47 protein-coding genes, 1 rRNA gene, 1 pseudogene and 1 riboswitch are annotated in these 57671 nt (G+C 43.1%); of the genes and pseudogenes, 17 read left to right on the plus strand and 32 right to left on the minus strand.

Annotation, left to right across the window (positions count from 1 at the left end; genetic code table 11):
- Nucleotides 1–66 (minus strand): 16S ribosomal RNA (locus AACS00_RS16000); the annotation flags it as partial.
- 598 nt (nucleotides 67–664) lie between these two features.
- On the opposite strand from AACS00_RS16000, the gene AACS00_RS16005 reads away from it, so the two are divergent.
- Nucleotides 665–1135: an RNA recognition motif domain-containing protein gene (locus AACS00_RS16005; RefSeq protein WP_072670143.1), complete on the plus strand. Its 471-nt coding sequence runs from the start codon at nucleotides 665–667 to the stop codon at nucleotides 1133–1135.
- Here AACS00_RS16005 and murI read toward each other — a convergent pair.
- Nucleotides 1089–1898 carry a glutamate racemase gene (gene murI / locus AACS00_RS16010; protein ID WP_110168085.1) on the minus strand — a complete coding sequence of 270 codons (810 nt, stop codon included), beginning with the start codon at nucleotides 1896–1898 and terminating at the stop codon, nucleotides 1089–1091. The genes AACS00_RS16005 and murI overlap by 47 nt on opposite strands.
- A gap of 151 nt (nucleotides 1899–2049) precedes the next feature.
- Nucleotides 2050–3900 carry a TonB-dependent receptor domain-containing protein gene (locus tag AACS00_RS16015; RefSeq protein ID WP_110167986.1) on the minus strand — a complete coding sequence of 617 codons (1851 nt, stop codon included), beginning with the start codon at nucleotides 3898–3900 and terminating at the stop codon, nucleotides 2050–2052.
- Between the two features lie 46 nt (nucleotides 3901–3946).
- Nucleotides 3947–4143: riboswitch (cobalamin riboswitch) on the minus strand.
- A gap of 155 nt (nucleotides 4144–4298) precedes the next feature.
- Between AACS00_RS16015 and trmA the strand changes: the two genes are divergently transcribed.
- Nucleotides 4299–5408 carry a tRNA (uridine(54)-C5)-methyltransferase TrmA gene (gene trmA / locus AACS00_RS16020; protein ID WP_110167987.1) on the plus strand — a complete coding sequence of 370 codons (1110 nt, stop codon included), beginning with the start codon at nucleotides 4299–4301 and terminating at the stop codon, nucleotides 5406–5408.
- Between the two features lie 201 nt (nucleotides 5409–5609).
- On the opposite strand, the gene AACS00_RS16025 is transcribed toward trmA, so the two are convergent.
- The 7 genes from AACS00_RS16025 to AACS00_RS16055 all read right to left on the minus strand — a co-directional run bounded on the left by AACS00_RS16025 (nucleotide 5610) and on the right by AACS00_RS16055 (nucleotide 20503).
- A complete protein-coding gene (locus tag AACS00_RS16025; RefSeq protein WP_110167988.1) occupies nucleotides 5610–8030 on the minus strand; it encodes a hypothetical protein in 2421 nt (806 codons plus the stop codon).
- Nucleotides 8030–11911 (minus strand): hypothetical protein, encoded by a 3882-nt coding sequence (locus AACS00_RS16030; protein ID WP_110167989.1) that lies wholly within the window; start codon nucleotides 11909–11911, stop codon nucleotides 8030–8032. Before AACS00_RS16030 ends, AACS00_RS16025 begins: the two co-directional genes overlap by 1 nt.
- Before the next feature lie 97 nt (nucleotides 11912–12008).
- The gene (locus tag AACS00_RS16035) at nucleotides 12009–14660 is read right to left on the minus strand and encodes a DEAD/DEAH box helicase (protein ID WP_110167990.1); all 2652 of its coding nucleotides are present in this window, start codon (nucleotides 14658–14660) and stop codon (nucleotides 12009–12011) included.
- Between the two features lies 1 nt (nucleotide 14661).
- Nucleotides 14662–16482 (minus strand): site-specific DNA-methyltransferase, encoded by a 1821-nt coding sequence (locus AACS00_RS16040; RefSeq protein WP_110167991.1) that lies wholly within the window; start codon nucleotides 16480–16482, stop codon nucleotides 14662–14664.
- Nucleotides 16483–16562: 80 nt separating this feature from the next.
- Entirely contained in the window at nucleotides 16563–17495 is a 933-nt protein-coding gene (locus AACS00_RS16045; protein ID WP_110167992.1) for a WYL domain-containing protein, read from the minus strand.
- A gap of 259 nt (nucleotides 17496–17754) precedes the next feature.
- Entirely contained in the window at nucleotides 17755–19476 is a 1722-nt protein-coding gene (locus tag AACS00_RS16050; RefSeq protein WP_110167993.1) for an ATP-binding protein, read from the minus strand.
- Nucleotides 19477–19489: 13 nt separating this feature from the next.
- The gene (locus tag AACS00_RS16055) at nucleotides 19490–20503 is read right to left on the minus strand and encodes an SIR2 family protein (protein WP_110167994.1); all 1014 of its coding nucleotides are present in this window, start codon (nucleotides 20501–20503) and stop codon (nucleotides 19490–19492) included.
- Nucleotides 20504–20704: 201 nt separating this feature from the next.
- On the opposite strand from AACS00_RS16055, the gene radC reads away from it, so the two are divergent.
- From radC to AACS00_RS16085, 6 genes are all read left to right on the plus strand, one after another.
- A complete protein-coding gene (radC, locus tag AACS00_RS16060; protein ID WP_110167995.1) occupies nucleotides 20705–21178 on the plus strand; it encodes a RadC family protein in 474 nt (157 codons plus the stop codon).
- Entirely contained in the window at nucleotides 21175–21612 is a 438-nt protein-coding gene (locus AACS00_RS16065; protein WP_181397616.1) for a DUF2787 domain-containing protein, read from the plus strand. Before radC ends, AACS00_RS16065 begins: the two co-directional genes overlap by 4 nt.
- 50 nt (nucleotides 21613–21662) lie before the next feature.
- Entirely contained in the window at nucleotides 21663–22106 is a 444-nt protein-coding gene (locus AACS00_RS16070; RefSeq protein WP_110167997.1) for a DUF2787 domain-containing protein, read from the plus strand.
- Nucleotides 22107–22424: 318 nt separating this feature from the next.
- Nucleotides 22425–23159 carry a WYL domain-containing protein gene (locus AACS00_RS16075; RefSeq protein WP_110167999.1) on the plus strand — a complete coding sequence of 245 codons (735 nt, stop codon included), beginning with the start codon at nucleotides 22425–22427 and terminating at the stop codon, nucleotides 23157–23159.
- Nucleotides 23160–23189: 30 nt separating this feature from the next.
- Entirely contained in the window at nucleotides 23190–23558 is a 369-nt protein-coding gene (locus tag AACS00_RS16080) for a hypothetical protein (RefSeq protein ID WP_110168000.1), read from the plus strand.
- Nucleotides 23559–23605: 47 nt separating this feature from the next.
- Nucleotides 23606–23833, plus strand: coding sequence for a hypothetical protein (locus AACS00_RS16085; RefSeq protein WP_110168001.1), 228 nt, complete (start codon nucleotides 23606–23608; stop codon nucleotides 23831–23833).
- 112 nt (nucleotides 23834–23945) lie between these two features.
- Here AACS00_RS16085 and AACS00_RS16090 read toward each other — a convergent pair whose 3' ends face one another.
- Together AACS00_RS16090 and AACS00_RS16095 are read right to left on the minus strand one after the other, a co-directional pair.
- Nucleotides 23946–24800, minus strand: a complete 855-nt coding sequence (locus AACS00_RS16090; protein WP_110168002.1) for an HAD family hydrolase — start codon at nucleotides 24798–24800, stop codon at nucleotides 23946–23948.
- Nucleotides 24793–26400 (minus strand): metallophosphoesterase family protein, encoded by a 1608-nt coding sequence (locus AACS00_RS16095; protein ID WP_110168003.1) that lies wholly within the window; start codon nucleotides 26398–26400, stop codon nucleotides 24793–24795. Before AACS00_RS16095 ends, AACS00_RS16090 begins: the two co-directional genes overlap by 8 nt.
- Nucleotides 26401–26773: 373 nt before the next feature.
- Between AACS00_RS16095 and AACS00_RS16100 the strand changes: the two genes are divergently transcribed.
- The gene (locus tag AACS00_RS16100) at nucleotides 26774–27757 is read left to right on the plus strand and encodes a DUF4917 family protein (protein ID WP_110168004.1); all 984 of its coding nucleotides are present in this window, start codon (nucleotides 26774–26776) and stop codon (nucleotides 27755–27757) included.
- 418 nt (nucleotides 27758–28175) lie between these two features.
- Here the strand turns inward: AACS00_RS16100 and AACS00_RS16105 are convergent, their stop codons facing one another.
- The 5 genes from AACS00_RS16105 to AACS00_RS16125 all read right to left on the minus strand — a co-directional run bounded on the left by AACS00_RS16105 (nucleotide 28176) and on the right by AACS00_RS16125 (nucleotide 31008).
- A complete protein-coding gene (locus AACS00_RS16105; protein ID WP_110168005.1) occupies nucleotides 28176–28622 on the minus strand; it encodes a ribonuclease HI in 447 nt (148 codons plus the stop codon).
- A gap of 82 nt (nucleotides 28623–28704) precedes the next feature.
- Entirely contained in the window at nucleotides 28705–28905 is a 201-nt protein-coding gene (locus tag AACS00_RS16110; RefSeq protein WP_110168086.1) for an AlpA family transcriptional regulator, read from the minus strand.
- Between the two features lie 73 nt (nucleotides 28906–28978).
- Entirely contained in the window at nucleotides 28979–29578 is a 600-nt protein-coding gene (locus AACS00_RS16115; protein WP_110168006.1) for an inovirus Gp2 family protein, read from the minus strand.
- A 55-nt stretch (nucleotides 29579–29633) separates the two neighbouring features.
- Nucleotides 29634–30308, minus strand: a complete 675-nt coding sequence (locus tag AACS00_RS16120; RefSeq protein ID WP_110168007.1) for an inovirus Gp2 family protein — start codon at nucleotides 30306–30308, stop codon at nucleotides 29634–29636.
- 64 nt (nucleotides 30309–30372) lie between these two features.
- Nucleotides 30373–31008, minus strand: a complete 636-nt coding sequence (locus tag AACS00_RS16125) for an inovirus Gp2 family protein (protein ID WP_110168008.1) — start codon at nucleotides 31006–31008, stop codon at nucleotides 30373–30375.
- Nucleotides 31009–31433: 425 nt separating this feature from the next.
- Here AACS00_RS16125 and AACS00_RS16130 point away from each other — a divergent pair, with 425 nt between their 5' ends.
- The gene (locus AACS00_RS16130; RefSeq protein ID WP_258306881.1) at nucleotides 31434–32417 is read left to right on the plus strand and encodes a hypothetical protein; all 984 of its coding nucleotides are present in this window, start codon (nucleotides 31434–31436) and stop codon (nucleotides 32415–32417) included.
- A 28-nt stretch (nucleotides 32418–32445) separates the two neighbouring features.
- Here the strand turns inward: AACS00_RS16130 and AACS00_RS16135 are convergent, their stop codons facing one another.
- From AACS00_RS16135 to fabR, 3 genes are all read right to left on the minus strand, one after another.
- Complete coding sequence (locus AACS00_RS16135; protein ID WP_110168009.1) at nucleotides 32446–33705, minus strand: tyrosine-type recombinase/integrase; 1260 nt, start codon at nucleotides 33703–33705, stop codon at nucleotides 32446–32448.
- Nucleotides 33706–33947: 242 nt separating this feature from the next.
- Nucleotides 33948–34310: a YijD family membrane protein gene (locus AACS00_RS16140; protein WP_072670146.1), complete on the minus strand. Its 363-nt coding sequence runs from the start codon at nucleotides 34308–34310 to the stop codon at nucleotides 33948–33950.
- A complete protein-coding gene (fabR, locus tag AACS00_RS16145) occupies nucleotides 34310–34951 on the minus strand; it encodes an HTH-type transcriptional repressor FabR (RefSeq protein ID WP_072670147.1) in 642 nt (213 codons plus the stop codon). The genes AACS00_RS16140 and fabR overlap by 1 nt, the downstream gene beginning before the upstream one ends.
- Before the next feature lie 264 nt (nucleotides 34952–35215).
- On the opposite strand from fabR, the gene sthA reads away from it, so the two are divergent.
- Nucleotides 35216–36616: a Si-specific NAD(P)(+) transhydrogenase gene (gene sthA / locus AACS00_RS16150; RefSeq protein ID WP_072670148.1), complete on the plus strand. Its 1401-nt coding sequence runs from the start codon at nucleotides 35216–35218 to the stop codon at nucleotides 36614–36616.
- A gap of 64 nt (nucleotides 36617–36680) precedes the next feature.
- On the opposite strand, the gene dinF is transcribed toward sthA, so the two are convergent.
- From dinF to lexA, 3 genes are all read right to left on the minus strand, one after another.
- Complete coding sequence (gene dinF / locus AACS00_RS16155; RefSeq protein ID WP_110168010.1) at nucleotides 36681–38018, minus strand: MATE family efflux transporter DinF; 1338 nt, start codon at nucleotides 38016–38018, stop codon at nucleotides 36681–36683.
- Between the two features lie 107 nt (nucleotides 38019–38125).
- On the minus strand, nucleotides 38126–38944 hold the full coding sequence (locus AACS00_RS16160; protein WP_110168011.1) for a class I SAM-dependent methyltransferase: 819 nt from the start codon (nucleotides 38942–38944) through the stop codon (nucleotides 38126–38128).
- 79 nt (nucleotides 38945–39023) lie between these two features.
- Nucleotides 39024–39650 carry a transcriptional repressor LexA gene (gene lexA, locus AACS00_RS16165; protein ID WP_072670151.1) on the minus strand — a complete coding sequence of 209 codons (627 nt, stop codon included), beginning with the start codon at nucleotides 39648–39650 and terminating at the stop codon, nucleotides 39024–39026.
- A gap of 291 nt (nucleotides 39651–39941) precedes the next feature.
- Here lexA and plsB point away from each other — a divergent pair, with 291 nt between their 5' ends.
- Nucleotides 39942–42368, plus strand: a complete 2427-nt coding sequence (gene plsB, locus AACS00_RS16170; RefSeq protein WP_110168012.1) for a glycerol-3-phosphate 1-O-acyltransferase PlsB — start codon at nucleotides 39942–39944, stop codon at nucleotides 42366–42368.
- Between the two features lie 89 nt (nucleotides 42369–42457).
- On the opposite strand, the gene ubiA is transcribed toward plsB, so the two are convergent.
- On the minus strand, nucleotides 42458–43315 hold the full coding sequence (gene ubiA, locus AACS00_RS16175; protein WP_110168013.1) for a 4-hydroxybenzoate octaprenyltransferase: 858 nt from the start codon (nucleotides 43313–43315) through the stop codon (nucleotides 42458–42460).
- Nucleotides 43316–43855 carry a chorismate lyase gene (locus AACS00_RS16180; protein WP_110168014.1) on the minus strand — a complete coding sequence of 180 codons (540 nt, stop codon included), beginning with the start codon at nucleotides 43853–43855 and terminating at the stop codon, nucleotides 43316–43318. It lies immediately after the preceding gene.
- Between the two features lie 166 nt (nucleotides 43856–44021).
- Here AACS00_RS16180 and AACS00_RS16185 point away from each other — a divergent pair, with 166 nt between their 5' ends.
- Nucleotides 44022–44429 carry a flagellar basal body-associated protein FliL gene (locus tag AACS00_RS16185; protein WP_072670155.1) on the plus strand — a complete coding sequence of 136 codons (408 nt, stop codon included), beginning with the start codon at nucleotides 44022–44024 and terminating at the stop codon, nucleotides 44427–44429.
- 28 nt (nucleotides 44430–44457) lie between these two features.
- Here the strand turns inward: AACS00_RS16185 and glpG are convergent, their stop codons facing one another.
- The 6 genes from glpG to ftsY form a co-directional block, all read right to left on the minus strand.
- Nucleotides 44458–45297 (minus strand): rhomboid family intramembrane serine protease GlpG, encoded by an 840-nt coding sequence (gene glpG, locus AACS00_RS16190; RefSeq protein ID WP_072670156.1) that lies wholly within the window; start codon nucleotides 45295–45297, stop codon nucleotides 44458–44460.
- A 5-nt stretch (nucleotides 45298–45302) separates the two neighbouring features.
- Nucleotides 45303–45623: a thiosulfate sulfurtransferase GlpE gene (gene glpE / locus AACS00_RS16195; protein WP_072670157.1), complete on the minus strand. Its 321-nt coding sequence runs from the start codon at nucleotides 45621–45623 to the stop codon at nucleotides 45303–45305.
- A 391-nt stretch (nucleotides 45624–46014) separates the two neighbouring features.
- On the minus strand, nucleotides 46015–46872 hold the full coding sequence (gene rpoH, locus AACS00_RS16200; protein ID WP_004393939.1) for an RNA polymerase sigma factor RpoH: 858 nt from the start codon (nucleotides 46870–46872) through the stop codon (nucleotides 46015–46017).
- Between the two features lie 136 nt (nucleotides 46873–47008).
- Nucleotides 47009–47974, minus strand: coding sequence for a permease-like cell division protein FtsX (gene ftsX, locus AACS00_RS16205; RefSeq protein WP_110168015.1), 966 nt, complete (start codon nucleotides 47972–47974; stop codon nucleotides 47009–47011).
- The gene (gene ftsE, locus AACS00_RS16210) at nucleotides 47961–48638 is read right to left on the minus strand and encodes a cell division ATP-binding protein FtsE (RefSeq protein WP_072670159.1); all 678 of its coding nucleotides are present in this window, start codon (nucleotides 48636–48638) and stop codon (nucleotides 47961–47963) included. Before ftsE ends, ftsX begins: the two co-directional genes overlap by 14 nt.
- A gap of 104 nt (nucleotides 48639–48742) precedes the next feature.
- On the minus strand, nucleotides 48743–49912 hold the full coding sequence (gene ftsY, locus AACS00_RS16215) for a signal recognition particle-docking protein FtsY (protein ID WP_110168017.1): 1170 nt from the start codon (nucleotides 49910–49912) through the stop codon (nucleotides 48743–48745).
- 212 nt (nucleotides 49913–50124) lie between these two features.
- Here ftsY and rsmD point away from each other — a divergent pair, with 212 nt between their 5' ends.
- Nucleotides 50125–50730 carry a 16S rRNA (guanine(966)-N(2))-methyltransferase RsmD gene (gene rsmD, locus AACS00_RS16220; RefSeq protein ID WP_110168018.1) on the plus strand — a complete coding sequence of 202 codons (606 nt, stop codon included), beginning with the start codon at nucleotides 50125–50127 and terminating at the stop codon, nucleotides 50728–50730.
- Between the two features lie 69 nt (nucleotides 50731–50799).
- Here the strand turns inward: rsmD and AACS00_RS16225 are convergent.
- Nucleotides 50800–51147, minus strand: a pseudogene (locus AACS00_RS16225) (MarC family protein); the annotation flags it as partial.
- A 151-nt stretch (nucleotides 51148–51298) separates the two neighbouring features.
- Here AACS00_RS16225 and gmtY point away from each other — a divergent pair.
- From gmtY to gmtX, 3 genes are read left to right on the plus strand one after another with little or no spacing between them, the layout of a single operon-like run.
- On the plus strand, nucleotides 51299–52735 hold the full coding sequence (gene gmtY / locus AACS00_RS16230) for a gamma-mobile-trio recombinase GmtY (protein WP_064624129.1): 1437 nt from the start codon (nucleotides 51299–51301) through the stop codon (nucleotides 52733–52735).
- Nucleotides 52732–57009, plus strand: coding sequence for a VPA1269 family protein (locus AACS00_RS16235; protein ID WP_110168019.1), 4278 nt, complete (start codon nucleotides 52732–52734; stop codon nucleotides 57007–57009). Before gmtY ends, AACS00_RS16235 begins: the two co-directional genes overlap by 4 nt.
- Complete coding sequence (gmtX, locus tag AACS00_RS16240) at nucleotides 56996–57661, plus strand: gamma-mobile-trio protein GmtX (protein ID WP_064624125.1); 666 nt, start codon at nucleotides 56996–56998, stop codon at nucleotides 57659–57661. Before AACS00_RS16235 ends, gmtX begins: the two co-directional genes overlap by 14 nt.
- The last annotated feature ends 10 nt before the right edge of the window (nucleotides 57662–57671 follow it).

Consider the following 57671-nt stretch of genomic DNA (forward strand, 5'->3'; position numbering starts at 1 on the left):
CTCGACTTGCATGTGTTAGGCCTGCCGCCAGCGTTCAATCTGAGCCATGATCAAACTCTTCAATTTAAGTTTTTTGTGGCTCAATGAATACTGACTTTAAACTACCATAAGTAATTCAAAGCTATTATCGTTCCAACAGAACGATAATGAATTGACTGTGCCGATAGAGCTAAAAGCGCTATCAATTGGTCACTCAGTTCATTGATACCGAAGTGCTTATTGCTAAGCATTTTGATTATCATCAACGAGTGCCCACACAGATTGATTGGTTTAAATTGTTAAAGAGCGTTGCTTGGAAGGCTCACTGAGCTTCGAAGCGGAGGTGAATTCTAGCGAGTTAATTTGAAGAGTCAAACGCTTTTTCAAATTTTCTTTTTTAGAAGCTTTCCCTCAACCAACACTGCCTGAAGCCTTGTGGCGTCTGCCGTGTCAGTGAGGGCGCATTATAGAGATCATCTTCACCTTAGCAAGCACTTTTTTTCATTAATTTTCTGTTCGCTCAAAAAGCCATCGGATCATTAATTTTTGAATAAAATTCCAACATTTGAAGAGGGTCACAGCAATCGATTGGAAAAACTCCAAGCATAAACGTAAGATTCATGTGTCTATATTGTTAATCTTAGATACGCCTCTTACTTTCATTCTGATTAAGTAGTATTTCAATATGAGCTCGAATAAATCTACATTATTTATTATTGCACTGGCTATCATTGGTGCACTGGTTTTTTCTCTATTATCGATTCATCCTGCGGTAAGTTTTGTTATTGGTGTTATTTCTGCCGCGATCACTTTACAACTTTTATCTAATCCTTTAGCAGCATCAGTCAGTGCTCCATCAATCGATGAGCCATCCGGTAATACAAAAACACTTTATGTCGGAAACCTACCTTATAAAGCGAATGAATCCGATGTACGTGATTTGTTTGCGCAATACGGTGATGTGTTTGCGGTCCGACTAATGAAAGATAAACGTACAGGAAAACGTCGAGGATTTGGATTTGTAGTCATTGCCACCGCTCATGCCTCGGCGGCAATTCATGCACTCAATGAAAAAGACTATATGCAACGTACGCTGAAAGTACGAATTGCTAATGATCCAAAACATCCAGATGAGGAAATGGACGAACAGGATTAAAACCCATTTTAATTAAGTTTCCATTCAGAGCGCTCTCTTTCCAAGGGGGCGCACTGGAGAAGATCGTGTGTGGCTGCGGATGTTTTAAGCTGGATTCTACATTAAGCAACTGCTGTACCCGACGAGCTATCGCCTGACCAGAATCAATCAACATCACATCATCACCTAATACTTGTTGAATCTCTGCTTTGATGAGTGGGAAATGGGTGCATCCTAATACCGCAACATCTATCCGCTGAATCAGTGGACTTAAAATCGCCGCCAATTCATCTTTATCAACTTCTTGCCCACGCAGCTTCTCTTCAGCCATATCGACTAAACGGGTCGATCCAAGCAGTTCAACATTTTTTTCACTCGAGAAATTACGGATCAAATCATGTGTGTATTGTCTGGTAATCGTTGCGGGGGTAGCAATAAGCCCAATCGCTTTATGAGCAACGAGTGAGGCTGGCTTTATCGCAGGAACAACACCTACAACAGGAATGGATAATTTGGCACGTAGCATGGGGAGCACAATAGTACTAGCGGTATTACAAGCTATCACGACTAAATCAAAAGATTGCCGTTTGACTAGCGATAAAATTAAACGCTCAACACGATCAAGCAATACCTCTTGCGCTAACTCTCCATAGGGATAAGCAGCATTATCAAACAAGTAGGTATAATCAAGCTGTGGTAGTAATGAAACTATCTCTTGATAAACTGACAATCCACCAACACCCGAATCAAAAATCAGAACCTTATGTGATGACTGTTGCTGCATACTACACCCCAAGAATAAAGAGTCAGTGATCATACTCCCTCTTTATCATTAGGCAACCACTCTCACTCTAATGAAATAATAATATTATGAGTATGATTTATCAGATTGATCCTCTCTAAAAAATAAGACCGCCTTACAGCGGCCTTACATTTTAGAACTGGTAACTGGCGTTTAGGTAAAAGGCCCGCTCTGGGGCACGATACCCGAGCGCACTTTGATACTGCTCGTTAAAGAGATTTTCTATCCGACTACGAATGACCATGGCATCACTTAACCAGTAGCCTACAGACACATCCCACAGGTTAGTGGAGTGAATATAATCGTTACTGGTTGGCTCTGATGTAGGCAAGTCTAGGCGCTTACCCGTATAGGTATAAGTTGTATTTATATCAAAGTTACCCAATTGTATGGCTGTAATCCACTTGTAGTTTTCTTTTGCCCGACGAGCCAACTGCACATGATTATCATCTTTATGATCTTTGTACTCCGCCACTAAAGTATGATTGATTGGACCAGTATCAAAGTTCACTTCCAATTCCACCCCTTTAATTCGTGCATCGGTATTCAAAGTGCATCCTCCCCAATTCACCACATCACACACGGCACCGTTAGGATCAGAATACCAGATAATCAAATTATCCACTTGATTGTCATAAGCCGACACACTCACTCGCGCTAATGGATAAGTGATATCGAATCCAATCTCACTATTCTTAGACTTTTCTGGTTCAAGATCAGGTGCCGTTGATAAATCGGTGTAACTCGGTGCTTTAAATGCAGTGCCGTAGCTGGCTCGCAAACGATAATGATCGTTAACTTGATAACCGGCAGCGAAAGACCAAGTGGTGTAGTCATCATATTTATCATGCTTATCGTGACGAATATTCGCTTCAAAAATCCAATCACTCACCGTCAGTTTGCCAGAACCAAAAATACCGTAGGTATCTCGGCTTTCTCCAGCCAACACATGACGACTACCATAACTGAGCGCATCATGGTCTAATTTTTCCCGGCGGCCATCAATACCCGCTCCAAGTTGAATCATGTCATTCAGCTGATAAAGGTTCGCCCATTGCGTCTGGGTAAGGTCGATGTTCGCCTTGGTATTAGCATTATGTTTACCCTCGCTTTGGGTATAATCGAGTTTTTCTGTTTGCTGATAATTAAGCATCAACAAACTTTTTAAGCGCTTCCCTTCGTAATTCATCTTCCCAGTAAAACTCTGGTTGTCGGAGAAACTGTGGTAGAACGTACCGAAAGAATTGTATTCTACATCGCTATCAAACCAGCTAGCCGATACATACCCCAACCAGTTCTGATTGAAGCGATACTCATAGCCACCCATCAGGTTCTGGCTTTCATAGCCATAGTCCACACCTGTCTGAAGGCTTTTTATATCGTAACCATCCGTTTTCTCAAAACCTGCAGAAAGTTGTAGATGCCCCAGCTCGTTCACATCCGTCCTCGTGACCACTTCACCTTTACGGGATTGGTTGCTACCAACACCAACCGTCACTTGCTTAAGATTATTTCCACGATGAGAACGAGTGATAATATTGATCACACCACCGATAGCATCAGATCCATACATCGCGGCACCAGAACCACGAATCACCTCTAAACGCTCAACTAAGCCAATTGGAAAACGATTAATGGCAACCCCACCAGCGGCTGAATCAATCCGAACTCCATCCACTAAAATGAGAACATGACTACTATTGGTTCCTCGCATAAAAATAGAAGCATTCTGCCCTCGGCCACCATTTTGAGCTATCTCGATTCCGGGTACTCGACGTAAAACTTCCGTCAAAGATCGCGCTTGATATTGTTCAATTTCTTGGCGATCAATCACCGTTGTTGCCGCCAGTACCGATGCCTGCTTTTGCTCAAACCGATTGGCTGTTATCACCATGATCTCATCAACGGGTACACTTTCGGCATAGGAAAGTGAGCAATAAGAGAGCGCTGACAGCATTGCCAGGCTTAGATAAGATTTATTCATTATGTCGTTATCCTAAAACGCGTAGATTCTCCTGAGCAAAACACAACTGCTAGCCCAGTTGCTGGCAGGTATTCGGACTCGAGAGCATTGACCTAATAACTCGACTTCCCACCATTAGGCAGTGTCTTGATGAGCGTTCGTTCTCCCTTACCGCTGCGCGTCAGTTCTGGATTTACACCAGATTCCCTTTTCAGAATTTAGCCGTCTAGGCAGCTAAATATCACCAGCTACAATGATACTATTGACCAATGGTTAGCTTGTCTAGTATCGCTGATGATAATCAAGTGATTTGTCATTACCTTAAACTTGGTAAATCAGCAACAAAACTGGACATGTAGGTCAGATTGAATAAAATCTGCGCTCTTTCAATAAATGCACCAGTAAAAGGTAATACCATCATGGCGACGCTTGACGTAAATCCTGAACATTATTCAGCACAACTGGCTGAGAAAATCACCCGCCTCACTGAAATGTTTCAGCCCTATCACGTCCCAAAGCTAGAAGTATTTGAATCTCCAAAACAATATTACCGGATGCGCGCAGAGTTTCGGGTTTGGCATGAAGGGGATGAAATGTATTACGTCATGTTTAATCCAACCACTCGAGAAAAGTATCGAGTTAATCAGTTCCCCGCCGCCAGCCGTTTAATTAACGACCTAATGCCACTATTAATAGAAGTGATGCAAGGTAATAACACATTACGTCACAAGCTGTTTCAGGTGGATTTTTTATCAACCTTGAGTGGCGAGCTATTAGTTTCTTTGATCTATCATCGTCAGCTTGATGAAGCATGGACATCTGAGGCCAAGAAACTCAAACAACGACTGAACGATGAAGGCTTTAATCTCAACGTGATCGGACGAGCTCGGAAAATGAAAATTGTCCTAGACCGAGACTACGTCGTTGAAAAACTTCACGTAAACGGTCAACCTTATCTTTACCAACAAGTTGAGAATAGCTTTACCCAGCCTAACGGAAAAGTCGCAGAAAAAATGTTAGAATGGGCAGTAGATTGTACACAAGAGAGTCAAGGGGATTTACTGGAGTTGTATTGTGGTAATGGTAATTTCTCGCTTGCACTCGCGCAAAATTTTGACCGCGTATTAGCCACAGAATTAGCCAAACCTTCAGTTGAGTCCGCTCAATATAATATTGCTGCGAATCATATAGATAATGTACAAATTATTCGTATGTCTGCAGAAGACTTTACACAAACAATGGAAGGCAAACGCGAATTTAATCGCTTAAAAGAGGCTGGGATTGATCTCAAAAGCTATCGTTGTAATACGATTTTTGTCGACCCTCCGCGCGCAGGAATGGATATCGACACTTGTAAAATGGTACAGGGGTATGAGCGTATTTTGTATATTTCTTGTAATCCTGAGACCTTAAAAGAGAACCTAGATATTTTATCTACTACTCATAACATCACCCGCTTTGCTTTATTTGATCAATTCCCGTACACCCACCACATGGAAGCAGGTGTACTGCTAGAGCGCATTAAATAAGGACCTATAAGACTTTCAACTTTAGAAAAAATCGCTCGGGGTACGGCTCGGGGTACGGGGTTGGGTGTATGCTCGAATTCTGAATTCTCCACACAAAAAAAATATACCCCACTAAGCATTAGGCTTAGTGGGGTATATGAAGAACACATAGAGAGGAATAGATGTTTGTGTTTAACTATATTCAACTAGCGACTATACCTATCAAAACAAGATAGCACCTCTTGAATTGCGGTTAATCTCTTTCCATCGTTTAACTAATGTTGCCGCACATGGATTACCTGCAAGCTGATTCATACGAACCCAATCAACATCTAACAAATCAGCAAGTAATTCGATGTCCAATTCACCTTGTAAGGTGTGCCATTGTCGGATGCTGGGCTGTCTCATTAACTGAGCTTTTGGAGAGGTTAATCCACCGACAACAAAATATCCCTTTTCTTTGTCGTACCATATGCGTTGAATACCCGGTATGTTGCTCATCCACCGTTTGATGTCGTTTAAAGGCTTATCGAAGTATCGGGATAACAAGGTATCCAAACTACCACTGATTGATGTGTCTTTTTTCTTACCTCGCTTATCTAACCAACGCTGAATAACCTCTTTTTTCACCTGATAGTAAGTCACCTTCGTTTCATTTTGCTGATTAAGCGAAACTAATTGTTCTTGCCATAATTCAACTAATTCGGGTAACTCACGTTCAAATCGCATTGTTGTCTTTTGGCTAGATAACACGCCATCATCACTCAACTCTTTAACAATATTGAGCAGTACTTCAATATCAGGAAGCACCCAATCCAACAATGGATAAGGCTTCTGCTTCTTTGTTAGGTCCGAAAACGCATCTTCCATACCTAATGGCAGTATATTCGTTTGGTCATATGAGGGATCTTGCATCATGATTGACACTTGAGCGCCTTCGACCTTACTCAAAACAAGAGTAATCCTTGCCGCAAACCGACGTTGTTTATCAACTTCCGAGCCATAATAATCCATTACTACATTCTGCCGGTAACTATAGGGCCAGTTCTCATTCATCAAATTTAGTAAGTCATCTACAGATGTTTCAAAACTGGATAAGTAATCATTCGCTTTCGAAATCATATCGGAGTCTGTTGGATCGAAAGGAATTAGTACCGGTCTATCGTTTGAAACCGTAAACAAATAGCCATCAGTAATAACTATGGTTGATTCGTTTAAGCAAGCACGTTGCAATGGCAAAACCTGCGAAACGGGTCTGTCTACGTCAATGAGTAAACGTTTAATCTCTAACTCTTTAAGAACTACTTCAAGCTTTCTAATAATCGCTTCTTTGTAGGTCTTACTACCCAAAAGGTCATCACTGTAGCTGTAATAACCACCTTCAGGTGCAGCATATAGCTTGATTGGGTCTTCATCGCTTTTTGACTCGATTAACAGCCCTTTTTCAATAGGGTCTCCAGTTACATCATGAGGATTTACGTTGATATGTTGAACTGCGCACCGCCCAACTAGATACTTCGTTAGTGGGTAACGGTCATCTTCGATACCCTTCTCTTGGTCTAACAGAATCAAAACACGATCCGAACGCTCAAGTTTTATCCGTTCAAAGTCATTTGCCGAAATTCCATCTAGTAAATCCCACGAAACATCGACGCCTTTCTGTGCAATGAGCGATTTAAATAAGTCTAAGATTTCTTCACAAGCAACAACGGTATTAACTCTTAGGTCTATAACCTTGATTTCACCGGATATCTCGATGCTTGGGAAAGATGACTTAGCCTTATTGGCCTTATGCTTTGTTTTCAACGTCAGTGGTTGGAGATTTAATGTTTTAGCTGAAAGTTCAAAACCATAGTCACGCGCAAAACAGATAAACGCATCTTGCACTGGTTTTAACACCATAGGCCAACTTTGCTCAAACCTCTTTGGCGTAGAAAGATCCAGAAACGGACGCTGTTTACGTGAATTTTTACTCTTTCCAATTTCTTTAAACAGCGTACCTCTCGGTTTTCTTTCATGGCCAGGATACCACCTGACGAGTACCTTATTTTTGTCATAGACCCATAGAGGCTTCTTAATGCGATCTATATCATCGTCATTAGATAACGGTCTTAATGGAACATTGGTATAAAACAGAGCAATCTCAGTGGTATTTCCATCTTTTAACTGCTGAGTTCTACAATCTAGGCTGATCGCATTAACACCGCCAGCCCAGCTATCTACTTTCAATAACGGACAACCTAAGCTGTAAGCGCCTTTACAATGCCCCCCAAAAGCCCGCAATGAACGCATCATTAGTCGAATCCACACAGGATTTAACACCGGTGAATATTCAACTCTAACTGGAGTAATAGGTTGCAACTCAGCGTCTACAATAGACGGAGGAATATCACTTGAGCTTTGTAAAGCCACATAGAGACCAAACTGATTACCATTTTTTTTCATCAAATAGGCAAACTGCCTACTGTCTAGTTCGGCATCAATACGCTCTTCCCAGGCTTTCTTCTCTTTCCACTGATAGTTGTTATTGATGAGTGCGTAGTGATAAACCACAAGTTTGTTGGCTTTCTCTGCATCAACCTCGCTATTTTGATAAACCAAATGAGACAGCGGCAACTTCCTCAAATCTTTACTTTTATCCATTAACCTTGCTCCCCCATACGCTGCCAAACTATTTTCGAAAACCACTTAAAGCCAGACGTCATTTGATATCCATCGCTCACCAAACAACCTGGTAGAAACAGGATTGAAGCATTTTCAATTTTTACCGGCTCCAACATTTCAGAAAAGCCCGATAAGGAACAATCTTCACCAGTCAATAGGTTCGCGATAACCAAAATGGCATTTTCACCACGGATTTGTCGGATCTTTTCCAGCTTCTTAATTAATCCCAAAGGCGCAAATTCAGGACGTTTACCAGAAGCAAGCCATTGCTCAAAGCCTTCATCCGACTGCTCCAGAGCAGCTATAGACCAAAATTTAGCATCAACAAAAACATCCGCGTTGGCTATCTCAAAATCATATAATTCAAACAACTCATGGTTGTAGACGTCTTGTTTAGTGGCTAGCTGCTTGTCACTCAGCAGTGCGCGAATACCTTCCTCACCAATACGCCCTTGTAAAATTCGCTGAATCACAACGGGATGAAATGCAAATTGCTCTTCAATGTCGTTGGCAAACGGCTGAAACGACGTTCGAAAACCTTTACGATTAAACCAATCCGAAATAGCAGGTTGCCGATTAACAACCTCATAAAGCGTCTGAGGGTTATATTTGATCAATCCGGCTGCACGCTTTGCAAAGAACTGCCAACTTTTTGGGTCGTACCATATTTCACCAGTAACCTTTGATTCCTCGGGCCGTTCAAAGCACGCCCAACGACACAAAGACTCAGTAATGCCAAACGTATTGTTATGCGGCATCCATTGGAGATCATGCTGTAATACAGCGCGGCCTAGTTCATGCCAAAGTCCTGAAATATCTTCGATACAACCCTTACCTTGTCGTGCATCTCGGATAGCGGAAACTAACTTGTTATCAATAATATCTACCGCAGCAGAGCCATCTTGGGATCGCGTTTTCAACAGGGTAAGAAAGTTGGAAACCGATGCATCTTCGGAATGAGTAAGATCATCAATCAGCTGATTATTAAGGTTTGAAACCCAATTTCGGTTGTTAGTACAAACGGTTAATTGGCCGTAGTTGCGAAGATGGCCTGCTAAATCATCGCTTAAATGAATGGCGACATGGGGCACATACGTCCAAGCACGTTCAATACGACCAACTTGCTGCTGCACGTCAGCGGCAAGATTCTTAACGTAGTCATTTGTCGCTTTATAGAGCTTGTTTAGCTCCTGGATTTTAGCGACTGAGTTATTCATTAACGGCATAATAAATTGCCGCTGCTGCTTACGTGAAAACTCTGAACGCCTGACTAATTTTTCTAAGTTTCTGAGCTGAAAGCCAGCATGAGACATTTCGTCATCATCGTCATTGCTATCCCATGGTGAAAAGTAAAAGTGCTTACTTTCAATAATAAACAGCGACGTCAGATCCATCTGCCCTTGAGAGTTAGGCAAGGAGTAATCCAAATTAATACCATTGGTAGCGGATGCAGTTTGTGTCATTACCACCACGGTACGGCCAGAGTCGAACGCCGCTTGATAGGCGTGCTCAAATCCTTCTCGCTTTTGTGCTTCAGCATTGAGCAAGCAAATCATCATGGGCTTGCCGTTGACAGCCAAAGGAATAAACACATCGTCAAATGAAGACAATACGCTAGTGGTTAAACACTCCATTTCAAGCCAATCAGCGCTCATTCTGCTGTTTTCTGCGGTATCACTTATCAACCACTTCCGAAGGTATTTGACTGAGTTAACAAAGGCCAGGTGCCCTTTATGTTGTGGCTCATTCGCTGCCAAATACAGAACGTGCAGTAATTTAAACAACACAGACTGCCGGTATTCATACTTGTAATCTGAGTGCTCAGCCTCAAAAAATGCAGCGTTCAAATGCAGTTTTGCCTCCTGAAAAACTGGGGCATTGATAGCATCATCAAAGTCGTGGATCGTGGTTTTTAGTGTCGAGCGACGCTTTTCAGATTTATCTTTAACCAACGCGCGGATCACCGCCATTTGTAACTGCTTATCCTCGTCAGTTTGTAAATATGGAATCGGCTTCTTAAACCAATCTTCGGGGCGCTGCTCAAAGCTATCGCCCAGAAAACTCTCGGTACATTGTGGATTGCGGGCCTGAGCCACGTAACGCAAAGCGCTTTCAATCCAGCGTATATCGAAATGACCAATCCCCCTTTCGATATAAGAGGTTGCGGATAGTGCAAAAACCAGGTTCCGACTCGATAACGAAACCATTAACCCTTCAGGCGTTGTCGGCAATAGTGCGCGTTTAATCTTGATCCTCAACGGGTCAATATCCGCTTCGGCTTCATCCGTGGTTAACAGCCAGGTTGTTAGGCCAAACATATTCGTCTGAGTATTGGGTAATAGGTTTGATCTACTGAGCGCTTCTAACTCAGGTAAGCTTGTGCGAGGTAATGAGAACAGCGATAAACTGGGTAACGCTGTGCTGTAGTAGGATGGTCGATAATCGTTCGCGGGGTCGAACAGTAACCGGTTTAGCCGAACAAGATATTCATAAGCTTCGGACTCATCGGTCGCGAACTGTGACAACAGCAAACTGAAGCGTCTAATATATTTCTCCATCACACGCAAAAAATCACCAACATCAACCGATACATCATCGCTTTGCTCATAACTTTTCACTTCAAAGCCATGAGGTTTTTGCTGTAATTGCAAAGGCTCACTGGTTACTAAGTGGTCTGAGCGAAACAGATATTTCTTTTCGAACGGAACACCGGATTCATACTGTTTTAAAGGCATTACCAGTGCCCTAGACTGATTCAGATCGACTCCTTTGCTGGTCAAATCCTCCTCTAGCTCCGCAATAAGCTGTTTAAGCTCACTGTAAAGCTCAGGTATAGGTTCGGCAGTAACAAACTGCATTCGCGCTAATAGGCGCTTACCGCCTTCAAGTAATTGACCAATACACTCAGGCGGCTCTTGCACCATTTGGGACTGGGCAAGTAATGTCTGTAGAATGTCCGCTTGGTAATCAAACTCATCAACAAATACAACCTTTCCGGCCAGTTGGCCGCTCGACATTCTAACTTTCTGTTTACCGTCGTAAAAGGAAGCGAACAGCTTCTGCGTTGTTAACACCAGCAAATGTTGCTTATCATCATGCCAGGCAATAGCGGGGAAAATTCGACGCACCCATTTATTTTCTCTAAATAAACGAAGCTTTTCCTTTGCTTGCTCCGTGAGCTCATGCGTCTTGCCATGGTGCTTACTGGCATACTTCACAGCCTTCTCTAAGGACGACATGCACCCAAGTAGCGTCCGTTCGACAAAGCCACACAGTTTTCTTAGTTCCTGCTCTTCTCGTTCGAGTAAGACGCCCATCGAATCAGGGTTTTTCTTTTTATACTCAACATTACGGGCGATGGCTGAAACGTTGTGGCAAGCACGGACGAGAGCCTCTTTATCAGCATTAGAACGAAACGCACCTAAACCATAGATATCCTCAATGGCCTTATAAGGATCGGGCAAGTCAGATTTTTGAACGCCTTGTTCATGTGGCAGTGCCAGTTGAGAAACCGCACTAACAACAGTTTCATCCTGTGCATAAAGAATACTAACGAGCAGTGGATTACCTGAGCTGTCTTTTGCACTCGTGGCACTGTCATAAATGTCATGCAGGATATTCCAACGATGGGTAACTAAGATGGCCTGCAACCCTTTGGATTTTATAAATTCAAGGCTCGCTGGAATTTTCCCGTCTGGGCTACGATAAAGAGTACTACTTTTGCCACCGCCTGTTGGGCCTTGTAACTGGCAAAAGCCAGCAATAGCATTGTCGTTTTTTGCATTAACCGATAGAGCAAGTGCTTGCTCTATCGTATGCGCAATGATTTGATTATAAGAAGTCGGTATTGGCTGACTCATCTAAATCCTCGTTAACTTGATATTCCTTTTGAGTTTCGCCCCTTTTTTTAGATGGGGCGACAAGGTTGGAGACAACACAACACCAACAAATGACTCATTAATTCAATTCGGGCACGATCTCTTGTGACCAACTGTCTTCCATCAGCATTCTGAACGAGATGCCACCCGACGCTGCTTCCAATGTAAGCTCGCCAGCATCTACGGCCGTCTTGACGTGTTCAGTTAATAGATCAAATAATCGGCGTTTGTACTCAGTGTCATCGTTCCCTTTTAAATGCTCACCCTTGGTTTCCAGTACAGAGAAGCGGTAACTGCCAGAATCCGGTTGTTCGACGCACACCAACAAGTCAGGGTAAACCTTTTGCTTTTGCCAGCCTTGCAGACTGTACTCGCGTTGATTTACTGCAATACGATGCCACCAATACACAGACTCTTGCCTATCCAAATACCAAGCAGTATCACGCTCTAAATTGTTCAGACCATTTTGATAGACCTTTTCGAACAGGCTTTTTTCGAGTTCAGATCCATCTTTGCGGCGAAGCACCTGATCGTGCTCACTAACATTAACCTCTAAGGTTTGTGCCAATTCCCAATTTAGCTTTTCGTTATCTGAAGCGAGTAGGCGCAAGGAGATATCACCATTGCCCAACTTAGACCTAAAGATTTGCTCCGATAATTGCGCAACCTGCTGTTTAATATCACGCTTCATCTCTTTGAGTAGCTCAAGGCGGTTTGTAAACAAAGCCTCCTCAGACACGCCATTACCACGCAAAATATCTAACGTTTGCGTTAACACCCGCATGGCTTGCCATGGGTTTGGAATGACATCGGTGAGCTGCCTTATCATAAACGAGATATCTAGGCCCGCTCTGGGGTCAAACTCGATGTTTTCATGAACCGGATCGGCCAAGTCCAATTCGCCTTGGTTATCCTTTGACATTTTATAGTCGATACGGGCAATCGTGCGCTGTAATTTGTCGTCCACTAGCTGGAAGTTCTCTGCGTTCAAATAAGACAGCGACTCCCAATCTAGGTCACCAAGCACATCCCGTTCATAATCGAACAAGCGGTAGCCGTCGTTGTACCCTGCGTCACGATGTAAAACCCGAGGCAAGAATATTTTCGGTAGGGTACGAAAACGCTCTCTACGCAATAACGTTTCTTTACTTACCACAGTGGCAGGTTTATTAGCTTCCGAGGCTTTAACCTGATTAGCCACATCGCCCATTCCTTCTTCTTCTAAACCTTGCTTAACACCGGCAACGGCTTCCATCACATCCTGATCAAAGGTATAAACATAACACTCATCTAAGCTTGGTTTTTGCGTCAATCGCGCATGTGGTTGACGTAGTACCCGGCCAATCATTTGGGTGATTGCCGTTTTTGCGGTCATTTTAGATAATACGGTTAACACATATGCAAAGGGGCAATCCCAACCTTCACGCAGCGCATCCTTTGTAATGATGTATTTAACGGGACACATTTCGCTGAGCAAATCATCATCACCCAACTCGTCTTTATCAGACGTTTTCAGGCGAATTTCATTTTCATTCACGCCCAATTTTTCCATCAAATACTCACGGGCGTCTTCCGCATGCACAAATGCTGAATCACGCTGGTCTTTACCTGTGCGTTCAACTCGAATCAGCATGATGGGGCGAATGTAGCGGCCGGTTTCGTTTTGTAGCAGCCCGGCTTCCTGCTCAAGCTCTGCCAGTTTAGCGTGCGCAAGCGACAAGGTATGCTTCCAGTCACTTTTGTCTTCGTTGATTAAGTTGATGGGTAGCTTAATCATTTGCTCATCTTTCAACGCTTGCCCAGACACATTCACCAACACATTTGAGTGATGCTTACCGTTTGCGTTAGGTGTGGCAGAGAGCTCAAGAATAAACTTAGGGTTAAATCCACACAGGGTCTCTCTTGCGGTTTCGCTATAGGCTTTATGTCCCTCATCCACAATAATCACAGGGCGTATTATGCGTAATACATTCCCTAGACTCTGCTTAATGGACACCGTGCCAGGCGCAATACCTTCTAGCCAGCCATAATCAGAAAGATCGTTAGGGTCTAGATTGCGAATTCTATTTAATAGTGCTTCGTTGGCTTTAGTGTCGTCCTCAACAGGGAAAAAGGAAGTGAAACGACCACTATCCTTAAACATACGTAGCTTTTCTTTTGATTCACGCGCACTGGATTGCAACATCAGCAACATAACGCACAGGTTTTCGTCGGTATCCCGCTTAGTAAAGGCATCGTTTTTTTCGAGCATTTTTACGCGCCCACCCGAAGCACGCTCTAACATTTGTCGATACGGATGCTCACGATTGGCCAACTGTTTCCAGGTTTGCTTGTAAATTGCATCCGACGGCACCACCCAGAGCACCATACCGGTTTGTTGCGTAAACAAATCAGTTTGCAGGCGCTCGACCGCAGCAACTCCAAGTAAGGTTTTACCACCACCCGTTGGCACTTTCAGGCACACATTAGGAATTGGCCGCTCTAAGCCGTCAAATCTTGTGACATAAGGCGCAGGCACCAAGTGACCACTTTTGTCTTTAAGCAGGTCAATACGGCGCTCCTGTACCAGAGCTTCCCACGTATCTTTAGCGTAATCGGTTAAGCGAGCCTCTTTGCCTTTCATTTTCTGAAAAGCAACAAAGTCTTCCGCTTCTTCCTTGGTGTCGGCCAGCTTTTTTAAGTAATAATCCAGCTTATCCAGCACACCATTCTGATAGTCTTTTAACTCCATGTTACGCCCCCATAATGCGATGGATAGCGTAAGGCAACTGGCAAAACTCAATGCGTTTTTCAGTTAAGTCCTTCTGGCTCATAAATTTCGCTACAGCAAATACAATGGTGCGCTTTTTCGTGGCATTGTTTTTAACAATCGCCGCGACTTTATCTGCGTTTAATGCCGCTTCATTCGAGCGCAACCATTCGCTATCGGGGCGATAGAATAGATGAATACGGAATAAGTCTGTTTCACCGATAAAACCATCGGCAGAAGCTTTGGCGACATTTTCTAACGACTGCCCAGTGGCGGTATAAAACACATAACGTGCGAGCGCATCGAACGATGGCATGGCTTCGCCAGTGAGTAAGCTTTCAATTTGGATCGGTTCCCCTAAGGTGCAATAGGTGAAGCTACCACCAATGCCTGGGGCAAACTCATCCACTTTGCGCTCACCGGTGACAGTCAGCACACCGTCTTTGAGCTCTTTTTTGATTTTGTCGAAATCTTTGCTGTGTTTTGCTTCAACTTTGGCAATTTGTTCCAACAACTCAGCGTGTTTTTTCTCGAAGACCGACCAAGTGATTTTTTCAGAAAGCAGTTCTTGCTTCTGGTTGCCTTTGAAGGGGTAGCCATTGATAACACGGCGAACACGTTCAGCGGTCACCTTGTCTGCATAGTCCTCACATTCGATCAGAATAAATTTGCGATTACCTTCATCACTCTTATTAGCCTCCAACACGGCATGTGCTGTTGTACCTGAACCGGCAAAGGAATCGAGTATTAAGGCATTTTCATCAGCGGCTAACTGAATGATTCTTTTTAAGAGTCTTTTAGGCTTTGGTGTATTGAAAATTTTTGCACCAATTATATTTGCGAGCTCTTTTTGACCTTCATCATTGTGACCAACTTCTTGAAAAGTCCACCACGTAGAAGGAACCTTTCCATCTTGAATTTCGGACAAGTACCTCTTCAACCGAGGTTTCTCATAGCTTTCGTCAGGCCCCCAATACAGCCTTCCTTCAGTAACCATCTCTTCATGTCGAGATTTAGAATAACGCCAGACAGCATTTTCTGCTGGCCATACATCTCTACCATCCTTAGGGTGTTTAATTGGATAATACAATGTAGGACGTTCATCTTTTGATTTATTACTAACGTAATTATCAGAAGACCAGCGTCCTCGGGGATCATTGTCAGGATTTGTATATCTAGAATTTTGCTCTTCAGACCTTGGTAGCAAATTACGTTTAAACTTATCTGATTTCCGATACACGAGAATGTAATCGTGCATATCAGGAATCCCATCATCGTCATTTGATACTGCATACTTTTTCTGCCAGCATATCGTTGCGACAAAATTTTCTGATCCAAAAATCTCATCAAGAAGCATTTTCAGCCTTTGTGACTCATTGTCATCTAAGGTGATCCAAATACTTCCAGTCTCGGCTAGCAGTTCTTTTAAAAGCGTTAATCTCGGCCACATCATACAAAGCCATTTGTCATGACGTTCCATATCTTCTTTATCAACAGGATTAGCTGACTTTTTGAGCCACTCCTGCATCAATGGTGAGCGCACATTGTCGTTATAACACCAGCCTTCATTGCCTGTGTTATACGGCGGATCGATAAAAATGCAGTCTACCTTACCGGCATGAGTTGGCAGTAACGCCTTGAGGGCTTCAAGGTTGTCGCCATGGATGATGAGGTTATCATCCAGTGATGCTGACTTGCCTTCCAGCGGTAAAGATTTATCCGCAACCACTTTTAGTTCACGAAACGGCACACTCAGGTGATGTGAATATACAAACTGCTTACCTTTAAAATCCAACGTTGGCATCGGTGTTCCTTAAATTCTTATTTAATTCTGATGATTAATCTCTAGCCATAAAAAACGGTTGTCTGGGTTGTGCTCATCATCTAAGTGACATAACCCGGCGCAATTGCGAGGTTTTGAACCCCATACAGCGCGGCACGATTGTTTAACGCAAGCTGACATTGGCTGGTTGATAAACACGCGGTCTCGGAACAATCGACGTTCCAAAGCCTGAGCAAATACCCCGCAGTTGCAGCTCTAATCTCAACCTTCATCACGCCACCCGTCATGCCATAATCCAGCTCAATCGCTTCACTGTGCTCTATGCGTGGGTGCGGCACTAACTCCAATTCAACAAAGCGGTTCCATTGCCTGTCCTGAGTTTCGAGCTCCGCTTCAGATAATGTAGAGTCTTCAAGCACAACCGCTGCTTTAATTCGGGTCAATACAAAGTCACGGAACCCATTTGGCGCTCCGCTTGGGCCATGCTTGCGGTCAAAACCACGAACGTGCCAACGCAGGCCATTGTCCACCAGTGTATGCGGCACGATTTCACGGGTTGTTTCACCGCTCGATAACGACACATAGGTGATGCTCAAGGCTTTGCCTTTGTGGATGGCCTCGGTGACCTTTGCCACTATAGATAGGCTTGGCTTGTTAAGGTGATAAGGCGCTTCACAAGCAAGGGGGGGGGTTACCTTGCCAGTAAAGCCATCGCCGTACCCTTGGCTAATGGTTGCCAGCGTTCTCACAACGTCATAGTCGAACAATGGCTCAAAAGCTTCACCACGTTTATGCAACTTGAGCTTTTGGTCATACTCAATATTGTCTGGTGCAAGCTCTCGGTAAAGGGTGAAGTCTTTCGTTGCTTGTGTTGGCGCTATGCCGAAACGCTCTACCAAATCAGCACGCACAGCTTCTCCCTTGAACAATAAGGTGAAGTCGATATGGGCAATGCGATCACGGCTTGCCTGCGGTAACTTCTCTAAAAGCTGCTGGGTCTTGCCGCTCACTACTTCGTTTTTTATCTTCGTCATGAAACCTTCAACATCTAAAACCTATTCAAAGTACGTGTATCAAGTTGGACCAATTGTAAGATAAGTCTCTGATAGCTTCTGTGAAAAACGAAGCAAAAAAGACATAGCCTAACTATATTTATTAGGTCACATCATATCATGAGTAAGCAGTTGTTAATAGGGAACATTTAGGAGTACCAAATTGATTCGTTGTTGTTTGAGCAAGAGCTTTGGATTGAAGTGGAGGTGATGACAGGCTAGTTTCCCAGCCTATCTACTATTACTGTATATTTTGCTTCCGCCAGTTTTGTATCGCTTTGGCTATTCGACCTACAGCAGCATCTTCCTGCCACTCATCCCAAAAATCTACCGTACCGCTATTTGGTTTTTGAATTGGTTCATCGATTCTAATTCGACTTGGTAGTAAGCTTGCATCCCCAACCACTAAAGCTTCACCAGTATCCAGTGTAGGTAAAATATCACTAAATCCACCTAGGCTATCCGGCAAAAGTCTTTTAACGACCGATTGGTCGTCAGCATTGGTCAATCGCATAGACACAAAATTGCTGCATTGGCTTAGCATTGTTTTGTTTACTTCAGAAGGACGCTGGCTAATCACAACTAAACTAACGCCATACTTACGTCCTTCTTTAGCAATCCTTTCAAATATCTCGATAGAGATGTCATCAGCCGCGCCAGCCGCATTGCGTTGAGGGATATAAAGATGGGCTTCGTCACAGAGCAAAGCTATTGGATGCCTGTCTTTGCTAGGGGTCCACTGTTGAACAGAAAAGGCAAGACGAGCGACTAAAGAAACAATCAATGGCAATATGTCAGATGGAACTTCAGAAAAATCAATTACCTTAATACCGCCTTGACCATTTTCTTGAGTACTTCCTAGTAAAGCATCCGTCAATTGAAGTAACCAATTAAAGTCGAGCGTATTTTTACCACCTTGAAAGAGAAAACCTAATCGCCTATCCGTTGTTTTGTTCTCTAGCCTTGCGATCAATCGCGCTAGCTTTCCATGAAACTCTCCTTGTTTTTGCTTCCCCGCAGCACCAGGCACCATTTCTGAGTTTATTTCATCCAAACGCTGTAATAATACATTGATATCAAAAGGCACAGGGCTATCTACTGTGAAGCTTTCAAGTATCTCGTTGTGCTTTCCTTCTTGTAGGTATCTTTGTTTTGCTGCATTTACTTCTCGCGACATAATCATCGCTTGGTTGGGTGCATTCTGATCCGAGCGATCAACAAATAGAGAAACTAAGGCTTCATAAGACAGTAACCAGTAAGGTAAATGGATCACACCATCAGCTATCGTTTTCTTTGCTTCAATTTCGACAGGGCCAGCAACTTTGTAATGCTTCAAGCCTTTATGTTTTAGAGGGGCATACTCGCCATGCAAATCAAACACAATTGCATTCGATGCTTTCAAGTTTGCCATTTGTTCTATGATCTTAGCGGTTGTCCATGACTTACCTGAGCCTGTACTGCCACCGATAAACGCATGTCTCTGGAAAAATTTATTACCATTTAGATACGCAATAGCATTGTCATCTAATGTGTATTTTCCCAGTCGTAGAGAGTTGCCTTCTGCCGCAGCATTGGACAATACTCTCATGAACGCGGTAAGCTCTTCACCTTCTAAAGCAAAACAGTTTGCATCTATCTCAGGAACGCTTTCTAAGGTTCTTCTGAACACATCTCTACGCTCTCCATCTCGATCCAATAGCGTACCAATCAAAGCAACCTTACAAAGATTTTGTTCGTTTACCTCTTCTTCATTTTCAGTAATTTCAAATATCTTTTTGCGTGTAACTTGTGAAATCAAACCTATCAAATGTTGCCCAGGCTTAGCACTTTGCAAAACGGCCAGTCTGTTGACTTGCAGTCGCTTTAAAAAATCACGATCTTCAACTTCAATAACAACGGTACTGGTATCCACTGACGCAACCTTACCTAAAGCTTGATCGTCCTTATAAGCAAATAGTGACACTACGTTTCCCTCCCTAGAGAACCAAATCTAAATAACCAGACAAACTCCAAAAATCTTGTTCAACAGTAGTCACATCTGAAGTATCAGAGCTGTATATAATCGATTGTTGATCATGACTACCACGTTCTATTGCCAAGAAATTCTTCACGTTGCCAGTTAAGAAAAATTTCCGGGCGGACTCGCTCAGCGTATGAGTAATAAGCGTTATGCATCCTCCTTCACGCATACATTTTTCGATAAGCTTTTCCTGAATATGCTCATCGTTAAAGCCAAAACCAATGCAAAGGTATGATTCTTTACTACGAATTGCTGTATCGGCCATCTGTATAATCGTCCTAAAAGGCTCGTGATAAGTCGTCATATACTTGGCAATACCAGGTGTAACAATCTGAGGCATATAGCCTTTAGGAATGTCCTGAACTTGATTAAGCCCAACGACATCACCCAGGGGACTTAAAAACCAATCTAAGCTTCCATGAACTTTCCATATATTCACGACTCTATCTGCTTTGATTGATTTTGGAGGGATTTGTAATCGGCGATATCCATGAGAAAAACCAGTGTAATGGTGAATACCAGCTTGCTCTACGGCATATTCAGCAATACGATCATAGTTTGTTGTAACGATATCGATACGTTCGGCTACAGAACGAAACAATCCATTGAGCAACTTGGCCAAAGGAAAATGTTCCGCTCTATCTAATGACAATTTAAACACTTCAATATCTTGGGGGTTAAGAAGAGCCCAAGTGGATTGGACAACCAAATCCGTTAGCTTTTTTGACAGTTGTACTTCGTGAAGTGCAGACTCCAAATCTACACCAGCTTCTAGCTTTAATTTAAAATTATCCCAAGCTTCAACTTCCGCTTTATCAAAACTATCAATTTCGATTGTATCAATTAAGTGTTGTGCCAATGCCCCCATGCCTGACAAACCATATGCCGCTGATGCCCCACTACCAAGAATGATTACTGGCGATTTTTGATAATACTTTTGCGCCTGAGCGTAAAAGTCGAAATCACTCATTGTGCCTTCCTAATGATATTCAAACAGATACATAGTGTTATGTTTTAACATGTAGAAAACGGAAAGTTTGTGGGTACGCTCTGAATTCAGTGAGTTAGCTACCTACGTGGACCTATTAATGCATATTCATCTCAATCCAAAAATCTTCAGGCATATGTCATCAATGTGAATACCCATCATTGATTCCGACAGGAGCCCGAAATGAACCCCAAAACTTCCGATTACCAAAAGCAGCAACGCTATCAGGAAAATGAAATCCTAGAGCATGCGGCTGAAATACTGGCTAACCGCTACGTACGTGGAGATGCCCTAACTAACCCTGATGCCACCAAAGAGTATGTGCGCTGTAAGCTAGGCAGCTATGAGCGTGAAGTGTTTGCCTTATTGCTACTGGATAACCAAAACCGATTGATTGAGTTTAAAGAGCTGTTTCATGGAACAATCGATGCGGCCAGCGTCTACCCGCGAGAAGTGGTGAAAGCTGTGTTAGAAGTGAATGCCGCAGCGGTGATACTTGCCCATAACCATCCATCCGGTGACTCAACGCCGTCTCAAGCCGATAGACGCATAACCGAAAGACTCAAAGATGCTTTAGCGCTGGTGGATGTTCGCGTACTTGACCACATCGTGACAGGCGATACCTGCACCTCATTGGCTGAAAGGGGGTGGTTATGATTGAACAACATTATGGTGAGCTTTCTATTGATGATGCTTTACATGCGTCACTGGAAGCACTTCTGAATCGGTACACTCTCCCAGAGAATGCTGAACGCCTCGTGCTGAACTGCCGCCAAATAAGTTACTACCGACATCGACAAGGTTTGCACCCGATAGAGGTACAATTTAAGCGAGAGTCAACCTCAAGCCCTTGGTTGGTAGTGTTCTTTGCCAGCTTCTCTTATCCCGATGACACCAGTACAACCGTTGAGCCTGAGTTGTACTTTCACCTTGCTAATCGCTGGTTCTATCAACCTGATGTGGGGAGCACGGATTTATCCCACCCAGAAGTTCAAGAGCTGCTCTCGGTATGGATGAAAGCCTTTGCTCGCCACCTTTCTCGCAATGTCTTTGATGACGTGCAACTGACGATGGTCGGTACGTTCAACTAAATCCTAATCTCTCATTTCTTATTTGAATCCTGAAACAAGGAGGACTCACCATGTCCAAATTAACCTTCACAGCATCATTACTACCTGTGTCTAAGAAACTGCACAAGCTGTTAAGTGAGCAACTCACCGCTCATTTGCTGAGTAATGAAGCACTGACCACCAGCCGTTATCTGGTGTTTAACTTTCGTGATAAAAGTTACAGCGCGGAAGAAGGCGGCTTCCATCCGGTTGAGATGGCGATTTGCCAAACCTCAACAGGGGAATGGAGTATTGAGTACATCACCGACTTTGCTTACATGGGAAACTACTACCCAGAGCTAGAGCGCAACTTGGATTTTGATTTTCGGGTTGGACAGTTCTTTGTGGCCTATCGTGGCTGGCTGCCAATGCAAGGTAGCCGTGATGCGCAAGAGCTGTATCGGATATGGGAGAATAACTTTCTGGCCTATGTCGATATGGACTCCTACAACGAGATAGCCGTCACCCCGCAATAACTCATGACTTCCCTTCTTCTACAAATAATCAAACTTGTCACTGCCCTCACCACGCTGTTTTCACTTTCCCCGTTCTTCGGCGCTATTGGAGCCCTATCCACTTTAGGGTTTCTGGTGGTGCTGTTGATTGGGTTATTGGTAGCGATTGCCGAGCTCAGTGATAAGCATAAGCCTCGTTAATGTTAATCGGCTCACGCTTTGGTGATGCCGATTGATGCTGTTTTCACCGTTGGACATTATGTGTCTGACCCACCTCTATTCTCCCGACATTAAATGTCCGACTCCGGTGTGGAGCTTTGATGTATTGAGAGCGTAGTCATGAGCAATAAAACCAGCATTGAAGGGTTATCCGCTTTGCTGCACACGCTGATGCTTATTCCTCAACATCGATGGATTACCGTTAGGGAGTTGCAGCAGCAGTTAGCCCTACTCGATATCCACCGCACCACGCGCAGCATTAAACGCTACCTCGATGAAGTCATTGTGGAGGTGTTTAACGTGGAGTGTGATTCGATGAGCATGCCCCATGTTTATCGGAAAACCTCAGAGCAATTACTGAAGCTCAACAAGCAGGAAATGCTTTATTGGCAACTGACGAATAAGTACTTACTGCCGCTTGTTCCCGATGCACTGAATTATGGGCAAGGTCGCTCCTCGGAGAGAGACAAACCCTTACCCCACAAGGGTTCAGCACATTCAAAAGAGCAAGTATGGTTAGCCAAAGTACATGTGGCATTGCCCACTATTCGCGAGTGGAGTGACGAGCAACGGCACGTGTTGAATGCGGTACACACGGCATTACTGCACAACCGTATGCTCAAGATATCTAGCCAAGTATTGCAGCAAGAGAAGGCGCTCATTGAGCCACTGGGACTCTCGGTTCAGTGTGACGCGCTCTTGCTGCTCTTTCGATTATCCGGTCAACACACGATACGCACCCTCGCCTTGCCTTTGATTGATGAGGCCAGTGTATCGACGTTTTCTTTTACCTATCCGACTGATTTCAATCTTGAGCGGTTCATGCGTGAACACTATGAAGTCAGTGCGCCTTGAATTTCACTCACCGATAAGGAGAGCACCGTTATGACATTAATCAACACCCTACTCCGATACGCCGCAATGAGCGTGCTGTTTATCGGGCTCACCGCTTGTGGCGACCAAGAAGAGACTCAAGCAGCAACAGCAGATATTGAAGTGTCGATATCGACTAACTCGCATTGGGGAACATTGGTTTTTGACCTACAAGCCATCACTGACAACACCGTAATAAGCAATGTGGTGATTAACCGAGGCAACTGCCGATTACCCGCAGGCACCACCTCAGAGCTATCAAGAAACGTTTCATTAAACTTCGGCCAAACCTACACCGGATACAGCAACAACTGCACCGTAGACAACGTGAAAGAAATCGAAGTCACCTCCAGTGCTGGCACCTTTGCCTACACCTTCTAACTTGCAGTTCCCAAATAACACACTCAACCAACTCGTAAGGATCAACTATGAACAAGTCAACTCTACTTATCACAGCAGCATTAGCTTTCTCTACCTCTTCCGCATTTGCTGGCGGAACACTGGGCGGTAACCCATCCGCAGATTCGGGTGCAGTCAACGTCAGTGTGGGCAAATGCACTCAATACAAAATGGATGTGAAAGCGGCGCAACAGAAAGGTAAGGACGTAGCGAGCATCACCGTCCCTGAAGGCTGTGAGATCATCACAGAAAAGTAATACCACCAACAGCTATAAAAATGATAATGGGGAGCAATTACGCTCCCCATTCTTTTTTTCTAAATAATCTAAAAAAACTCTATTCCTAAATTAGATCTTTGAACAGTTAACTCTAATTAGGACACTCCAAAATAATGTCTTGTAACTCAGCAAACGAAGATACTTCAAACAATGGCTTCTCTTTCGAATACATTGTTTTTAAGTCTTCTTCGATTCTTACATCTTCATCGGTCCAATGGGTGATGCTGACTAGCAATTTCCAGTTTGCACTTTGAAAGTCTTTACCATATTTAGCCCAAACTGAATTAACACCAGCGGCATTCGCCATAGACATGTCTTTTACAATAGAATCTCCGATGTAGTAGGTATCAGTTGGAGATACGCCCTCTCTTTCACAAATATCGAGTACAAGTCTAGGATTAGGCTTTCTCTCTTCTTCTGGCAACTTTATCACCCAATCTACATCACTAGGATCAATCATCGGTTTTAACTTATCAGGGTGGGAAGAAGAATTCGAACCAATGGTATAAAGATGCTGTAGATGCTGATCTAAGCCGAGTTTTTTAGCTCGGTATACAGCATTAACTTCGTAAGACTCGGTATGGCCGACAACTTTTACTCCCTTAGCTCTCAGTTTAGCCAACGTGTCTGTAACTCCATCATACAGTCTAAGCGTTTCTTTCCTTTTTTCAGAAAACTTTTGGAAAGCAGGTGCTAGCTTAACCTTTAAGACTTCCTTATCAGAAGTACCATAGTGGTCTACTATAGCTTTGACTTCTAAAGTAGCAAAAGGTCTTTCTGAACTATTGTACTTTTGATGAACATCCTTGAAATCACGAAGTAAAATGCTTTTATCGATGCCAGTTAAGTCAACAATAGAATCAACTAAAACTTCAAACGATTGAGAGAAGTAAGAAACCCAGTCATATAACGTATTGTCTAGGTCCGTGATGAGCAATTTAGGCATTGTAGTCAAACTCCAGTTTATAGCTTGTAGATAACGTGGAATCTTGAGGACTTATTTTCCCGTAATGGAATATTATTTTTTCGCGCCCAAACTCAATTTTACACGCCCAATTTCCTTTTTCCTCACCGGTGTGCCCTTCACATACACCACTACTTCCTAATGAGAGAACATGTAGTTTGTTGGTAGGGTTCGACTCTGAGGTTTCTTTATGTGTTATTTTGCTTCGTTCTAAAGTGCAATTGAAGTTTTGATGCATATGTCCATGCAGCAAAAAATCGAACTGATATTCGGTAAGCCATCTAGATAGCCTCTCTGCATCTAGAACAGTTGAGTACTTGGCATCAGGGTAAGCGTCTTGAGTCAATGACACTGGCATTAGATGGTGGTGCATTACACAAATACGAGTAACGTTTCTAGGTTTTCCTTTAGAAAAGCCCATTTCTTTCGCAACGTCATCAAGTTGCTCCTGCCCGATAAAACCATGCCCCTGAAAACTTCCTTTAATTTGCTGTAAAGTGACACTGTTAAGCAAAACAATTTCGACAGGTATAGAATCATTTAGCAGAAGTTTTCTTCCTGATGTCATTGATTGGTTAGGTTTGATATCAAAGTATTTCGCGTAGAAATCTTCATAAGCAGACCGAGATTTATCATAGTTCGCTTTGATAATAGCATCATTTGCCTTTTGGGAATCCTCTGCTCCATCATAAAATGAGAGATCATGGTTACCTGGGCAAAAAGCCAGCCAAGATTTATCCAAATTATTCACACTATAGATATAATCAATAAATTGACTCGCAAGATCAAACTCAGCACTATCACCTGACCAAGTTAAGTCGCCAGAAATCAGTAATGAGGCTATATCTTTCTTACCATCAAAGTAGGCTTTATTTATCGTTTTAGCTAATGTAGCTTTATCTGGATTACCATCTTGAAGTGCATACCCATGTAAGGAAGTATTAGTAAAATGAGGATCTGACAACCACAATAAGCTATTTTTAGAAGTAGCTTTGTATACTGTATCGAAGTGCCGTGGCTGAATTTCTGTCATATCCTTCAAACGAATTTCGTTTGCTTTATCATCATGTTGTCTATTCCTGACCCTCCACAAAGTTCGATTTTGTTCAGTTAGTTCATCGGGTGAAGCAACTACTTTACTGTCATAAATCTCGTAATGTGACTCTGAAACAAAGAGATCCTTCATGGGCTCGTAAGACTTGTTTCCAATTACTTCAGAAGCATCGATTTCAGATATACTGTTAAACTTAAACCATAAAGGATGGGTATTTTCAATGTAGTAGGTTGGTGTATGCTTTTTACTCGGAGTCTCAATACCACCATCAATCTCTGATTTATAATCCAAGATGTTAGCGCGATAAAATTTTTGCTGTGCGCTATCAAAAAGATAAACAGATCTATCTGATTCTTGCATCTTCAGGTTTAGTTCTTTGAGTGTATCCGCTGGCAACTTTTCATGACCTTTGTTCCACCATCCCCACCATACGTAACCTTCCTTGATGATGATATCTTTATGCCGCTTTATAGTTTCTCCGCGAGGGCAAGATAAGTCTCGAAATCGCAATATAAGTGTTGATGTCATAGATGTTAACTCCGTTAAGTAATCTGATATAAGAGTACTGATGATTATCAGAAACAGCCAGTACTCCCCACTAAATCAGTACAATTAGAATAATTTCTGTTTTCAATACTGGACAGTTGTCAAGTGTGCTCTTCGATACGTGAGCTACCGAGCGTCAACTAACTTTTCACTCATCTCTATTGGGTTAGATTTTTGAGCACAGACTATTACGTCAAAAATCTGTTCACCCTTTGCAAATCTACCGATTAGAAAAACCTATCCTACTTAAAGCGCAAAACAAGCTCGCTTTTGTCTTTTGTGTGATTGAGCTCTGTAGACTGGAGTATTTGAAAACAATACAGTTGCATAACAATATACACAAAGAGATGCACTAGTGCCGCTACAAACTTTTGAAGACACTCTAGCTCAGCTAAATGAATGGGAGCGCCCTGCAATACTTCTCGCTAATGGTTTCTCAAGAGCATGGAATAACCGAATATTCAACTATGAAAACCTTTTCGAAGAAGCTCAATTTGGCGAACGTGACCAAGAACTAAGAGAAATTTTCGAACGCTTTAACACCTTCGATTTTGAAAAAGTAATGCACGCATTGCAGTCGGCAGAACAGGTATGTGAAACATATCAAGTCAATAGAGCTCTGATCAACCAGATTAGAGACGACCAAGAACAACTCAAAGACTCTCTGATTGAAGTTATTGCCAATACTCATCCTCACCGCCCTAATGAAATTGATGACGAAATGTTCGAGTCAACACGAGAATTCTTAACGCAATTCTCGAACGTCTTTTCACTAAACTATGACATGCTTCTCTATTGGGCTGTAAACAAAACAAATCTAGCTCCACATAGACCTGACCCATGGTGTGGAAAAAAAGATGGTTTTTTCCACGATGAGTGGCAACAGCGCCAGCAAAACCTGCATTTCTTGCATGGTGGTCTTCACCTATATAACCATGGCTCTAGTGTCTTCAAAAGAGTCTATGACCCGGAAGACTGGGATGCGATTGTAGACCAAGTTCGGCGTTGGCTAGACGCAGGTAATTTCCCTTTATTTGTTTCAGAACCTACCAATCAAAAAAAACTAGAAAAGATCAAACACAATCCTTACCTCCATGCTTGTTATCAAGCTCTCGGTGAACTAAGGGGCACTCTATACATTCATGGACACTCAATAGCGGAAAATGACCGTCATATATTCGACCAGATTAACCAAAGTAAAATAACCAAAGTATTCATAAGTATCTTTGGAGATGAAAATCAAGAATGGAACCGAGAAACGATGGCTAATGCATACAGATATTTTGTCAGAGGTAAAAATATTGAATTTTACGATGCAGCCACTACGCCAATTTGGTAGCAATTAAAAATAGAGCCTATGAGCCGAGAGGCACCTTGATCCTTAGTAGCAAATGGTTGTTCCCATGATGCTGACTAATGGTTATAACCATGAGTACCATCGGATTTTCGTAGCATTTGTTATCTAGAGAAATTGGTTAATCATCAACCAATTGATCAACTAACTTAAGAGCGAACATTTTAGACTGTTGTATCAAATTCTTTTTGTCAGCCAGTAACACTAAATAAGTTAGCTCTTAATTGAACTTGTATATTCTTTGCACACACCTCTGGAGAAACTTATGTCTGAGCGTCGATAACACTCCTTCCTACTCACAATCTCGTATCATATCCACCTTCAGATATATGTTATCTAGAAAAACTCAAATAACAGGTAATAGCGGCTTATTGGATTGTGCTCACAAGCCGCCTTACATACATTAATCGATATTACTTCTAGCAGCATCAACTGCTAGCGAATCCGCTATCTCATTCCCTCTCACTCCTGAATGTGCCTTGACCTTAATGACTTCGACATACTTGCCAGAACGCAGATCATCGACTGTCTGCCACAGGCGTCGATTCTTAATCTGCTTTTTATCGGCTCTACGCCAGCCTTTCTTTTTCCAGCCATCAAGCCAAAGGTTAAAACCTTTTACGCAGTACTCACTGTCTGAGTAGATGACATCACCATCTTCGGCATATTCCAGTCCTTCGATAAGTGCCAGTAACTCCAGCTCTGCACAATCTGTCTCTCGGTCAATGGTAATGCTCTCTTCATGGACGATATCATCGTTCTCATTGAAGACCACCAGCCCTATGCCACCTCGTTTGCAACCGTGTTGGTTGTTTGGTGCAGCACCGTCTACGTAAATTGAATAGCTCATTTTTTATCTCTCTCTAATTGCAAAAAGGGCGCATGACTTTGCTTAGCCAGCGCCCCGTTGATGGTGTGATTTAATGTTTGTGTTACTGAAAGGATTCTTGGTTGTCTCGCATACTCAGACGCAATTCCATCCATTCCTCGATTTCACTTTCTACCCAAGCTACCGCTCGTCCACCGAGTGGCACACTCTTAGGAAAGTCGGTTTCATCTGCCATGAACTTGTAGATAGTTGAACGGCCTAGCCCTGTTAGTGACATCACGTCTTGGATTCGTAGAAATCTCATTTTCACTGGGAATCGTCTCCTGCTTTGTATATACCCATGTGATAAGCCACCCCTGTAAAAAAATGCAGTCGGTCTACTCCAAGCTAGAGCCAAAGCAGTAACGCTTTTCTTGCCACGCTTCAGCAAGGCTGCTCATGCGGTGGAAGAGCGTGTTCTTTATATTGGCGTCTTTGCTACGACAACGCATTCCTACCCCATAATTGCCTCGGTCATTGAAAAACACCAATGAACGCGCTTCGCCGCTGTAGTGCTTTTCTATCGCTTCTTGCCAAGCCGTTTTAAGGTGCTCGACCAATTCATTGCGCTTGTCCCAACAAATAGCGGGACCAAAGTGCTGGCTATAGTCACTAAACAGCATCACTCGATAATTGTGGGATGGAACCTTGTCTTCCCGCTTACGCCATACATAAAACAGAGAATCCGTCCCAAGCTTCTCTTTAAGTAGCTTAAAGTAATTGTTGAGGATACTGAGGTCGGTATCTTGATGGTCTTCTGGCAAAAATAAGTCCAATCGTGTAGCGAGAGTGATGTCAAACTGGCTGAGTGCCTGTTCAAAAACATCGACCATTGAGGTCAATGCTGACTCGTATAACCCCTTGTCGCTGTAATACAACGGGTAATCATCAAAAGTTCTATCAAGAGTAATGCTTGGGAGGTGGGTTCTATTCGCCATGAGTAATGCCTTTTAGTTGTATGAATGACATAGGCATTACTCGCGCTGTATTTTTTTAAGGTGAGTCGTGACTGCAACCAAAGCTCTTTTTGAGGTGATCGTTCAAGTTGGTAATGGGCTTCGCAAGACGACTTATGCGATAGAAGAACTCGTTTAACTGTAGCGGGAACATTTCAGCGTCAGACAACAGCTCAAAACCTTTATTGCTAGGGGAATAAGCTAATCCTGAGCATGATTGGTTGTAATAGGCTTCAACCACCCTATCCCATGTCTTCCTCACTTTTTTGTAGAGAAAACGCCCCCAACCCTCTCGACCAGTACCTAAGTTTTGAAAGAGATCCCTATCAAAGAGCAAGATAAGATGATGATGCTGGCTGGTGGATTCATTCGCCTTCGCCCAGATGTAACGAATGACCGTTTGTGGGTGTTGGTAAGTTCTGCCCGTGTATTTGTCCTTACAGAGCTCGTTAGTCTCCGATTCTAAAATACGAAAGAAATGGGCAAACACCGCTACGTAATCTCCCTCAAAGTCACTCGGTAGGTTTAGGTTGATGTGAACAGCAAAGATTCTTGGGTATTGGTTTAGTGCTTCAGTCAGCACTCGGTCGATCTTCTCTAGGTATTCGAGGACGAGACCATCCTCACAGTAATAGAGTGGCTTCCCATTGAAGATTCTGTCATGAGTGATGGTGTGGGCTCTTTGATGAGCCACGTTGAGTTGATTTAGCATAATGAGCTCCTGTGGTTTGTTGTGATTCCCACAGGAACTGGGACTACCGTTATTTTTAAGGGGATTAAGAGCTAGTAGCGAAGTTTCTCATAGTCCCTCCGTATACCTTTGAGTTAGGTTTCGCGAAATAGCACACCCTTTTGAATAGCTCATTCTTCGATTGTTCAATATCTGATGCTTTCAGGTTTAAGCGATACACACCATTTTTGCAGAAATGGACTAGTGCTGGTTTCTCCTGTTTGATAGCACTGCACCACGCTTGCTTAATCAAGTCGGCTAGAGAGCCGTCTGATGCTCCTACATCCCCGAGTTGATAATAGATATCTTTGTTCAGGAAGAGTGCAACATGGTAGTGGTACTGCTCAGCGGTATTCTTCTCTTTTGCCCAGATGTAACTGGTCTTGTTCTTTAACCCCCTTCCCCAGCTTTTCTCTTTACGTTTTATATCTACGTCCAATTTGGCATTCAGGGATTTGAAGAATCGAGTGATGACTTTCGAATCTGAATCATCGAAATCTTCGGGTAGGTGTAAGTCTATCCGAAACACGGATAGCCTAGAGTGATACTTCAATGCTTTCTCTATCAATTGAGAAATCTTGTAGAGGTAAAACTTACGGTAGAAGAATCGTTGCTTTCGTTTTGTTGGTTGAGGTAGGTCGTAGTTGTTGAATTTGTCTTCAGATGTGTACTGATGATTCATGGTGTTGTTATCCCTATTCGTGTGTCTCTCATACACACAGGGAGTAACGTAAATTTTAGTAGTTGGTAGTTATGTATATTACCTATACCAACACTCTTCATATCAGTGTGATGAGATAACAGTGTCACAAACCACACCTCCAGCAATCTTTTTCTTTTTTATCCTTACTAACCTGTATTTTTTCATTGAATTAGGGAGTCATTCGAACAACTTGATTACTCGAACTTTATGCAGCAAGTAAAAATAGGTAAAATCCATAGAAAAATAGCAACATCATGCACTGAATACTAGCTATTGCTAGCAACAACGAATCACACCAACAAAAATATAGGAACTTTTTTACTACATAAATCAATCATAAAACACGTAATATAAACATAGTAAAAGATACTCTATTTCATCACTTATTCGTACGGAAAAACATCGTGAGCAAGAAGAGCATATACGAAGAAAAATTAGCTGAGAGAGGACTCTTTCGAGTCAATAACGTGCGGTATTTGAAGTACTACCTGTTCTTTATTTCTCAAAACACCGACATCTCATACAGCGTAGAGAGCGAAGATAAAGAAGAGTTACAACGAAAGATCAACATGGCAATTAACAACGTGCATACGGGGATTGATAGCCAGATAGAAGAGATGAACGAGCAAGCAATAAAGCACTTATTGCCCAACCGTTCCTTTCGTTGGGTCGAAAAAAATGAAGATAGAATGGTCTACTTCGTCTGGTCAATGCTGAGGTTTGTTTCAACAAGAACCTACGAGTTAGATGATCAAAAGCGAGCTTTTAGTTACGAATTTTCTGTACGTTACTGCTTACGGCACTTAGATGATGAAGAAAGAAACCCATACCATATTTCAGGATTAAATAAGTTACCGCTCAACAGTGCTGAAGCGTTGGAACTTGTCTATGACTTTTTTGACCAATGGGATGCAAAAGCCTCTGCGAAAGAAAAGCTCATGGGCATTTTAAAAGAGAAATGGCGCTACATAAGTCATCACTTGAATCCAAACTACAGTTGGATAGAACCCAAAAATAAAGCACAAAACATATGGATTTATAACTACATCAAATCCAAGCTGGAGTTTCTACCGCACTTGATACAACCAGTGTCAGCAGCACAGTATTACAATAGCAACATTGCCATACTCGACACTTTGTTCACATGTCACCAAGATGAAATACTGAACCCAAATAGACGGAGAAATAAAAGGAAAAGTTCATCGAGTACTGAAGATTCATCTCGTAACGAAGAACGGTACATAACCAGTAATGAGGTAATGTATAAGATGATGAAGGCTTGGAAACAAAAGCGGTTTCGAGAAAAAACCGGACGCACATCAGCTAAATCTAAACCACGCGATACACAATCCGAACAGACACCTCTCCATGACGAACGGTTAATCTGATCGTAAAGCAAAGACTAAATTAGGTAAGTTAGGCCATCTTAGCTGAAGGTAACGGGTGGACGTTCGCTTCCATTAGCGATTGCAACTTGTTACCCCATGCTTCCAGAACCTTCAATTGCTCATCGATATAATCATGATGGTTATAGACTCTGAGCATACCTGGGAGCTGGTGGCCGACTGTCTTTTCAATCGCTACGATATCTAACCCCATTTCACTACAACGACTAATAAAGGTACGGCGCAAGTCGTGAGGTGAAAAGCGCTCAAAATCGATAGGTAGATTACGTTTGATCAATGCCCGTACTGCCGCAGGTTCTTGCACTTTATCGACAGTTAGCTGAGGCCATACCAACTTCCACTTACTTGGCACGCTGTCACGCTGCTCTTTTAGAAGGGTCAGAAGATAGCCACTTAAAGGCACTTTACGTGCATCTTGGCTTTTAGTGTGTCGTTCTTCTGAGCTGGCTGGTAACAGCCAAGTTCCCTCTTCAAAATCTAACTCACTCCAACGCATTTCCAGCACGGCACTGATACGCTGTCCACAACCAAGTAGGAACTGCATTAAACGGATGTTCGAGGGATCTGTACGCCATGACGGCATACTCGTTAACAGAATCTTTAACTCTGAAAAGCTTAAATTACGTTTTGTGACTTTAGAGCCGCCACCAACGTCTTTTGCTTTCAGCTGTGGTGCAGGATGAGTATCAAGCATATTTAGTGCTAGGGCATGGTTAATCACTTGATTGATGATTTTATGACAAACCCCGATAGCCCCCGCCATACGCTTACCGTCTTTATCGACCTTCGCATCAAAGACCCGGTTGAGGTCATATATGCTCAAATCAGCCAATTTGGTGCTACCGAGAATCGGCTTGATATCTCGATAGTAAATGGTCCTCGACTGGTCACCACGAAGCTGTTTTGAAAGACGTTTTTCATCGAAGCTAATAAACGCATCGTCAAAGGTCTTCGCCTCATCTTGCGCTCGTTTCTCGATATCCAACTCAACCTTTGGGTTCTTACCATTCTCCAGCCAACTACGATAACGACCCGCTTCCTTTCGCGCCTGATCCAATGTCATCCCGCGCTCTGGTTTGATCTTCATGTATCGACCCATAGAGATTTTTTCGTGTTTCTTCCCTACTTGAAAACGAAAGATCCAGGTCATTGTGCCTGTTGGACGAACTCGAATGTTCAATCCTTCGACCTTCTTATCGGGGATCGAGTATTCCTTATCCTGTGGCTTCAATGCTTGCAACGTTGCATTGGTACTGATTCGTTTCGTCATCGTTGGAAAACCTCTGCATTTCTGGGTACGGCGTGGGGTACGGCAAACGTCGAGTTTCTATTGTACGGCTTTGGACTTCACCGGACAACACGATTACATAAATCAATAAAAATCATGTAGTTAATTTTATAAAATATAACTCTATAGACTTTGACGGATTAAAGGTTCGATTTACCCACCACATGGAAGCAGGTGTGATGCTAGAGCGTAAAGCATAAAAAATTAACGAGCCGTCAGGCTCGTTAATTTTTGCGTCCGATAAAGCCGAGCTTTTTACCGATCCACCACAAAAGCCCTAGTACCACAATCACTGAGAACAAGATTGATCCGGAGTCGGGGTATTGAGCCTTCATAAACGCCGAGTGACCAAAAGCCCCAACAAAAAAGCAGGCTAAACCAACCAACGGAATATCTTCAGCTACCGGATGGCGTAAATAGTCTTGGTATAGCATTTGTACCGATAGCACGAGAGCGATCAATGGAAAGATGGAAAAAGAGACCTCGCTGATCGTCAACCATGATAACAGTGCATCGCCACACATGCCGCTAATCAGAGCAAGTAGCAATGTTTTACTATTGGAAGTGGGTGATGTTTCGTTACTCATTACTCTATCCCATTTTTTAGTCGATTACGTTCACGCTCTTTGCGATACCAAAGAGCTCCTTTGGCCATCATGCGCAACTGCATAATCAGTCGCTCTGACAATTCATCACGCGCTTGTCGTTCTAGATCCAGAGCTTGCGCACCTGAACTAAAAACTAATGTGACTGACGCTTCGGCTTGGATCGCCGCTTCCTCTCGTCCCATGCCAGTATTGATCAGATATTCAGTCAATTCAGCTGAGAAATGTTGAATTTCACGTACCACTGCGGCGCGAAACTCAAAAGAGGTCCCAGAGCGTTCGCGCAGTAACAAACGAAAAACATTGGGGCTACTTTCAATAAATTCCATAAAGGTTTCGACTGAAGTACGTATCACACTGCCCTCTTTAACAATTCTCTGTCGAGCCTGACGCATCAATTGACGTAGCAGTAAGCCACCTTCATCAACCATGGTCAGTCCCAACTCATCCATATCCTTGAAATGACGGTAAAAAGAGGTGGGAGCAATCCCAGCTTCACGCGCGACCTCACGTAAACTTAAATTAGAAAAGCTGCGATCCGCGCTCAATTGACTAAATGCTGCGTCAATCAAAGAACGACGAGTTTTTTCTTTTTGTAATGCGCGAATTCCTGTGGATTTCATACTGAACCTATTCTCATAACCCCATCATCAACCGCATACTATAACGCGAAAGGCATTATTGTCGATCCTCACCTGTATTGTGATGTGAGCATTTTCTCAATGGCTTAACAACACAAAAATACCACACTTAAATTCTCCAGCCGCTATCCTATAAAATGTCGTGATCCTAAACACCCTATCAGGGAAATGGGATTTACCTAGCAACACTATCGGTTACAATCTCGCTACAGCACTGATAAGCATCGATAACAACAAGGATATCCTATGACACAAAAGCACCAGTTTGACGTTATCGTCATCGGCAGCGGACCGGGTGGAGAAGGCGCAGCAATGGGATTAGCCAAAGCTGGCATGAATGTCGCGATCATAGAAAAGGAAAGCACCGTCGGCGGTGGGTGCACTCATTGGGGAACCATTCCTTCCAAGGCTTTACGTCACGCCGTTAGCCGAATCATTGAATTTAATAGCAACCCATTGTTTTGTAAAAATAATACTAGCATACACGCCACATTTTCATCCATTCTCGGCCATGCAAAAACTGTTATCGATAAACAGACCCGCTTACGCCAAGGCTTTTATGACCGAAACCAATGCAGTTTAATTTTTGGTAGCGCCGAATTTATCGATCCTCACACTATCGCGGTCCATAAACACGATGGCAGCATCGAACATTATCAAGCCGATAAATTTGTGATTGCCACAGGATCTCGCCCTTACCAACCGAATGATATCGATTTTAGCCATCCTCGTATTTACAACAGCGATTCGATTTTAAATTTAAAGCACGATCCGCAGCATATTATTATTTATGGCGCAGGGGTGATTGGCTGTGAATACGCCTCTATTTTTCGAGGATTAGGTGTAAAGACCGATTTGATCAATACTCGCGATCGCTTATTGGCTTTTTTAGATAATGAGATTTCTGATGCGCTCTCTTACCATTTTTGGAACAGTGGCGTAGTCATTCGTAATGATGAAACTCATCAAAAAATTGAAGGCACTGATGATGGCGTGATTGTCCACTTAAAATCCGGTAAAAAAATGAAAGCGGACTGTTTGTTATACGCTAACGGTCGTACTGGTAATACCGATCAACTGAATTTATCCGCGGTTGGTCTCGCCGCAGACGCTCGTGGTCAATTAACCGTCAACCACAATTATCAAACCGATGTTGAGCACATCTATGCGGTTGGGGATGTGATTGGTTACCCAAGCCTTGCCAGTGCCGCTTACGATCAAGGCCGTTTTACCGCCCAAGCGATTACTCAAGGCCAAGCGGTAAATAAGTTGATCGAAGATATCCCAACGGGTATCTATACCATCCCAGAAATCAGTTCAGTTGGAAAAACCGAACAAGAACTCACCGCAGCGAAAGTCCCTTACGAAGTAGGACGATCCTCATTTAAGCATTTAGCGCGCGCGCAGATCTCCGGCAAAGATATCGGTAGTTTAAAAATTCTCTTTCATCGCGATAGCAAAGAAATTTTGGGTATCCACTGTTTCGGAGAGAGAGCAGCGGAGATCATCCACATTGGACAAGCGATTATGGAACAAAAAGGCCCTGCCAATACCATCGACTATTTTGTCAACACGACTTTCAACTACCCCACCATGGCTGAAGCTTATCGTGTTGCCGCACTGAATGGATTAAACCGTTTATTTTAACAATGGTTGACGACGACGGCTTAAACAAAAAAGTCGTCGTCAGTTTCAGCTGTCTCTTCCTGAGTTAGAGAAAATCGCCTCGCTGCCACTGTCGCTTTAATACCCAACCTAAACTTAGTCCGCGCAGCGCCATAAACGTTAACATTGCCAGCCATAAAGCGTGATTTTGCCAAGCAGAAAACAGTATAAACACCAGAAAAAAACCACTGGCGGCAATAAACATGCTGTTACGCATCTCTCGCCCTTTCGTGGCACCAATAAATATCCCATCGAGTAAAAAACACCACATCGCCACCAACGGCATCGCGACTAACCACGGCAGATATTCCTGCGCGGTCTGTTGTACACTTGGAATAGACGTAATGAAACCAATCAAGTTAGACCCTGAGATCGCAAAAACGGCCGTTAACCCAAGGCAAATTAACAAACTCCAAAACGTACTGCCAATGATAGAAGCTTTAAGTTGCGACGGGCTTTTCGCTCCTACCGCTTTGCCCACCATCGCCTCAATCGCGTATGCAAAACCATCCATGCCGTAAGAGATCATCATCAAGAAGCTCATCAGCACTGCATTCGCAGCCACTACCTGATCGCCAAAAGCTGCACCTTGAAAAGTCATAAAACTAAAAGCAGCCTGTAAACATAACGACCGCAAGAAAATGTCACGATTCAAGCGTACAAAACGACTGATCCCTTGCGTACTTTGTGACAATAAGCTCCAAGGTGATGGTAAGCCTTTCGCACACCAAAAACGCCAGACACACCATAAACCAAAAGCCATACCGAGGTAATCAGCGATCACAGAAGCCAATGCGACACCTGAGACTTTCCAACCAAAACCAAGCACAAACAGGACATCGAGCGCTATGTTGGTCAGATTGGTAATGATCACCATCCACATTGGCGCTTTAGCATTTTGCGTTCCTAATAACCAACCAAGCAATACAAAGTTGATCAATACCGCTGGAGCACTCCAAGCCCGAATCATAAAGTATTGCTGAGCGTAATGTTTCACTTGCTCACTGGCTTCACTTAAAGCAAAAACCCCCTCGCCAATCAAACGATGCAGTACTAAAAATACGGCTGCAAAGCCAAGAGACATTAGCATGCCCTGTACCCAAACTAAGGCCAGTTGCTTCGGATCATCAGCGCCATAAGCCTGCGCTGTTAATCCGGTCGTCGACATGCGTAAAAAACCCAATAGCCAGAAAGAAACGCTGATCAGCATGCTGCCAAGCGCCACGCCGCCGAGATACCATGCGTGCTGTAAATGGCCAATCACCGCCGCATCGACCAAGCCAAGCAATGGAATGGTAATGTTGGACAACACCATAGGAATGGAAAGCAGTAAGACTTGACGATGAATGGTGCGGTTGGTAAGAATTTGGACTAGCGACGCCACAGAGAAACCCTCTTAAAATCAGTCGTCCAGTGTACCGAAAATAACCAGCATTCCCAAATTATGACGACGGACAGAGATCAATGAGCGTCAATCCCAATAAAGCCATATTACCAACGCACTTGAACCACCACGGGGGTTAGGCGATATTTGAATCCGTTGATTTTACTCACCAAACGTTGCCAAAGTTTCCAACGATGGCAATGCCTGTCAAGGGGCGACAAAAGTAAGGCGCTATGTGCCCAAGGCAAAGCATTAAGTATCGCTTGATCAGGTTTGGCAAAACCATGTTGGTAATCACCGGAACCCATTTTTTGTCCTAGACGAGTCATGGTTTTATCACCAGCCAGTACTAAACAAGCGCGAGCATTAACAAAATGCAGCCCTAAAGCGCGGATAAAAGAGGAAAGCTGTCTTGCATGGCAATCTAATAATGCATGTTCACATAAGATAAATATCGGAGCCGAATCAGGAATGATTAACCGCTCTAACCAGTCAATATTATCAACACTACCGCAGCAATGCTGATAACGCTCACTACGATGAAAGAGTTTTTGCCGCCACAACAAATGCTCACTCACATCAACTTCCACCCAGTGACAGCGCCCATTATCGACTCGATAAAAACGTGTGTCTAAACCAGCGCCAACATTAATGATCCATCCATCTGGATGAGTCGCTAAAAAGCGATGTATTTGCTGATCACACAGTCGAGCTAACGTAACATGTAAGAGCTGTTTTTGGGGAATATCGCCCGCGAGACAATCTGGTGCCAGATGACAACGCTGACAGGCACGAGCGGCTATCGGATCATAAACTAAGCCATCATCGACTAAGCTTTCACGACTACGCAACCAAAGTGGCTGCACTAAACGAGTGGGTACTTGATAACGTGGTGATGAATGAGTGTACTTAGAGGGCATTATCATCTTCCTTATGTCACCATAAAAAAGATGATAATGAATATCAATTAGATTAGCAAGCTAATGCGTGACGTTTGAAAGGTGTTCACATCCAATCAGTATTACGGATGATCCCAACCGCAATCCCTTCAATCGCCAAGTCTTGGCAGGTCAAGTCGACCTCAATCGGTGCAAAAGCGTCGTTTTCAGCATGCAGCCATACTTTAGCCCCTTTGCGCTCTAAACGTTTGACCGTTACATCCTCTTCAACACGAGCGACAACGACTTGGCCATTACGTACATCTTGAGTTTTATGAACCGCAAGCAAATCACCATCCATAATACCGATATCCTTCATACTCTCCCCCTGAACTCGGAGCAGAAAGTCCGCTTGAGGTCGAAACATGCTCGGATCAACATGATAATGGGCTTCGATGTGCTCTTGTGCGAGGATCGGTTCACCGGCCGCAACTCGGCCAATCAAAGGTAAACCAAGATCTTGCTCTGCATCATTGGCAGCCCCTAACAGAATGCGGATCCCACGGGAAGCTCCGGGAACAATTTCAATCACTTGCTTGCGTGCGAGGGCTTTCAAGTGCTCTTCGGCTGCATTGGCTGAACGAAAACCCAGTTCGCGAGCAATTTCAGCACGAGTGGGGGGCATTCCGGTTTCTTCGATTTTACTTTTAATCAGCTCGAAGACTTGTTGCTGGCGTGGCGTTAACGGCTTCATGACTCACCTGTCTTTTTATACAGTCAACTGTGAGTATATCCAGTAATTAATCAAAAGCAAAGTGGATTGCTGCTTTTTTGATTACTTCACCGCCGATAAAAATCGAGCGCCTTTCTCATCAGGAATCATGAAACAAATCAAAACCCTAATAGACAATCACCAGACATGACGGAATAGTATTAAAAGGTTTGACCAGTTTCTGGTATTCTTGCGCTTCAAAAAAAGACACCGACTCAAATCGAGCACTCTCGGTTTGCGTTTTAGTACAGCATCTTGAGGCCTTGAACTCTTATGTCTTCCGGACACTCATTTTCTCGCTCTTTATTAAAATTACCACTATCGGTAATGGTAAAAGGCACGGCGATCCCATCGAATCCGATTGATGATTTAGCCATTGATCTGCATAAACCGATTGTTTATGTCTTACCATTTCGCTCGAATGTTGATCTGCTAACGTTACAAACTCATGCGCTTAACGTAGGTCTCCCTGACCCGCTTACCCCACTGACCATTAATGGTCAAACGCTAAAACGCTATGTTTTTATCGCTTCTCGTCCAGCGCTACTGCAAGACGACCATAACGTGCCTAACGAATCGATTACTACCTTTTCTGAACTGTTGGCCTTACATAAGCATGATTCTGAATTGGATGTTCAAATGATTCCTGCAAGTGTGTTGTGGGGAAGACGTCCGGGTAAAGAAGGGCAAGAAAAGCCTTACTTGCAGGCTTTAAACGGGTTACAAAAAGCCATTGCGGTGGTGATCTCTGGGCGTGACTGTTTGGTCCGTTTTAGTCCGGTTGTCTCATTGCGTTATATGGCCGACGCTCATGGTACCGATAGTTCAATTGCTCATAAACTCGCACGAGTGGCTCGCATTCATTTCTCTCGCCAAAAACTGGCCGCCTCCGGTCCCAATTTGCCTCAGCGCCATCAGTTATTTTCACGGCTAATGAACTCTCCTGCGATAGAAAAAGCGATTGCCGATGAAGCTAATCGTAAAAACATCCCATTAGAAAAAGCTCGTAAAGAAGCGCATAATATTTTGGATGAGATCGCCGCCGACTTTTCGTACTCTTTAATCAAAAAAGGGGATCATGTTCTTGGCTGGCTATGGAATCGTATTTATCAAGGACTGAACATCAACAACGCGGCCACTGTGCGCCGACTCGCTCAAGATGGCCATGAAATTGTCTATGTTCCTTGTCATCGTAGTCATATGGATTACCTTCTGCTCTCTTATGTGCTCTATCACGAAGGGTTAGTTCCTCCACACATTGCCGCGGGCATTAATTTAAACTTTTTCCCTGCTGGACAAATATTTCGCCGTGGCGGGGCATTTTTTATTCGTCGAAGTTTTAAAGGCGATCCCCTTTATTCCACCATTTTCCGCGAATACCTTGCTGAGTTGTTTGCTAAAGGCTATTCGGTAGAATATTTCAGTGAAGGTGGCCGCTCACGTACCGGACGTTTACTGCAAGCCAAAACCGGTATGTTAGCAATGACCATTCAAGCGATGCTGCGTGGCTTGAACCGTCCTGTAACCCTAGTGCCCGTCTACATTGGCTATGAGCACGTGATGGAAGTGGGTACTTACGCCAAAGAGCTTCGCGGTAAACGCAAAGAAAAAGAGAATGCTGGCTTAGTGTTTCGCACCCTACGCAAACTACGTAACTTTGGCCAAGGCTACGTTAACTTTGGTGAGCCTATCCCTCTTAATCACTACCTTAACGAACATGCGCCAGAATGGACTCAAGACATTGATGCCATGGGGGGCAGCAAACCACAATGGATGATGCCTATCGTTAATCAATTAGCGACTAAAATGATGACTCACATTAATGATGCCGCCGCCGCCAATGCGATGACCTTGTGTGCGACCGCATTATTAGCTTCAAGGCAGCGTGCATTGGCTCGGGATAATTTGGTCAAACAAATCGACTGTTACTTAGCCTTACTGCGCAATGTTCCGTACTCAACGACCTTTACCGTACCTAGCGATAGCGCAGAACAACTGGTCACCCATGCTGAGTCGTTAGATAAGTTTTTGGTTGAAACCGACAGTATTGGCGACATTATCTCATTAGATCGTAACCAGTCGATTTTGATGACTTATTATCGTAATAACATCATTCATCTATTGGCACTACCATCGCTAATTGCGCAGATGCTGATCCGCCAACAATCATTATCGATCAGTGCTATCCAGCAAACCGTTGCTCAAGTCTATCCCTTCCTTAAGCAAGAGCTATTTTTAAGCTATCCCGATGATGATTTGGATGAAGTTGTTGAGCGTTACTTATCCGAGCTTGAACGCCAACAGTTAGTGACGATTGAGCAGCAAACGGTGACCATCAACCAAGCACAGACACAAGTCTTGATGCTCCTTGGTCGAACGATTTCCGAAACGCTGCAACGTTATGCGATTGCCTTGAATCTACTGGTTGCTAACCCAGATTTAGCCAAAACGGATCTGGAAGCTAAGAGTCAAGAGATTGCCCAGCGACTGGGACGACTACATGGGATTAATGCACCAGAATTTTTTGATAAAGGTGTTTTTTCTGCGCTGTTTGTCACCTTAACCGAACAGGGCTACTTAGGACATGATGGTTATTGCCAATTGGAAAAAACTCAGCAGTTTGCCGACGCGCTTTACCTGATGCTCTATCCGGAAGTCCGTTTAACTATTCAAGAAAGTATCTGTCAAGTTGAGTGGTAACGCCTGATCATCATCGTTATTACAACGCTCATTATCATCAAGCCAATAACACTAAGGCATCCCTCGGGATGCCTTAGTCGTTCATCGAATTACCACCATAGTGAGAGTATCAGCCCCAGTGTAATCACCATACCAACATAGTTATTGTTCAAAAAAGCATGGAAGCAAGGCATACGTTGTCGATGACGAATCAAATGCTGCTGATAAACAAACAAACCACTGGCAATCAAAACCGTCCAATAGTAACTGGCCGCTAGTGAATAAACCCAACCCAACGCGATTAATAAAACGATCGTCATCAGTTGCAACACCCCAATGATCGCTTTATCACGACGACCAAATAAAATCGCGGTCGATTTAACCCCAATCAACAGATCGTCATCGCGGTCAACCATTGCATATTGAGTATCATAAGCAATCGTCCACAGTAGGTTTACCCCAAAGACTAACCAGATAACAGGAGGTAACTCATTGGATTGAGCGGCCCATGCCATCGGAATTGACCAACTGAATGCTAAGCCCAGAAAAAGCTGCGGCACTTGAGTATAGCGTTTCATGAAGGGATAAATAAAAGCCAGAACCACTCCAACTAAAGAGAGTTTAATCGTCAAAGGATTCATGGTTAATACCAGCAAAAAAGACAAGATCACCAAGACCAAAAACAATCCAATCGCTTCTTTCTCACTGACTTTTCCCGTCGGTAGCGGACGTTGAGCTGTGCGCTTTACATGACCATCAACGTGACGATCAGCAAAATCATTAATCACACACCCCGCAGAACGCATCGCAAACACTCCAATCGCAAACACCATAAGTACACGAAAATCCGGCATACCTTGCGCAGCTAAGATCAGAGCCCATAACGTTGGCCATAACAACAGCAACGAACCAATAGGCCTATCCATACGCATCAGTTGCCAATAGGCACGAACTTTTGCTTGGTTCATTTACACACTCTCCTTCGCGTAAATTGGGCAATCGGGTAAAAATAACTCGGCGACTAACATCGGTTTATGGTTCATCCATAAACGTGAACGCCGAGCGAGTAACGGGCCATCCGAGGTCATCGCCCACCCAACTTGTAATCCATCCCGTCGAACATGGTCACTGTTGAAAACCGTGAGCCCCAGCGGAATAGCCCCTTGTTGAGTCAAATCATCCGGCTGACCTTGCAAAGAACTTTGAGGAATGAGGGTTCGACCGAATACCCAGGGTCTAGTATCTCCGGCTAAAATAACCTGACGCAGCAGACAAGTTTCCGCCGTTAACCACGCCACTTCTGTAAAATCCAGTTGGGCAGGTTCCAGCCACTGGTTATCGTGCTGAGTAATACTCAACTGCTGACAACGCTGGGCCATCAGACGCGACAACGACCCTTGCTCTAACAGCCAAGATTGGGCGTTATCCGAGGGATAAGTAAAATCTTCCGGCCATTGCCAATCTACTTGGCGTAATGAAGAAAGATAGAGCGGAGTCATTCTATTCATACTAGTATTCAATATGACGCTTAATCGTCATACAATAACGCCGACATGCAGGTAAACCGCGCAGCGTTCAGACTCTATTAAGCATTTTATTTACAATCAGATGCGCTATTGTAACAAGAGTCGGGCGATTCGAATATCGTGAACAGAAGAAAGAACAGGCACAACTATGCTTAAACGTTATCTAGTCCAAATAATGCTCGCCTTTGGCCTGCTAGCCTCCTACTCCGCCATGGCAACCACGGAGAATAGAACCCAATTCGCCTATTTTACACTAGAGCCGGAATTGACCACTAACTTCCATACCCGAGGTAATCGTCTCGGCTATATTCAGGTCAGAATTGATATTATGGTCGCCAATAGCGCCGATCTACCATTAATCGAGCTACATCAACCATTGATTCGTGATGCGGTCATTGAGCAGCTTGGTAAACAAACCGAGGACTCTATCCGTTCCCTTTCTGGCCGAGAAAATTTACGCAGAACTCTCGTCGAAGAGATTAATAACATTTTACTACCCGAAACAGGCCGCACCTTGATCGCTGACTTACTGTTTACTAAATATATTTATCAATAAAACTGAATCACGGTCATCGAAACCGCACTTAATCTAACGCTTTCGATGACCGACTGGCATCATGTAACCCAAGTAACATACCGCTGATTAAGCCGACCAAGTGTGCGGTATTGGCGATCGCCATAAACGGCTGAACAAATCCCAACACTAACCAAATCAGCATAAAACCAATCAATGGTTTAGGCATCTCTAAACCAAGTTGAGGCGCTCGCCAGCCCAGCAACCATAAATAACCGACTAAGGCATACACTACGCCAGATAAACCACCAAAATTCGCGCCTTCCACCCAGTATTGTCCAGCACCAGATAAAGCCGCAGCGATCAATGTTATCTGGGTAAGTTTAAGACTACCCAACCGCTTTTCAATATCACCGCCAAGCTGCCACCACCACAGTAGATTAAACGCTATATGCATGACGGAAAAGTGCAGCAGTGCATGCGTAAACCAACGCCATAACTGCCATTGCTGACCAGCGAAAGCCGGAAAATGCAACGCCGCAAACACCTGACGAGCCAAACCAAACTGTTGTAAAACAAAAATTCCGATACAGACCATCATCATCAGCAATGTGATTGGCCCAGCTTTGGCTTTTACCAGCGACAGAAGGCTTGGGGCTTGATAAGTAAACGGCGTTGGTTGTGTATTCCCGACCTGCCAAGAAGCCGCTTGATATTTACGGTCTTGAGGATGGTGCAAAAAATGCTGAAGTTCGCTTTCGGCTTCTATTTGATGCTGTTCATCGATGAGCCATAAAGAAACCTGACCACCTTCCTCTGGCTGCATCTGTACCTCGATGTGCCTTGAGGCCATGTAATCAATGAAAGCTTGCGCCATCCGTGGATGAGCTAAGGTGATCAATTTTATCATTAGGGTTAACTCGTTGTCGTCGGTAAATGAGCATGCTGCCAGGCTTCAAAGCCCCCATCAATACTATACACCTGTTCAAAACCTTGGTTAACCAAGTATTGAGCTGCTCCTTGACTACTGATGCCATGATAACACATCACTAAAACCGGCTGTATAAGTGGGTGATCCTTAATAAAGGCATTGAGCGTGTCATTGGTTAGATGGAAAGCATTCTGTGGATGAGCTAACGCAAAAGACTGCGGATCACGGATATCAACCAGTATGGCCTTGGATTGTTCAAGTAGCTGTTGCGCACTGATAACATCAATATGCTGAAAATGGTCCATGAAGTGGTTCTCGTTGAGTGATAATTCGTTAGCACACATTGTAACCTAACCCACATTGAACAAGTACATAGCGACAGTAAGGTTATGCCTAATCATCCTTAAGCATAATATTGTGGATAATTCTGTGGATTGCGTTGATAAGGTAGCTTAAGCAAAAAAGATCCACTACATGTTGTGATGATCCTTATTTTGCTGTGCGTAAGAAAAACATATCCCCAAATAGAAAACAGCGTTCAAGCCTTAATTTATCGTCATTGATGATCATTCGTGACACTTTTCATCACAGAGTTATCCACAGAAAAATCGACCAGATGTTGATCAATGTTGTCGATCCCAATAAAAAAGCCGAGATCGATTGATCTCGGCTTTACTCTGATTCGTTGCCTAGCGGTTAAAAATCACCAACCGCCTCTTTAAGCTTTTTCATCGCATTCTTTTCTAGCTGGCGAATACGCTCAGCAGATACTTGATAAAGATCCGCCAATTCTTGCAAGGTCGCCTTTTGGTCATCCAGCCAACGAGAGCGCACAATATGCTGACTACGTTCATCCAAACTGGCCAAAGCTAAACTGAGACGATGATTGGTATGATTTTCCCAGTTTTGCGCTTCGATATTTTCCGCCAAGTCGGATTGCTTATCTTCCAAATACAATACTGGCGCAGTATAGGCATTCGGATTGTCGTCATCTTCAGCAGAAAATTCAAACGTTGAATCGAGCGCTGCTAAACGAGATTCCATTTCTCGAACTTCGGCAGGTTCAACCCCGAGTTCACGAGCAACGGTTTCAACTTCACCGTTATTAAACCAACCGAGACGCTTTTTCGATTTACGTAGGTTAAAAAACAATTTGCGCTGCGCTTTAGTCGTTGCGATTTTCACAATACGCCAGTTGCGTAATACGTATTCATGAATTTCGGCTTTGATCCAATGCACCGCAAACGAGACCAGTCTGACGCCGACCTCTGGGTTAAAGCGTTTCACCGCTTTCATTAAACCAATGTTTCCCTCTTGAACAAGATCCGCAATCGGTAACCCATAACCCGAATAACCACGAGCAACATGAACAACAAATCGAAGGTGCGATAAGATCAACGTTTTCGCCGCTTCAATATCACCTGAGTAGTGTAACCGCTCAGCCAGTTCACGTTCCTCTTCAGCCGTTAGCATTGGGTAGCTACTAACTGAACGGATGTAGCTATCTAAGCTATCTTGTGAAATAAGAGCCATTGGATACGCTTGGTTAGTCATTCAAATCCTCATCAATCTGTGATTTTGAGTTAATTTTAACCTGACAATCTTGAACCGAAAATCAATTCGTTTCAAGCCTTGATTGCCGATAATTTTACTCTCAGCCATGGTGGCCGTTCAATAAGACCGCTCTATTTTATAACGGTTCAATTTCTTTTAAATGCCGCTGCGCAGAGAGACGCGCTGCCAAACAGCCCAATAGTGTTCCCAACATCAGTAATAACAACGATTCATCCCAATTAAGGCCAATCAATCGAAAACGGCTATCATAAAGTGCCGCCAATTCAGTCACGGCACCATTGAGAATAATCGTCACTAGGGCGGTCAGCAACCAAGCTGATAAGCTGCCCAATAAGCCAAGCCACATCCCTGAATAAAGGTAGGGGCGTAAAATATAGCTGTCGGTTGCGCCAATCAATTTCATGGTTTGAATTTCATCTTTATTCGCTTGAACATTAAAACGCAAGGTATTACCGATAATCAAAAAGATCGACGACAACATGAGTATCGATAAGCTCACCACGATGATCATGGCTAAATGTCGAATTGCATCTAACCTCGCTAACCAATCTTCATCTAATCGGACATCGGTTACGTTGGCTTGCTGACGAGCTTCCTCAGCAATACGTTTAATTTGTTGATTGTCTTCCACGCTGGGAGTGATGACCAATACTCCAGGCAGAGCATATTCATCCAGTAGGCTGATTGCTTGATCAAACCCAGCATATTGACTGAGTTCAGCTAAACCTTGCTGTGGGGATATGTAATCAACCAAGGCGATATCGGAGCGATTTTCCAACTGATCTTTTAATATCATCACCCGAGATTCAGGCGTCCCTTGTTGAAGGTAGACACTAACTTGTGAAGGACTGGTCACATTGACCGCGACCGAAGCAATATTTTTCGTTAATAGATATAAACTGGCGGGTAACGCTAGCGCCATTGAGATCACCGCCAATGTCAGTAAATTACCGAGCGGACGTCGCCATAATGCCGAGAATGCCATTTTGGCTTGCTTACTATGAGTAGTGATAAAACTGTCTCTTGGCGCTCTTGGGTAAGGCTGACTGCGCTTTTTAGGGTTGGCTTTATTGCTGACCATACTCTTCCACCTCACTTAAAAAGCCTTGGTTCAACTCTAAGTGACGATATTGAGGTCGAGATTGCACCAAATTAATGTCATGAGTCGCTAATAAAATCGTCACCCCTGCGCGATTAAACTCCTCAAAGAGCCGTAATATACGATTCGATAAATCAGGATCCAAGTTACCCGTCGGTTCATCGGCTAACAATAAGGTCGGTCGATTGACTACCGCACGAGCAATACCGACGCGTTGCTGCTCGCCACCGGATAACTGACTTGGTAGACAACGAGCTTTATCTAATAAGCCTGTTTTATCTAATGCCGCTGAAACGCGCCGTTTGATATCTTGCTCTGCGATTGATTCAATACGCATCGGTAAGGCAACATTATCAAAGACCGTTCTGTCCATTAATAATCGATGATCTTGAAAAACAATCCCAATATTGCGTCGTAAAAAAGGAATGTCACGATTAGGAATACGGGTAATATCATGACCATTAAAACTAATTTTTCCGTCACTGGGACGCTCAATGGCACAGATCAGCTTGAGTAAGGTACTTTTACCCGCTCCTGAGTGGCCACCTAAAAAGGCCATTTCCCCCCGACGCAGATGAAAATCGACTTTCTGTAAGGCTTGCCGACCGCCACGATAAGCTTTACTGACTTGTTGAAACTTAATCACCCGTGATCCCTCTATGACACATAACGTATCGCTGACTAAACACCTTAACGGCGACATGCGGGCAAATCAGCCACACATGATCGCCAGATTCAACACCGCCAAGCTCACTCTTCTCGGCTAAATAGCGCGTCGATAAATTCTTGAGTAACAAACGGACGCAAATCATCAATCCCTTCACCAACACCAATATAACGGATGGGAATTTGAAATTGGTCAGCAATAGCAAAAATAACACCGCCTTTCGCGGTACCATCCAACTTGGTCAGGGTTATCCCGGTGAGTGGCGCAGCTTGGCTAAACAACTTGGCTTGGCTAATGGCATTTTGTCCAGTTCCCGCATCAAGGGTTAACATGATCTCATGTGGCGCTTGCGGATCAATTTTCTTCATTACACGAACAATTTTCTTCAGCTCTTCCATTAAATTGGCTTTATTTTGTAGTCGGCCTGCCGTATCGGCAATCACCACATCAATACCCCGAGCTTTAGCGGCTTCAATCGCATCATAAATCACCGAAGCACTATCTGCTCCTGTATGTTGAGCGATAACTGGGACGTGATTGCGCTCTCCCCAAACTTGTAATTGCTCAACGGCAGCGGCGCGAAACGTATCCCCCGCCGCCAACATAACTTTTTTACCTTGCGCTTGGAATTGTTTGGCTAATTTGCCGATCGTCGTCGTTTTACCGACGCCGTTAACACCGACCATTAAAATCACATAAGGCATCGTTTGGCTATCAATCTGCAAAGGTTTCTCTACTTTGGCCAACATTTCTGCCATTTCTTGCTTTAATAACGTGTAGAGTGCTTCCCCATCACGTAACTGCTGGCGAGACGCTTTTTCGGTTAAACTGGTGATGATTTTAACCGTCGTTTCCATACCCACATCGGCCATCAATAGTTGCTCTTCAAGCTCCTCGAATAGCTCATCATCGATTTTCTTACCTTGAAACAGCCCAAAAAAGCCAGCACCAATGTTCGCTTTAGTACGGCTCAAACTAAGCTTGAGACGCACAAAAAAACTTTCACTCGGTTTTTCTTGCTCTTGAATTCTAGGTGCTGTTTCTGTTTCTGTTTCTGTTTCTGTTTCTGTTTCTGTTTCTAGACGAGTTTCGGTACTGGCTTGGTGATGCTCAACGGGTAAGGTCGATGGTTCTAAAGCAGGATCGTCCGCTTCTTTTACCGATTCGTTCTCTTCCACTACTGTTGTTGCGTTTGGTTGTTCATCCCCAAACCCTAACCATGACAATAAGCCACGTTTCTTTTTTTCTGTCATTGGGAGCTATCCTGAATTTGACATAACGATGACTCTTTTCTTGCAAGATTATCCCTTTAAGAAAAGAAAAATGACAAAGCAGTGAAAACTTTCTCGTTCGCTTGATAAACTTTGTCATAATATTGAATTCTGCTGGCTATTTATCTCAATGTTTAAACACAAGCTAAATAGAACAGTCATATAGTAACACTTAATTCACGGTCAAAAAATCTATGCTAAAACGTCGCCCGCAAACCCTATCACAAAAACGCCTCCCCAGTGGCCATGTTCGCATTATCAGTGGATTATGGCGGGGACGAAAATTGCCGGTGCATGACGCTCAGGGATTGCGCCCCACCACTGACCGAGTCAAAGAAACCGTGTTTAATTGGTTGGCGCAAGACATCGCAAAAGCGAAATGCTTAGATTTATTTGCTGGTTCTGGCAGTTTGGGATTTGAGTGCGCCTCCCGTCAAGCGAGCTTAGTTACGATGCTCGAACTCAACGGAGCGGCTTACCATCAGTTGAAGAGTAACATCGCTAGCTTACAAGCCAGCAACATCCACGCGGTGCATGGCGATACGTTGCACTATCTCAAACAATCTGCCAGCGAATACGATGTGGTTTTTATTGATCCCCCCTTTCACCAAGGATTGATCAACCAAGTAGTGCCGTTACTTGAATCCAACGGCTGGTTGGCAGAACAAGCCATTATTTACATTGAATGTGAAAAAGAGCTCTCATTGAACGAGCTACCTGACAACTGGCAGTTGCATCGAGAAAAAACTGCCGGTCAAGTCTGTTATCGCTTATACCTCAGACAAACAACCTCAGCATAACCTTACCGATGCTCGCTATCATTTTATCGTCCGATGATAGCGAGCGCTCTATCCGTTCTCCACTACGCCCTACGCCGCACCCATGTAGCTTTTCACACCATTCAGGAACATTTGGGTCGAAATCATCACCAGCAACAAGCCCATTAAGCGTTCGACAGCTTTTAGCCCCCGTTCGCCTAATACACGATGGAAAAAATTGTAGAACATCAAAATAATAAAAGTTCCTGACCAGGCAATAATCACCGCTGCAGAAAGCTCAAGCATGTGTTGTGGATGCTGAGTTGAAAGTAAAAGCAGTGCGGCAATGACGGAAGGCCCAGCAATCATCGGGATGGCCATCGGAACTAAGAATGGCTCTTCTCCTGCGGCTAAACCTGTAATGCTACCCGCACTGGGGAAAATCATTTTAATCGCAATAAAAGATACCCCTAAAAATTTGTAATATTTTTTTGATATTTATACTACATTCGTTGAGTTTAGACATAAATACTGAACTCACCTTAAATAATCACCACAAAAAGATACCCCTAATAAAATAATATTTAATATTATTAAAGGAGACAATGACATGGGTAAAATTACGATTACTTGTAGAAACCGACAGGTTTCCATTGATGGCTTAAAAGCTATTAAGGTTCGAGTAGTTTCTCTAAACGGTGCAATCCTTGAATCCTTTCTTCGATATCAGGTAATAAAAAACGGTCGCGGTAAAACTTGGCACCACGAAAATGCTCTAGCCATGAGCCTACTCCTAGAATATTGGCAAGCAACATTAGGGGTGTATGGATCACCTAGGCTAATGTTTGAAGCATTTTCTGTAGCAATCCATGGCGGTACCGTTCAAGTCGATGGAACAGACCCAATAGGATTGCGCTGGAAACCGCGTAGCCCACACCACGCGAATAAACTAATTAGATATATTAGTGAGTATTCTGACTGGTTATATGTAGAAACTGGAGAAGAATCTGCATTACTCAATCCTATACGAAGTGCAACCCCCTATGAAAAAATGCTGAATCTCGCAGCGTATCATCATAGAAAGAACAACTCATTTTTGAAGCACACTTACGATGATTCCAAAGCCAGGGAACAAGCAGGGCATGTTCGTGCTATAGCTAAACATCAAGGCCCTAAAAACAAGCAAGTCACTTATACATTCCCAAGAGATAAATCATTGGAAGTGGAGGATAGTTTTATTATCTGTGGTTCAAAAATATCTGACCCTCCTCAAAATCGCCTAGATTTAGCTAAGGTACTTGTTTTTATGCTCATGCGATATGCGGGGTTAAGAATTTCTGAGGTTCCAAATATATACGTTGTAGATATCACCGTAGATCCCGCTAAAAGTGATATGAGCAAAGATAAGAAAATACCACTAGTTAAAGTTCATCACCCTGATAAGGGTTTCGCTCCTGATGAATGGCGCAAAAAATATAATAGACCCGATGCTCGAAGGGCTGAGTATTTGATGACAGAATACAGCATGCTGCCAAGAAACAACCGTAACTCTCCCAAATCATTGTATACAGGCTGGAAAAACCCTGTGCTTATTCCAAATCAGAATTACATGATTGCGTACTTTAATAATACTCAAGCGGCTGAGATGTTTTTGATTTATTGGCAGTTATATTTGAAGTACCAAGCACCTAAGAATCAATCTCATCCCTTTGCATTTTCAAACCTCAAAGACGGCAACCCGTTGTCCTATAAAGCTATAGAAGACGGCCTTAAAAGAGCTGTAGAGAGAGTTGGGCTAATAAGTTCAAAAAGTGAGGGGACTACACCTCACGGCTTACGTCACTTATATAAGGACGACTTAAAAAAGATGAACTTAAGTCGCCATATCATTCAGTCCGTGATGCACCATGGAAGTATCCATTCTCAAGAAGAATACGCTCAACCCTCACATGAAGAAATTAACGCGGAAATGGATAAGGCAGAAAACAAAATTTCAGCATTTATGGAAACAAAAGAAAAACTCAATCGACTCAAGGGGACTTTATGAGCGAGAGATATAAAACACTAAAAGAAGCTTCGGATGCCACTATAGCGCTATTTAAAAGTATAGGCATTAGTTTTCCTACTGTTGACCTATACAAGAAACATTATAAGAAAGACCCTATGCTTCCGATAGATCCTCGCCGCTATGATGACTTTACCACATGGCAAGCATATGCAGGCAAAGCGCAGATGGTGCAGAAATACTCAACAATTGAAGAAGCAATAGCTGCCAATGTTGCCCTATTCAAGAAACTTGGCATAAGTACTCCAACCTATGAGTTATATAAAGAGAATTATAAAAAAGATCCTAGACTCCCATCGGATCCTCGTAGATATGAGAGTTTCAAAACATGGAATGAGTATTTGGGTAAAGGAAAACCTGTTGAAAAGTACCCAACCTATAAAGAAGCCAAAGCTGCTGCAGCCGCGCTTTTTAAGAAACTCGGTATTAATGAGCCAACGGTGGCTCTGTATACTGAGCATTACGAAAAAGATCCAAGGCTACACGCAGACCCACGAGAAGTATTCAAGAAATTCAGATGGATAAATTACCTTGGCAAAAAGGAGCCTATTGGTAAATATAAAACGCTAGAAGAAGCATCGACTGCCATAATTGCACTATTCGAAGAGCTTGGCATAGAAAAGCCAACTAGAGTTTTATACAGAAAACACTACAAAGAAGACCCTAAGTTACCATCTGCGCCAGAGGAGTATTATAGTAAATTTACTACGTTCGCAAAATTCTTTGGTATTGAGCCTATTGAACTGTATCCCACAGTGAAAGAAGCATCTGTTGCTGCAATTAGTATGTTTGAAGAGCTTGGTATCACTAATCCTACTTCAAATGACTATGTGAGAGAATATTGGAACGACCCTCGGCTCCCATCAAATCCTAGACGATACTACGACGACTTTACCTCATACTCTGAGTTTCTTGGTAGAGGAATAGTTGTTGATAAATACCAAACATTTGAAGAAGCAAAAGTGGCAACGGATGTTATTTTCAAAGAACTTGGGATTATTGAACCAACTAGAACACAATATGCGAAGTACTTCAAAAACGATCCGAAGTTACCGAGCAATCCATTTTATACATACCATAAACCAGTTGATTGGCCGTCTTACTTAGGTCGAAAACATTTTTATTCTCGAGAGGTTGCTCTAGTTCGTGCTATTAAGTTGCTTGGTAGTGCTGAAATTACAGAAGATGAATATAGAGCTATTTGTGGTTTAGATGAAAGGCTACCTATACAGGCAGTTGTATACTATGGGTTAAATAGTTGGAGTGAGTTTGTTGGTTTAAATTTTTATGCTACATGGCAGGAGGCATCAGCTTCCGCCTGTAAAATCATACCAGATGAAAAGAAAACCAAGCTTGGATATCAAGAGTACTACAAACAAAATCCGTTGCTTCACAGTAATTTGGACAAGTATTATACAGATTTTCCGGGCTGGGATGCTTTTTATGGGCGTGAGGTTCTAAAAAAGTACTCATTGGAAGAGGCAAGAAAGTTCTGTAGTGATAATAATTTGTGGTCCAGAGACGATTACAAAAAATTGGCTTTAGTTAACAAACAATTGCCCTATGACCCATCGAAGTACTACAAATTTAAGAGTTACAGAGAGTTCCTAGCGATCGAATACTTCAACCTTGCTGAGGTCAAGCTGTACTGCCAAGACAATCGCATCAAAAATATGATTGAGTACAAAAGGCACGCAAGGAGCCACGAAAGATTAAAAGTACATCCAAATTCCATCGATGGATATAAAAATGCTAAAGACATTTTTTGGGAACCCACTGAATATCAACCACTTATTGACGTTGGATTGCCAGTATGGGCGGATTTAGTTAAGGGCTATTGTGAGCGTTTAAAATACAGTGTGCAACAGAATCGCACAAGGTTAGTACACTATCTACTATACACCCTACCGTTCATCCGAAAAATAGGTGCAGTAGATACAGTAGCACCTTTTTTTGAGCGAAAGCAAGAACAGCCATCCATGGAAGATTACATCAATACACTGCCTGAAAGTCAGCGGAATAATAGTCAAAAAAACTTGATTATTGGCTTTCTAAAAGACGTATTCGAACAGGCTTTCTACCTAGAAGATGAGGACACTGGTGAGCGAACTCCAGTCCCAAGTTTTAACTTGTATCGTATCCCTTACTTAAATGTTTCCATTGTTTCAGATTCAGTCGCGGCAGCTGGAACGGCCAAGCCAGAGCTACCATATGAATATGTTGTTAAAGCGAGGTCGCACCTAATACCTGAGTTTGTCGAGGAAGGTGGTGAACAAGTTAGGTGTGAAAACTTTAGGCAACTTACTGTAGGCCACGAACTCAACATCTCTGATTGGTATGACGTTGATGAGTCAGTTATAGATAGAAAAGATCCTGACTGTGTTTGGCGTGTTATAGAAAAAAGCAAGCAAATAAAGGGGCAACGCACCTCGAAAGTTACTGTATATCAAATGTGGTCTCCGGTACGAACTATCGGCCTTTATTGTTTGTTAAACCTCCCTACTCGAGGTCAGCAGATTTTATGGTTAGATTCGGGGGAAGCTGATGAATTCAAACTTATTAACAAAGGTTATAAGTCCATAAATTTGGATGAAAAAGTACAACTTGTTCCTGACTTTGAGTGGGTAAAAAATGATAACCCGCTTGCTGGCAGCCAAAAGAAGCCAAATCTCGGAGTTCTGCATAAGAATGGCGACAATATTGAAATGTTCACCAACACCAATAAAACAGGAAAGCCTTTTGTTTCACCTTACATTCCGACGTGCACTATCCCTTGGATTATAAGACTAAGAGACTGGCAATCTAAATATAATCCGCTTAAGGAACCAACACGTTGGACTGAAGTTGATTTTACTACAAACAAGCCGTCAATTTCAGTGCTAAAGCAACGCGGAACCCAATGTTTCTTATTTCGCAATCCGGCGGGTGGAAATCGTAATATAGACACAAGCACTTTTCAGCCAATGAAGCAAAATGTGTTTGGGCGGGCACTTGCTAAAGTGCTCTATGAGATTCAAGAACCTGACTTTCCGTTGGCAGAGAGATCTGCTTCAAGCTACACATCTAAATATACTCCTCATACGATGCGTGTGAGTTTGATTACAGCATTAGTATTGTACGGTGAAGTCCCTTTACATATTCTGATGAAGGTCGTAGGTCATGCTCAAATAATCATGACTTTGCACTACACCAAAATCAAACACCTAGACATAGTTGAAACACTTGATGCTGGTGAGAAAAGGCTTTTGGCAAGGTCACAAGATCAAAAAAATGCTCTCTTGATGGAGGATCGGATTCATAACCATAAAGATGAGTTATTAATCCCTGTATATTCCGCTTTGCATGATCCGGAGTGGCCTAAAGCTTCTATCCAGTTTTTCGATTATGGCCTTTGCCCATATGGATCGACTAGGTGCTCCGACGGTGGGTTGGAGCGGGAAGAAACTAAAAATTCAAAGACGAAAACCGAGTATAACCCCGTTCCTTCTGGGTACTTAGGGTGCCAGAACTGCTTTCGTTGCAGACATTTTGTTACAGGAGCTCCATTTGTTGTGGGATTAATAATCAAAGGTAATGAAATTTCGGAGGCAAAACAGTATGTATCGAACAAGATGCTCCATATTAATGCTGAAATAGAGGCGCTAGATGAGGAGATTTTCTTATTAGAAGATAGCAGTAAAATTGTTCCTCCTGATGTCAAAATGAAACAAAAACGACTAAATAATTTGCTTGAAAGTGAGCAAATCCGTTTAGATATGCTCTCATGTGACTTCCTATCAATATTTAGGCTAGTTGATCAGTCTTTGCAACTTCTCAATCAAGTAGCGTCGATAGATAGTAAAATTCCAATGATTATGAACGCTCCTAAGCTGTCTATAAGCATTAGCGAGGTTTCAAAGCATAGAGCTCTGGCTGAAGTATGTGAAAATGCAGAGATATTCTTATCAGCGAACGCAACGACTGCCCTGCCGCGAAGAAGCCAGAGTCTGGATAAGATGCTATCAAATAACAATATGCAACCACAGCTTTTTAAACTTAGTGAAGAAATGCAATTGCATGTTGGGAACCAGATAACACAACTGATGCTGGCTCGCCTAAACGGATGGGGAAATATTAATCGAGTGCTTGATGGTGAACTTCCATTAGACTTGTTGGGTAGTTCAGACGATTCAGATCTAGTACCACTATCAGAGGATATCAAAGCACTACTAGAAAACTCGATTAAATTGGAGATTAAAACTGATGAACTCATCTAAAAATTATATTCGAGAAGCGTATGAAGCAATCTTGAATAAAGCCAACTCTAATAAATCAAAAAAGAGTTTGGCGCTAATCAATGAAATTTGTTTAGAGCAATTACAATCAGGTGAGAAAAATTTTTCGATTTCAAATATAGGGGCAATATCAACTATCAAGGGAGGTCCAAATACCGGTGCGATTCGTAACAAAACAGGTCATCTGTATAAAGACTTAATTAAAGTCTACGCTGAATCGATTGATAAGCCTAAGCTACCTGTTGCTAAGAGAAATGAGCATGGTTGGGTTGACGATATTGAAAGTTCAACCGCACGTTGGTTAGTTCGTGATTTGATCTCTGATAAGTCCAAACTACTCGCTGAAGTCAACCAATTGAGAGCTGATTTGCTGAATGCTGAAGTCCCAATTCAGCTATATAACAAAGGGGATCTAAGTTCAAAATCACAAACATTTCATCAAAAAACAAATTTTACGATTTCGGAAATAAACTCTCTCAAGTTTTCAATTGACCCTAGTTACCTCAAAATGAAGGAGCTTATAGTTGGGCAGCACGGAAGAATTGAAGACTTAAACACTGGCAAAGTAATTTTTAAACCGGGTTTTGTCCAAGCTATAGAAAAAATTCTAGATGTCTATGGTGAGAGCTATTAATGAGCAGGAG

The sequence above is a fragment of the Vibrio sp. 11986-1-5 genome (genome assembly GCF_963878025.1).
Lineage (GTDB): Bacteria > Pseudomonadota > Gammaproteobacteria > Enterobacterales > Vibrionaceae > Vibrio > Vibrio injensis.

Bases quoted from the DNA above. Each gene is read 5' to 3' on its own strand.
- AACS00_RS16005 (WP_072670143.1), top strand. From the start codon at position 665: ATGAGCTCGAATAAATCTACATTATTTATTATTGCACTGGCTATCATT.
- murI (WP_110168085.1), bottom strand. From the start codon at position 1,898: ATGCAGCAACAGTCATCACATAAGGTTCTGATTTTTGATTCGGGTGTT.
- AACS00_RS16015 (WP_110167986.1), bottom strand. From the start codon at position 3,900: ATGAATAAATCTTATCTAAGCCTGGCAATGCTGTCAGCGCTCTCTTAT.
- trmA (WP_110167987.1), top strand. From the start codon at position 4,299: ATGGCGACGCTTGACGTAAATCCTGAACATTATTCAGCACAACTGGCT.
- AACS00_RS16025 (WP_110167988.1), bottom strand. From the start codon at position 8,030: ATGGATAAAAGTAAAGATTTGAGGAAGTTGCCGCTGTCTCATTTGGTT.
- AACS00_RS16030 (WP_110167989.1), bottom strand. From the start codon at position 11,911: ATGAGTCAGCCAATACCGACTTCTTATAATCAAATCATTGCGCATACG.
- AACS00_RS16035 (WP_110167990.1), bottom strand. From the start codon at position 14,660: ATGGAGTTAAAAGACTATCAGAATGGTGTGCTGGATAAGCTGGATTAT.
- AACS00_RS16040 (WP_110167991.1), bottom strand. From the start codon at position 16,482: ATGCCAACGTTGGATTTTAAAGGTAAGCAGTTTGTATATTCACATCAC.
- AACS00_RS16045 (WP_110167992.1), bottom strand. From the start codon at position 17,495: ATGACGAAGATAAAAAACGAAGTAGTGAGCGGCAAGACCCAGCAGCTT.
- AACS00_RS16055 (WP_110167994.1), bottom strand. From the start codon at position 20,503: ATGAGTGATTTCGACTTTTACGCTCAGGCGCAAAAGTATTATCAAAAA.
- radC (WP_110167995.1), top strand. From the start codon at position 20,705: ATGAACCCCAAAACTTCCGATTACCAAAAGCAGCAACGCTATCAGGAA.
- AACS00_RS16065 (WP_181397616.1), top strand. From the start codon at position 21,175: ATGATTGAACAACATTATGGTGAGCTTTCTATTGATGATGCTTTACAT.
- AACS00_RS16070 (WP_110167997.1), top strand. From the start codon at position 21,663: ATGTCCAAATTAACCTTCACAGCATCATTACTACCTGTGTCTAAGAAA.
- AACS00_RS16075 (WP_110167999.1), top strand. From the start codon at position 22,425: ATGAGCAATAAAACCAGCATTGAAGGGTTATCCGCTTTGCTGCACACG.
- AACS00_RS16080 (WP_110168000.1), top strand. From the start codon at position 23,190: ATGACATTAATCAACACCCTACTCCGATACGCCGCAATGAGCGTGCTG.
- AACS00_RS16085 (WP_110168001.1), top strand. From the start codon at position 23,606: ATGAACAAGTCAACTCTACTTATCACAGCAGCATTAGCTTTCTCTACC.
- AACS00_RS16090 (WP_110168002.1), bottom strand. From the start codon at position 24,800: ATGCCTAAATTGCTCATCACGGACCTAGACAATACGTTATATGACTGG.
- AACS00_RS16095 (WP_110168003.1), bottom strand. From the start codon at position 26,400: ATGACATCAACACTTATATTGCGATTTCGAGACTTATCTTGCCCTCGC.
- AACS00_RS16105 (WP_110168005.1), bottom strand. From the start codon at position 28,622: ATGAGCTATTCAATTTACGTAGACGGTGCTGCACCAAACAACCAACAC.
- AACS00_RS16110 (WP_110168086.1), bottom strand. From the start codon at position 28,905: ATGAGATTTCTACGAATCCAAGACGTGATGTCACTAACAGGGCTAGGC.
- AACS00_RS16115 (WP_110168006.1), bottom strand. From the start codon at position 29,578: ATGGCGAATAGAACCCACCTCCCAAGCATTACTCTTGATAGAACTTTT.
- AACS00_RS16120 (WP_110168007.1), bottom strand. From the start codon at position 30,308: ATGCTAAATCAACTCAACGTGGCTCATCAAAGAGCCCACACCATCACT.
- AACS00_RS16125 (WP_110168008.1), bottom strand. From the start codon at position 31,008: ATGAATCATCAGTACACATCTGAAGACAAATTCAACAACTACGACCTA.
- AACS00_RS16135 (WP_110168009.1), bottom strand. From the start codon at position 33,705: ATGACGAAACGAATCAGTACCAATGCAACGTTGCAAGCATTGAAGCCA.
- AACS00_RS16140 (WP_072670146.1), bottom strand. From the start codon at position 34,310: ATGAGTAACGAAACATCACCCACTTCCAATAGTAAAACATTGCTACTT.
- fabR (WP_072670147.1), bottom strand. From the start codon at position 34,951: ATGAAATCCACAGGAATTCGCGCATTACAAAAAGAAAAAACTCGTCGT.
- sthA (WP_072670148.1), top strand. From the start codon at position 35,216: ATGACACAAAAGCACCAGTTTGACGTTATCGTCATCGGCAGCGGACCG.
- AACS00_RS16160 (WP_110168011.1), bottom strand. From the start codon at position 38,944: ATGATAATGCCCTCTAAGTACACTCATTCATCACCACGTTATCAAGTA.
- lexA (WP_072670151.1), bottom strand. From the start codon at position 39,650: ATGAAGCCGTTAACGCCACGCCAGCAACAAGTCTTCGAGCTGATTAAA.
- plsB (WP_110168012.1), top strand. From the start codon at position 39,942: ATGTCTTCCGGACACTCATTTTCTCGCTCTTTATTAAAATTACCACTA.
- ubiA (WP_110168013.1), bottom strand. From the start codon at position 43,315: ATGAACCAAGCAAAAGTTCGTGCCTATTGGCAACTGATGCGTATGGAT.
- AACS00_RS16180 (WP_110168014.1), bottom strand. From the start codon at position 43,855: ATGAATAGAATGACTCCGCTCTATCTTTCTTCATTACGCCAAGTAGAT.
- AACS00_RS16185 (WP_072670155.1), top strand. From the start codon at position 44,022: ATGCTTAAACGTTATCTAGTCCAAATAATGCTCGCCTTTGGCCTGCTA.
- glpG (WP_072670156.1), bottom strand. From the start codon at position 45,297: ATGATAAAATTGATCACCTTAGCTCATCCACGGATGGCGCAAGCTTTC.
- glpE (WP_072670157.1), bottom strand. From the start codon at position 45,623: ATGGACCATTTTCAGCATATTGATGTTATCAGTGCGCAACAGCTACTT.
- rpoH (WP_004393939.1), bottom strand. From the start codon at position 46,872: ATGACTAACCAAGCGTATCCAATGGCTCTTATTTCACAAGATAGCTTA.
- ftsX (WP_110168015.1), bottom strand. From the start codon at position 47,974: ATGGTCAGCAATAAAGCCAACCCTAAAAAGCGCAGTCAGCCTTACCCA.
- ftsY (WP_110168017.1), bottom strand. From the start codon at position 49,912: ATGACAGAAAAAAAGAAACGTGGCTTATTGTCATGGTTAGGGTTTGGG.
- rsmD (WP_110168018.1), top strand. From the start codon at position 50,125: ATGCTAAAACGTCGCCCGCAAACCCTATCACAAAAACGCCTCCCCAGT.
- gmtY (WP_064624129.1), top strand. From the start codon at position 51,299: ATGGGTAAAATTACGATTACTTGTAGAAACCGACAGGTTTCCATTGAT.
- AACS00_RS16235 (WP_110168019.1), top strand. From the start codon at position 52,732: ATGAGCGAGAGATATAAAACACTAAAAGAAGCTTCGGATGCCACTATA.
- gmtX (WP_064624125.1), top strand. From the start codon at position 56,996: ATGAACTCATCTAAAAATTATATTCGAGAAGCGTATGAAGCAATCTTG.